The following is a 57,671-nucleotide window of genomic DNA, read 5'->3' as shown; positions in this document are numbered from 1 at the left end:
AGTGGCTGACCAAAAGGGGAATGTCCTCTTTGCGGTCACGAAGAGGAGGGAGAAGGAAGGGAAAGACATTAAGGCGGTAGTAAAGATCTTCACGAAAGCGCCCTGCCGCCACTTCCCGCCCCAGGTCCCGGTTGGTGGCGGAAATGATGCGCACGTCAACTTTGCGGACTTTTTCCTCGCCTACCCGCTGGTATTCACCTTCCTGCAGGACGCGCAGAAGCTTGCCCTGCAGTTCCAGGGGGATCTCGCTGACCTCGTCCAGGAAGAGGGTTCCGCGGTCGGCGATCTGAAAAAACCCCTCCCGGTCTTTGTGGGCTCCGGTGAAAGCACCCCGGGTATGTCCGAAGAACTCACTTTCGAAAAGATTCTTAGGGATAGCGGCACAATTAACTTTGATCATCGGATGCCCGGCCCGCTTGCTTCCGGCGTGGATTTCCCTGGCGATGAGCTCTTTGCCTGTGCCCGATTCCCCGCTGATCAGCACACTGGTGTCGATGGGCGCAACCAGAAGGATCTGGCGTAAGATTTCCCGGAGGGCCTTGCTTTGACCGATGATGCCGCTGAAAGACTGAGCGGTGTTGACTTCCGCCCGCAGGTAAGCGTTTTCATTCTCAATTTGTCTTTGCAGGCGTTTGATCTCCGCAAAGGCCCGGGCATTGGCCAGGGCATAAGCCAAATGATCGGCGATCATGCGCATAAGTCCCAGGGCTTCCTGGTCTAAAGGGATGCGCGTAAACATGGCCAGAACGCCCAGGACTTCATCTTTGCAAATTAAGGGCTGGCCGACGAAGCTGGTGATGCGTTCTTTTTTCACCCAGGTCTTATCGGCTATCCAGTCGGAGCTGCCGCTGATGGCCGAGATGTTGCCGGGCTGGCCTGATGAAGCAATGCGGCCAACCTTGCGCACTCCCATGGGGAAGCGTCTGAAGGCACCGTGCTCGATGGTGTTCCAGGCCGTGGTATTGTCCAGAGAGCGCCCGCGGCTGGCCGTCAGGTGGAGGCAGCGGCTTTGGTCCCGGCAGGCTGCGTATTCAGTGCAGGTGCTGCAAATATCCCCCGGGGCGATCATCCAGACTCTGGCCAGGGCTACATTAGGGGTGGAAGCCAGAGAGGAAGTGACCAATCGCAGCAATTCATCCACCGAACGCTGTTGGGCCATCTCCAGAAGCAAGTGCTGAAAACTTGTGAAATCTAAATTAAAGTTGTTTTGCGTCATAGGGCACCTCCAAAGCTGAAGGTTTCACTGATTTTCGGGAGGAGAGTTTATAAGCTGAGTAAGCATTAGGTACAGTGCAGGGAAAAGAGGAATAAATTTGATTGGCTGAAAACTAAGGGGGGAGCTGAAGCTTGGGGTGGATAAACTGCAAAAAAGCTGAGCTGCTCTTCAGGATGTAATGTGACTATATAATATATTCTGTTAAAGTTAATATTTTCCTGCCTACTCATTGAGAAGTGCCTTTGAATTGTCAGGTGATTGTCTGGGCAAGTGTATTTTTGGATTAGGGCCGAGTACCCTGGGTCAGCCTTCTATCCCATCCTGATTATGCTATTTGCCAGAGAGCGCTGATGAAAAGAAATTTGCCAATAAATCAAAAGGTGGAGAAATTCACTGCTCTTCGGAGGACCATCGCTTGTTTTCGGCTCAAATTCGGAATCGATTCCGAATTTGAATTACTATGGCCAGAGGCGGGCGGTTTGGCCTCATGCTTTTCAAAGAGGCGGGCAGATTTTATCCAAGTGCAGCCCTTGGGCCGAAAAAATCAACCGCCATCGGCAGGCGGGGCATTTCCCGTCTGGCGGGCTTTAATACAGGGGCGGGATCATAGAGAGCCGTTGTTGTTGAATCCGTGATTGTAATATCTCGTTTGCCGATCAACTTACCGCTGGTGGTGAGAAACATATTTTTGATAATCAGTTCCATAGCGGCCTCAGTTTCCGCGGCGGTCAGATCTTCCCGTGGTGCCGGCAGCGTAAGAGTAAATCTCCCTTATGCTGGTTCTTGACCGGCCAAGCATTGGTCTATCTTGTTATCTTATGCACCTTGTCCGGCAAGGGTTACCCTTGTCTAGGGGGACTGGTTACAAATAATGGCAGGAACGCAAAGTGCCTATGCGCTGTGCGGTCTTGCCATTATTTTTGTCACAAGTGAGGGCTTGAACACATAGGCTAGGGTAAGGTTGTTCAAATCTGCTTTGTCTGCCGGCCACCGGGACAATTCAAATTCGGAATCGATTCCGAATTTGAACTACACCCAGGTAATTATCCTCCTGGGAGTTCCCGGGGAACGTAAGTTATTTAAAATAGCCTCTGAGCGCGACGAGTTGAGAAAACAGAAGTCAAGCATCAAGACGTTGCAGGGGAAACTGGAGGCTGACAAGGAGGGCGAGGCTGTGAGTCGGCGGGTGTATGCCAATAATAGATAGGACATTAGGGGTGGTTATATGAGTATTCCGTTAAAAGAAAAGGTCGTAAAAGAATTAGAAGATTATCTGAAAACTGACCTTTACCAAGTTCCAAGGAGTCTGATATTTTTTAACGGCATTTTAAACGATGGAAGTACTGTGATTATTTGTACGCCACAGTCTAAATTATATCCGAGGAGATGCGGACGTACTGACCTAACCACTGTTCAAGTGTCTATGTTGGACAAGGCTGACCATTCGATACTTGCTTTTCGGGTAGAAGGTAATCAAGTTTATTACTTGGACTTCCGTAACCTGAAGCCCTATCTTACGGAGGAAGCAGCTTTTTACAACAACGAACGAAGAAGGACCTTTTGGAAACTTTATATTTGGTCTGACCGCATTCAAATATTACGGAACAAGAACAGCCTGTCAATATCCCCCAATCGCTTAACAGAGTTGGGAGATTATTATCAGGCCCCCTGATCCTTCTTATAATAGCTTTCCATCTGATTTTATGGATAAGTATAAATGGGAATATGATTTGGAGCGTGGATTGAAATCGCATGATGTATAGGGCACCCTTGACAATAGGTAACCGGTTACGCATAATATTAAGTAACCGGTTACTCATTTTTTAAAAAGGCCACAAAGGCAGTTTTTTCTCCGGAAGTGCAGGAAAATCAGAGAGAGGCTGGGCAGTCCGCAAACCTATACAGCTTTTATGGGAGGACTATTGATGAAGGATATTGAAGAAAAGGCCTATGTTTTCGGCACTATATTCACACTCGCCAACAAGCTGCAAATTCTTGGCGATAAAATGGACCCCCGGCTGACAGTCAAGCAATGGCTTCTTCTGGCCGGCGTCCTAAGATGTGAAAGCACCGCACCCACGCTTTCCGAAGTCGCCGCGCGCATCGGGAGCTCGCGGCAGAATGTGAAGAAAATGGCAGCCCTTCTTGAAAAACAAGGCTTTGTTCTGCTGGAGAGGGATGGGGAGGATGCCAGAATGCTGCGCATCAGCTTGACTGAGGCGAGCAGAAGGCATTTGCAGCAGCGCGAGGAAATGGAACTTCGTTTTCTTGAGGAAGTGTTTCAGGGCTTTGATTCCCGGGAACTGTTGCATTTATCGGCTATGATCGGAAAGCTTGAAAAGAACGTAGGTGAGATGGGGCGTAAAGATGCGAGGAAGGAAGTATAGGACGATGTGGATTGGGATTTTAACGGTATTTTCTCTGCTTGTGGGAGTTGCGGTGTTCTGGCGCTTGCCTTTTTCTCCGGTTAAAGCGGATTTTGAGCGCCGCGTTGCTGAAAAAATCAAATCAGAGGCAGGTGCTTCCGGCGTGTTCACTGAGGCGGACATTGAGGGACTGCCAACACCTGTCCAGCGCTATTTTCGCTGCTGCGGGTATCTGGGAACGCCTAAAATGACCTATATGAAGGCTTCTCTTGACAATGTGGATTTTGTGATGTCCGAGAGCAAACAGATAAAAATTGACTATAAACAGTTCAATCTTGCCCAGCGGCCGGAACGGTTGGCGCTGATTTCCTCTTCTCTGTCAGGAATCCCTTTTGAGGGGCTTGATTCTTACGAACAGGGCAAGGGAGGTATGAAGGGGAGGCTGGGGAAAGTTATCCCCTTATTTGACCAGCGGGGGGAAAGCATGGACCGCGCCTGTCTGGTGACCTGGCTTGCCGAGTGTCTGATGGTTCCCAATGCGGCGCTGCAGGAGTGTATAAAATGGGAGCCGATGGATGATACCTGCGCAAAAGCGGTGGTTACCTGGAAAGGCCTGTCGGCAAGCGGGGTTTTTACCTTCGCGGCAACAGGAGAATTGATTGCCTTCCGCACAAAGGACAGAGCGGCGATTGATATGAAGGGCCGGGAAACTCAAGCCGATTGGTCCGCTTTTTTCCGGGAGTATCATCCGGTGAACGGGATTTTGCAGCCGGGGGTCATTCAGTCCGTCTGGCACTACCAGCAAGGAGACTGCGTTTACTTTAATCAAAATGAAGCGCCGGTTGCCATCCGCTACCAATAGTCGAGGGGGAATGCAGATGCCAAAAAATAAAAAGTACCCTATAGCGGCTTACTGGAATTTGGGGACAGCTATCGGACTCTGCGCAGCAGTGGGGATTTTCCTGGGGGCTTTGCTGAACAATCTGGTTCTATGGTTAGGAATTGGTGCAGGTATCGGCGTGATACTGGGAGCAGTGACGCAAAAACTGCGGCAGTAGCATAGGAGACAGAGGCGGTTATTCTGCCATGACCTCTCAACGCCCACAGCTGAGAGGTTTTTTCAGTGTGTTGCAGAAGGCTTTATCACTGGAATGGGGGAGCAATTCAGTATGGAAAATGCACTTAGGTTCCCATTGACGTTTTGAGAATAATCTGATAAATTACAATTAACCGGTCGGTCAGCCGACTGATGAGGAGGCTTTCAATTTAATGGGTTTGAAAGAAAATACAGAACAACTAGTAGACATGCGCCAGCATATTCTCACCGTAGCAAGTGGATTAATGATTGAAAAAGGTGTCAAACAAACCAGCCTTAAAGACATTGCCCAGGAAGCTGGGATCAGCAAAGGGACATTGTATTACTATTACTCAGCCAAAGAAGACATTATCTATGACATCGCAAACCATAACTTAAAACAAATTACGGACGGTCTGCTGGCCTGGATTGACGATGCCAATACAAAGGCGGCTCCTGAACAAATCTTGAAAACAGTATTTGAACAAATATTGGCGGCTGAAACGAGGGGAAAACTTCACCTTTATCTTTTTAGCGACGCAGGAACAACCAATACTGCTCTGAAAGAAAAATTTAAAGAACAGTATAAAGAGTGGAGAAAAACTTTGAGATATGGTTTAGATAAGGTTTTACCATCTCAGAACAATAAGAACGAAGTGCTTTCCTACTTAATCCTGGCTGCCCTTGACGGGCTGATTATTCAAAAGCTGTTTGGAACTGAGGCTATTCCCGTTGAAGAGATTGTCAAGCTGCTGGTAAGTGCTGAATAGTTTTTAACAGCCTATATCTAAGGCTGGAAATTGTTTTCGTAGTAGGTCAGCCGACCGACTGATAAGATACGGAAATTGTAAAAGAAAGTGAGACGATCAAAATGAAAAGGTTGTATTGCAGATTGTATCAGAGGTCTTTACAATTAGCATCTTATTTCCTTCCCTGGCGTAAACCCATATTGTTGGAAGGGGAAAACAGTTTAAGCAAGCTGCCTGAGTTAATACAGAGCAAAAGCATTAATAAGGTTCTGGTTGTCACAGATCAGGGAATTTTTTCATTAGGACTGATGAACGGTTTTCTTAAGGACCTCACCCGGGTAGGGGTTAGGTATATTGTCTATGATAAGACAGTCCCCAATCCTACGATTGATAATATTGAAGAAGCCCTCAAATTGTATCAGGAAAATCAGTGCGATGGTATTGTGGCCTTTGGCGGTGGTTCTCCTATGGACTGTGCCAAAGGTGTCGGAGCCAGAGTTGCCAATCCCCGTAAGAGTATCTCGCAAATGAAGGGAGTACTCAAAGTAAGGAAGAAACTCCCCCCGCTGTTTGCTATTCCCACCACAGCCGGGACGGGAAGTGAAGCCACTATTGTCGCTGTCGTTTCAGATCCCCGAACCCGTGAAAAATATCCGGTTAATGATACGGCACTTATACCCCGCTATGCCGTCCTCGACCCGCTGCTTACTGTCGGTTTGCCGAAGAACATCACTTCGACAACAGGCTTGGATGCCCTTACCCATGCCGTGGAAGCCTATATCGGCCGAAGCAATACAAAGGAAACCAAGGAATTTAGCAGGAAAGCAGTGCGCTTAATTTTTGCTAATCTCTATGTGGCCTATTCTCAGGGCGGGAACGTAAAAGCCCGGGAGAATATGCTGAAGGCATCCTATTATGCCGGAGTGGCTTTTACCCGCGCCTATGTGGGATATATTCATGCTCTGGCCCATGCTTTGGGTGGGTTTTACGGAGTCCCCCATGGATTGGCCAATGCCGTCATACTTCCTTATGTCCTGGAATACTATGGGGAAGCGGTCCATGGACGGCTGGCCGAATTAGCCGATGTCCTGGCAATTGGTTCACTTGGGGATACCCATGAGAAAAAAGCAATTATGTTCATAGCAGCCATCAAGGAGCTGAGCCAAAAAATGAATATTCCACAAACCATTGACAAAATTGTTGACCGGGATATTCCTTTGCTGGTAGAGCATGCCTGGAAAGAGGCTACTCCTCTTTATCCCGTACCCAAGCTTTTGTCTAAGAATGACCTGAGCAGCATCCTGCAGCGGATCAGCGCAGCCAACAAGGAGGAGATTTAAAAATGTTGGATATTAAAGAAACGCTGGAAAAACAAAGAGCTTTTTTCGAGACCGGAAAAACCAAGGATCTTCAGTTTCGGGTTGCTATGCTGAATAAACTGCGGGAAGCCATAAAAAGCCATGAAGAGGAAATTATGGCTGCTTTGAAAAATGATCTGAATAAAGCGCCCTTTGAAGCCTATGCCACAGAAGTCGGCATGGTGCTGGAAGAAATCAACTATACCCTTAAGCATATCTCAAGCTGGGTTAAGCCCAAGCGTGTGAGGACTCCCTTGGTGCACTTTCCCTCTTCCAGCTATCTCTATACAGAGCCCTATGGATCGGTTTTAATCATATCACCCTGGAATTATCCCTTTCAACTGACCCTGGCCCCCCTGGTCGGCGCAATAGCGGCGGGAAACTGCACGGTTCTTAAGCCATCGGAGTATTCGGCCAACACCTCGGAAATTATTGAAAGGATAAGCAAAGAAATCTTCGCCGAGTCTTTTGTGGCAGTTGTGCGCGGCGGCAGAGAAGCCAACCAGTCCCTGCTCAAAGAAAAATTTGATTATATTTTCTTTACCGGCAGTACTGCCGTAGGGAAAACAGTGATGGAATCCGCTGCCAGGCACCTGACTCCGGTGACGCTGGAGTTAGGTGGGAAAAGTCCCTGTATTGTTGATAACACTGCCGATCTTGAATTGGCGGCCAAACGAATTGTATGGGGAAAATTTCTGAATGCCGGACAGACTTGTGTTGCCCCGGATTACCTGCTTGTTCATGGGAGTATAAAAGAAAAGCTCATCAGGGAGATGAAAAAATACATTGCTAAGTTTTATGGAAACAATCCTCTAACCAATGAGGATTATCCCAAGATTATTAATCAGAAACACTTCGAGCGGCTTTTAGGATTGCTTAAAAGCGGACGGGTTGTCGAGGGCGGACAATTTGAAGAGAAAACAAGGCAGATTGCGCCGACAATTCTGGATAATGTAACCTGGGAAAGCGCGGTGATGCAGGAAGAAATCTTTGGACCGCTGCTCCCTGTTTTAGAATTTGAAAGTCTCGATGCCGCGCTTTCTCAGGTCAATCAGCATCCCAAACCTCTGGCCTTCTACTTGTTTACCCGAAGTAAGGAAAATGAGACTCAGGCAATTCGCAGGTCCTCCTTTGGCGGTGGTTGCATAAACGATACCATCATCCACCTGGCCAACCCTAATCTGCGCTTCGGAGGTGTGGGAGAGAGCGGCATGGGGCAATATCACGGTAAAGGAAGTTATGACACCTTTTCACACTTGAAAAGCATTATGAAAAAATCCAATAGGCTGGATGTTCCTCTCCGCTATCCGCCTTTTAAAAATCATTTGTCTCTGCTCAAGAAATTTATGAAGTAATAATTGTCAAAGCCCGTCTGCGTATGGTAGACCTTGCCCAGTGTCCATGTTAATACATCAAAGAAGCAGCAGGTGAAGAATTTTGGTAAGAACCTAAGTTGGTCCTGATTTTCACGATTGAAAATCAGGACCAACTTTTTTAGATAGCACTATTTGTTCCATGCTTACCTGTCCAGCGTAATTTTTTCGTAACTTTATTTAAATTTTTTGTAAAGCACCGGATCATAAAACTTGTTATGATTAACAAAAGCAATTTTTACCATCAATAAGGACTAAAAGTAAAGAGGGATTTGCCATGCCTTACAAAATCAACCATAGATTCAGAAAACTTTGCGGAGGGATGATTCTTGTTGTTTTCTTGCTGAGCGGATTGGCAGTGCTGACCGGCTGTGCTCCGGCAGAATCCGGTACGACAGGAGGCCAGGATCTCAATGTTTCCGCCAGTACAGGATGGGCCATTATTGAGGGGAACCTGTGGAAAACAACGGACGGCGGTCATATCTGGAAGCAAACGGCGGACCGCTTCGCCGGCGGAACGGCCGCTGGGGCCGGGATGAATCTCAACGGAGCCGCTTTTAAAAACCGGGGGGATCTGGCTTTTATCTGGCGAGGGATACTCTACGTACTTTACGGCGGCAGCGGTGAAGTGAAACAACTGTCTGATTCCGGTCAAGCCTTTTATCCAACCTGGTCTGCCGATGGCCAATGGATTGCCTTTTTGACGTCAATGGCGAAAAACATGCTTTTCGCCATGCCGCAAGGCGATGGGGAGCGGGGAGCGGCATCCGCCGGCAGTGCGAATATGGACGAGGGCAAGCTTTGGCTGGTCAGCCGGGATGGCCGGGAAAGCCGCGTGATCCAGGGTTTGCCGGAACTGCCCATTGTGCCGGCGAGGATTTCCTGGTCGCCGGCCGGAAGCATCTTAGCGGTACAAGGTCAGGGTGAAATCTGGCTGGTTCCCGCCAAGGGAGAACCGTATCAGGTCCCTGGAACGGAAAAATTTTCCGGTCTCAGCGGCTGGTCCCCGGACGGGAAATCTCTGGCTTGCTACAGCGAACCGACACTGTCTCAAAAGGACAAGATTTCCGGAGAGCGCCGGATGATCTTTTATTCCTATAATCTCGATACCGGCCGCTTGACAACGACCGGGCAGTTGGAAATGCCCGCCGGGACCGGGACTCTCTTCGCCGCCTGGCGGCCTGATGTCCAAGGGATGCTGTACTGGCCCGACCCTGCCTACTCGGCTTCGCTGGCGGCGGACGGCTTGGAATTACATAGCCTGAGATGGGGAGAATCCCAGCCGCAAGTTCTGCCTTGCGGGCTGGGATACCGGCCCTGGCTTTCTTTTTTCCCGGATGGCCGGCTATTGATGGTTGCCGGCGGCGGACGCTCTAATTGGTCGGAGAAAAACCTGGCTGTGTGTGAGCTGGAAACAGGAAATACCAAAATCCTGCCCAATCCTGCAGGCAGCGTGGCCGTGGACCCGGCTCTGTCCCCGGACGGAAAGCAGATCGCCTTTGTTGCCGCCCAAAACCTCGGCCGGGAGATGGGAGGATTCAGTGAACCCGGTCAACTGGAGGACTGGGTTGCTACCCGGACGCTGTGGCTGGAGAACAGTGACGGTTCCGGTGCCCATCCGCTTAAAGCGGCTGGCGGCGGTATTTATCAGCCGTCCTGGAGCAACGATGGAACGGCCATTCTATACGTCCGGGACAATTCCTTATGGCTGGTTGAAGTCGATAGTGAAAAACCGCAAAAGATTATTGGCCCTTTCCCGGATTGGAGTAAAGACCTGTTCGGTTATTACGGTTATGTTTGGCACGATAATTTTGCCTGGTTCTCAAAATGAACCTATGGGCCTTGAATGGAGGTAAGTTACCATTGAAGCCGACAAGAGGATAACGAAAAGCAAGCATAGTGTTATTGTTTGGATATATTGTCTTAGATTCGGCCCGGCGGAAATAGAGACTCGGAGTCGAATAGCCAAGGGGAGGATGAATATGAACGCAATTGTCCGGTCTATAACGCGGCCGGGAAAAAAGGCTGCTGGAGGAAGGATGCTCTTTCTCTGTTTACTTATGACTTTTTTGCCTTTAACGGTCGGTTGTTCGGCCCAGCCCCTTCAGATTCAGCCAAAGGAGAAAGCCGACAGGTTTGCCCTGGCTGAACAGGAAGGGCAGTTTAGCGCGGTCAAACGGTCGGTGGACTGCAAGGGGGCGCAAGTGACCATCGAAAAAATATTGCTGGATAAAACCCACACCTTTCTGGTTGCCGCCGTCGCCGGAGAAGCTCAAGGATTTATGGATTCTCTCACCGTGGATCTCTTTGGGGATCAGGACCAGGACCTGGGGCGCTGCGATTTTACCCAAAAACTGCCGGACGGTAAGGCGCTGCTGACCTTTGACGCCCTGGCCAAAGCTCCCGCCGCTTTACGCCTGGAATTTTTCGGCGGTCCGGTGGGTTATGGCGGGAATATCAACCTAATCTTAAATGATATCCCGTTTCACCTGGCCGACGCCAAGTACTTCAGTGAATACCTTGACCTTGCGGCCTTGGAGGAGAAAGGGTATCGTCTGGAAATCAAGTCCTTGGAGAATGGGCTCAGTGAAACCGGACTGCACTATCGGCTGACGGCTGCGGGTGACTACGATGGAGTCGAACACGGCTGGTTATCCGGTTCTTATCAGCAAAGCTATCCGCAGATTTTATTCCTGTCTGCAGGCGGTCAAAATTTGGAGCCGCATTTGCCTTATCCTTTTGCTTCCGCTCTCTCTTACACAAGGTCCCTGAACGGAAAGGCCTGTGTCGGCCATGCTTACTTCGACAGAGCAACGGCCGGTACGCTCCAGCTCAAACTGACTGATCTTTACAGCGATTATAACGTCGACGCAATCATCCTTTTAGACGGGATCACGGATCAACTGGAGATCAACCGGAAAGTGCCGGTCCATAACCACACTATCGAGCTGAAGTCTCTAAAACGCGGCAAAGACAAAGGGTGCTGGATCCTAAGTTACCGCATCCTGGACCGGGCAGGCAACCTGGTGGACGGCGCCATTGACGCCGGGTTCTATCAGAAGCGCGATAATTACAGGAGGCCCAATCCCGTATGGGGAGACAGTTTGCCGGGGCCGGCCGGCCAGGATCAGGAGCTGGTCTTAAACACCGGCACACCCTCACCGGGCGAAGCCGATTTCCCCGAGGGCACGGATTTAAAAATAACCAGGCTGGGGATCAGGCAGGAGGATGCGGTCCTAAACATTGATCCGGACAACTTGCCCCAATCGGCTGCCGACAGTGCCGAAGCGCAAATCATGGCCGTTGTCCGGGACTATTACACAACCTATGGCCAGGCCTTAAAGAGCAACAGTCTTAGCAGTATGACGGAAAAATACGGCGAGCTCCAGCCGACCGGCCGGAACGGGGACGGGATTAATGACTGGCGGCGCGGGTTCCAGGTCTGGAGCCCCCTAGGCGTCAAAGAGTATGCCGTGGTTTTTGATGATCCCATTGTGCTGGTTAACGGGGGCACAGCTACGGCCGACATCAGGGTTCAGGAGAAGATCCTCCGCGCTGACGGCGATTCCGCCGCGGTTTATGCTGTAGTATTTTCTTTGCTCCAAGAGGATGGAAGCTGGAAAATCACCAAGGTTGACGAAGTGACGGATGCGGAAACGGGGATGTAAACACGTTGTGCGCCATAGCCTGCGGCTGTTACGGGGAGCAGGCTTTATCAGCGGAATAAGCCTGTATCTTCCTACAGAAGGTATGGAGAAGGGTATAAAAAAGGGCATGGAGGAAGGCATGGAAAAGGGCAAACTGGAAGTGGCAGAGAATTTGCTGGGGCTGGGTATGGATGTAGACATGATCAAGGCTACAGGATTGGCTGAGGAGGAAATCAGGAAATTAATGAATTAAGACGGAAGGCCTGTGGTCTTGGGCTGCATTAAGCAGTCCAAGACCATTTTTATTGTCAGGATGAGGATATTGGAAGAGGACTTTGAGATAGCCACTCCCTACTTGGGAGTGTGGATTGATATTTATTCAATAAATTTGCTTCTTGCCAATGTCGTGGTCGGAGAAACCTCACAGAGTAAGTCTGAAAGGCTGCTTTTGTCTTGGTCACAAAATATGGATATTTTGAATTCAAATATTAAAATTAGTATTAATGGGAGGTCAGTTTATAACTTTGGTCGTAATGAATAATCCAGAGCGAATTGAGCCGTAATATTCACGTAAGTCCTTAAAGAGCAACAGCCTTAGCAGTATGACGGAAAAATACGGCAATCTCCAGCCGACCGGCCGGAACGGGAACGGGCTTTTGACATTGTTCAGATCAGATTATTGAACAATCATCCTCAGGCAGAAATCCGCAGGAATTTAGGCGAAATATTCGATATTTATGTCAGAAAGTCCAAATTGTTTCGTATTAGCTGGTGATAAGCTTCTCAAGGAATGGATGAAGGTGGCGGAAAGATGGAGATCAATGATACCAATTTTGTAGCCCAATTGCAAAAGAAGAACAGAAGAGCATTGGAATTTGTCATGGAGACCTACGGGAATCTGGTTTACAGTATTGTACGCAAGGTGCTTCAGGCCGGCTTCGGCGACTCTGATGTTGAAGAATGTCTGAACGATGTTTTCCTGTCTGTGTGGAACAACATGGCAAGTTTTGACGAGAGTAAAGGCAACTTCAAAAGCTGGATTGCTGCCGTCTCCAAATATAAAGCCATTGATTATCGGCGGAAGCTAAGTAAGCGGGACTCTGTAGAATGGGCTACGGACAGGGAATTATCGGCGGAGCTTACGCCGGAAAATATTCTGGTATCCAAAGAAACCAGGAAAGAGCTTTTGGCGGCTATCCGGGATATGAATGACCAGGACAGGGAGATTTTTATCCGGCGTTACTTTCTTGCCGAAGACATCGAAAACATCGCCAGAACATTTTCTGTGGACAGAAATGTCGTGGATCAAAGGCTTTCCAGAGGCCGGAAGTTTTTAAAGGAAAAACTGGTCGCGAAGGGGGAGAGGCTCTGATGGAACACTTGAAATTTTATCTGGAAGAAAAGGATATCTACCGGCTGTTGAATGAAGTCAGGTTTGATCAGAGCGAAGGGGAGCCGGTGACCGATGAAATGCCGAAAAGCCTTAAGGACAAGGTCAGGAAAAATGTTCAGAAAGAAATCAGGAATAAAAACTATCTGCAGAAGGCAAAAAGAAGTTTAATCGCTGCCGCCGTATTGCTGGTGATATTGATAAGCGCCGGGACGGTGTCACCGGCTGTAGCCAGGAATATTCCGGTCATCAATTCAATTTTTAAGATCTTTAATGATAAATTCGGAACCTACCAAGAGTATATTCCCTATTCTCAACTGGTGGATAAGAGTGTCACCGATCAGGGCATAACCTTGACCATTAATGAAGCTTTGGCTGACGATTCTACCCTGGTTTTAGGGTATACCGTCAAAAGCAGCGGCCAAATTGAGGATTTACAGCTGGCCGGGGCCATGATAATGGGAGATTTAAGGATTAACGGCAGTTCGCCCCAAGGAGGCGGCTTTTCCGGAGAATATCTTGACGAAACAACCTACGTCGGCGTTGCTAGTATAACTTATCATTCTCCGTCGGCTGCGGATATATTGAAAATTGATTTAAATGTAGATGAGTTTATGGGCGTCAAAGGTCATTGGGATTTTTCCTTCACGGTGGCCAAAACGGAACTGGTCCGGAAGACCAGGGTATTTAAGACCAATCAACAAGTGGATTTACCGGAAGGCCTGGTGACGGTAGATCAGGTGGTGTTGACACCGATCGACAGTACGATTCACTTCAGCGGCAACTACAAAGACCAAGACGCCGTAACCAAAGCCATGGATAGGGTAGTTTACTGGTGGTTTGTTTTTGATGACCAGGGAATAGAGCTCTCCTCGGGAGGCGGCACTTTCGGCGGTAATAACGCTCCTTACGGCAAGGATTTCCAGGGAACAGCTAAATTTCAGGCCGTAAAAAACCTTCCCCGTTCCCTTACCATCGTTCCCTGCAGGTTTCCGGTTGTCAGCGGCGACAGTGCCAACTCAGAGAATCCCGCCGAAAGTCTTAAAGCAATTGACGGCAATTATCCGTTGGAGCTTTCTCAGGGGAAGATGGGGAAATTAATCATTAAAAATATCACTACCGCGAAGGGGGAAACTGTGCTTCGTTATACGGCTGAAGGCAAAGCGCCTTATTTTCAGGCAACCAACTTATATTTAAAAAATGCCGCTGGGGAATATATCCATCCCCAACGATATGATATCAGAAGGGATGAAAATCACCCGAATGACTTTACCATGGTATTTCCGGCCCTGGATTTAAGCCAAGGGTACAGTGTCGGCACATCTCAGTTTGCCACGATCGATTTTATGGAGGATTTAAAAATTAAGATCGAGCTTCAGAAATAGGGATTCCTGCCGGTTCAGGAATCGCTGGAGTAGATATCCGCCCAAGCCAGCGTGTCGTACATCCCGAACAGCATGAAAATATGCATATCGCCGGTAAAAATATCCACAGCGTGCAGGGTGGAGGCAAATCCGTAGTCGCGGGTAAAATAGCTGTCCGGCGAGCCAAGTAACTGACCCTCTTCTTTGCCTGACGGGAACTTTTTAATCACGTCTGCATAAGCATCGCCCAGCTTGATGCCGCGGAAAATCACATCGGGAAATTCGCGGATGTTGATGCTCATGAGATATTGGCTTTTGTCATCGCTCTTTTCCTTGGAAGGGGTGCGGAATGTATAGCTCCAGCCGTCTGCATTGACGAGGGTGTAATCGGCATAGCTGTCTTCATGGTACTCATAGGCGCTTTCAGGCAGATTAAGCAGTTTTTTGGCTTCGTCCAGGGTCATGCCGATGGAAAGCCCGTGAAAGGATTTTAGTTCAGCGGGGCTCACCTTTTTTGAGTAATCCGTCTCTTGGGGCGGCGGGGCAAAGGGTCCTTCACGGGGTATCAGCGTAAATTCGCTGAACTTTAAATAATACGACCCTCCCTCCGGGACCCCGGTGAAGGTCGTCTTCACGTCCAGCCTATGGTACGTCTCCATTTCAGGGTCCCTTTCAAGAATTCTGCGGTCAAAATCGGGCCGCGCGCCGTCTGTTGGGATTTGGTACAGTTTAAAAACCGCGCTGCAGCTGCCATCGCCGTTATCGGTAAGCTGCTTTAAAAGCAGCCGGTGCACTCGTACCACGTCCTCAATCACACTGCCAAGCTGTACATCTCCGTTTGACGCCGCACCGGAGATCCCCGTGCTGTATCGTTTGGGTTTTATCCCGAAGTACTTCATCAAGACATCATCTATCTGCTTCTTCGTGCGGATATTGGCCGGCTTTCCGTCCGCCGGCTCGGTGTTCATAAAGGCAAAGTATATTATATCGTCCTGCAGTGTATTTTCGTTGACAGTAAATATTCTGTTGTCCACCAAGGTGTGGTGCTCCACAAAATAGTTGTAGTATTTCAGTATAACCGGGTCTGCCGGCTCCGTTTTAGCCGGTGCTGTCCCAGCCCGGAGCTTTTCCGCATTACCGGCGGGCTGTGTATCCGCCGGCGTTGAAACGGCAGACATTTCGGAAGACGGAGGCGTATTTTCCGCCTTATCAACGGACGGAACCGAGGGTACGCAGCCGGACAGCAGCATGGCAATCAGCAAGGATGTACACCATACTTTGTTTTTCGTATTTTTTATGCCACTCCATTTTTTTACCGCAGTTATACTCATTGCTCCTCCTTGATGGCGTTTATTTCAAATGAAAACGCCCCATATTCGCGCAGTTGCCAGAGTCGCCTTGTATCTGATTGTGAATAGTTTACTATAAGAGACAAAAGCTGTCACATTAAACTTAAGGCACAATTAGCACATATGCACACTTATACAGTTATCTCTAACTTTTTAACCGCCTCAATATTTGGCTTAGTATTGGCAGAATCATTGAAACGCTTACTTCAAGTAAGGGAATAAATATTTTCTGTATTATCGTATTTGGACGGTTGACTTGCCGGCTCCCAGGCTAATATTATGAGAGGGGAGGGAAAAGCCAGATGGAAAACGATAAATTTCAAGAGTTTATGGCAGATCAGTTTGCTAAAATGTTTAAGGAAATGCAAGGGTTAAGGACTGAGTTAAAGGGTGACATGCAAGAGCTAAGGACTGAATTAAAAGGTGAAATGCAAGGGTTAAGGACTGAATTAAAGGGTGACATACAAGCGTTAAAAAGTGACATAGTTCGTTTGGAAGATAAGTTTGATAAACAGATCAGTGCCCTACACGATTTTAGAGTCAGCCAGGATCAGGTAAACAACGATAATAAAGATGCTCATACCACCTTTGGGACAAAGATTGAGGAGCTGCAACTTGAGTCAAGAATTACGGATGAAAAATTAGATGAGATTGCCGAGGACGTTAGCTATTTGGCTAAAAAGTCTTTTCGACAAGAGAAACAATTAGCAAAGCTGAATGTTGGGCTAAAGTGATGAATGCTACAGGGCTGGCTGAAGAGGAAATCAGGAAACTAATAAAATAAGGCGGAAGTTCTGTGGTTTTGGGCTTGCAGCAAGCGGTCCGGGACCATTTTTATTGTCATGATAAGGATATTCAAGACGGTTGACCTGCCTGTCAAAATCTAAAACAATATTGTTAAAACGACTGATGGCATGGAAACATTCAGACATATAATCATGAGACTCAATCTGTGTAGTCATGGGGTTATACTCCAGGCCCAAACCGCTGACAAATCCCTTGGCTGCTTTCTCCCATTTAACATTGGGATACGCGATTTTATGAGCATTGAAATTACCTACAGCGCCATTAAATTTACCAAGATACTCAAGTGAACGAATTAGCTTTAGTTGTCGGTTCCATCTATAAACAAATATTGCCAGTTCCTTCCCAATAGTAGTTGGCGAGGCCGGCTGTCCATGAGTATGGGATAACATTGGAACATCTTTTAATTCTTCTGCCATCTCAGCAACTTCATCGACAAGTTTTTTCGCCGCCGGTAACCACGCATCATTCATTCCCAGCCATTACGGAAATCTGCAATACATAGGAGGGCAGTCTAGCTTCTCCCCTCGTCGTATCAACCTCAGTAAATAGTGAATAAATTGATTTTTCAGGAGGTTACAGTCTAGTTAAAAATGGTGAATTGGGTTTGTCCCCATACGCGACACGTGGCGCGTATGGGGACATGTTTGTGCCGGGTTGCCATGTTTAGCCGGCGGATAAGAAAATAGTTAAGGCAAAAAAATTTCTGGCAACATTAGTACAAATGTACTAATATCTGATCGGCACAAATCTCTAAATTATTCGGTCAAAGAAATAAGGAGGGAGCGGTTATGGAACGTAAAAATCCAAGTCGGAAGGATAAGAATTCAAGGGCTGAGGGTCTTGAGGATCGACCACCCGATGTCCCTGGGCAGGGCCCCGGAGGAATTCCGGCAGGCCCGGGCACTAAAGGGCCGGGGAATTCACCGCTGGGTAATCCCCTAGGCACGGTTCCTGTGGTAAAATTGATTGTGCAATTTTCAATTCCTGCAATTATAAATACCTTGATTAATGCCATATATAACATAACGGATCAGATTTTTATCGGTCATGTGGTGGGTATGCTTGGTAACGCGGCCACCAATATTGCCTTTCCCGTTACAACCTTCCTGTCCGCTTGTGCCCTGATGATCGGCCTGGGCACTGCGACCAATTTCAACTTGAATTTAGGAGCCGATAAAAAGCAGGATGCTCTCAGATACGTGGGCAACGGTATCAGCCTGATGCTGATTTTGGGCTTGGTTATAACCGGGGCGACCCTTTTATTCCTGAAACCTTTGCTGATTCTTTTTGGGGCGACGCCGCAAATCCTGCCCTTGGCGGCAACTTATCTGGGGATTACGGCCCTTGGTATGCCTTTTCTTCTTTTTGCAACGGCCTGCTCCGCCATAATACGCGCCGACGGCAGCCCAACCTTTGCCATGATAACCCTGTCTTCCGGTGCCATCCTGAATATTCCCTTGAATGCGCTTTTTGTGCTGGTTTTGCAATGGGGAATTGCCGGGTCGGCTTTGGCTACTGTTTTAGGGCAGATCCTGTCCTTTGTTTTAACCGTTGTTTACCTGACAAAATTCAAAGCCGGCAATCCCGTCAAGGGGAATTGGCTGCCCAGGCTGAGCTATGTCAAGGGTATTGTCACCCTGGGGGCCGCCGGTTTTTTAAACCATTTTATTATGATGCTGGTCCAAATAACCATGAATAATACGTTTACCCATTACGGTGCTTGTCTGAATATGGCAGTGAACTGCCTCTGGCCGTCATTGGAGTTATCTCAAAGGTCAATTTTGTCGTCCTTGCCTTTGTAATCGGCATTGCCCAGGGAACTCAGCCGATTATCAGTTTTAATTATGGAGCAAAGAATTATCCCCGGGTCAGAGAAGCCTATATGAAAGCCGCGGCGGGCATCGTGGGCGCTTCAGTGTTTTTCTTTTTCTGCTTCCAGCTTTTTCCCCGACAGATTGTGGGGATATTCGGAGAGGGGAGTGAGACTTACTTTACCTTTGCATCCCAATATATGCGTATTTTTATGCTGATGATGTTTATCAGCGGTATTCAGCCTTTAACTTCCAACTTTTTTGTCGCCACAGGGAAGGCCAAACAGGGAATTTTTCTGGCCCTCACCCGTCAAGGACTATTTTTATTGCCTCTTCTGATTATTCTGCCTCTCTGGTTTGGCATTGAAGGAGCAATTTTTGCGGGACCTATCGCCGATTCCCTGGCTGTCATCGTGTCCCTGTCATTTATCAGCCGGGAGCTGAAAGCAATGAAATCTTTCCGGTCCGGTGAGAAGCCGGGGGAAGCTTAAGGAAACTTAAGGCCGGGTGATCGAAGGGAGGAGCAGCTGAAGTGAATAGAAAACAGGAAATTTTGAACCTGGCCCGGAGACTGTTTGCGGAAAAGGGCTACAACGGTGTCAGTATGCGGGATATAGCAGAGTCCCTCCGGATTAGTGTAGGGAATGTGACTTATTATTTTAAACGCAAAGAAGAGCTTATTGAAGCCATTGTCCTGGACATGCAAAAAGAGTATAAGCCCAGACCAGCCCCTCAAACCCTTGGGGAGCTGGCTGAGCTCATCGTTCACATTCAGGAGCTCCAGGAGCAGCTTGCCTTTTATTTCGGTCATCGTACTCAGTTGGCTCAAGTCAGTGCCAAAATTAATGAAATACAAATCAGAATGCTGAGAGAAAATAAGATTCTTTGGCAAAGGACTTTCCAAAATCTTAGCTTGGCCGGACTGATCAAAAAGGAAGACTATCCTCACCAGTATGATCATTTATGCAAAGCCTTGCGAATGGTCACAATGTACTGGTCCGAGCTTAGCAAGCTGGAAGCAGAGTCTTTTCCGGAAAAGGTTGAACTTAAGGAATGCGTCTGGGGAATGGTTATTCCTCTGCTTACTGATGAGGGCCGCAAACTATATGAGCGGGAGATTGCTGTTAAGGCCTAATAGCAGAGCCGGTAACCTTGATTAAAATCACAGTTACCGGCTCTTCGGTTATAATCATTTGAAATCGGGTTTGTCCCCATACGCGACACGTTGGCGCGTATGGGGACATGTTTGTGCCGGCTGCCACGTTTAGCCGGTGGATAAGAAGATAGTTAAGGCATAAAAAATCAGTAAGGCAGGAAAAAGACGATAATGGTGGAAGTAACTGGAGTAGGATTCATAAACAACTGGAAAGAAGGTTGAGTGCATGAAAGCTATGCCCTTTCACCCACCTACGGATTATTACTGCCAGGGGTTGGCTCCTCTGGACGAAGAGATCTGCTCCCTCCTTGCCAAGCGCAAAGAGCTGTCCAATGAAAATCCTGGTTTTCCCGATCCGGACCTGATTTCCCAGTGGAGCCGAACCTTTGGTCTTAAGGAAGATTGGCTGCGCAGGGTTTTTGCTTATCTGCAAAGAGTGAAGGAATTGAACCTGAATCCATAAACCCCAGGACAGGGCTTTTAAAGGCTTTCTCCCCTTGTTATACTCTTTTTGGTCCATGATATTGCGGCGGCTTTAGAAAACGTTGGGCTGGACCTTTATGCGGGATTTCTGCACCGGGCAGGATTTCTCTGACTTTAGATTCTGATGGAAGTAATGAAGAGAGATAATCTGCGGTTTTATTTGTCAAAATAAGGTCTAGTACATTATTGTCAAGATTTTTTTGATGTTGAGGATGTGCAGATTATTTAGTGCGAACCTATAGCGTACATAAAATCCCTGGGAGGTTCGCACCGCGAGACGTAAGTAAATTTGTTGAAACATGTAGAAATGTGAGAGTGAAGTTGGCGGTTTTAGTGTAATATGGAAGGATGTGGGATGGAGTTGTTCTTTGAACAATAGTTTTTCCTGACTTTTGCTGTCGCTCCCTACATGGGAGCGTGGATTGAAACCTTTCATGGGGCATCTAATCCGGTAACCGCCGGGTCGCTCCCTACATGGGAGCGTGGATTGAAACGCAGCTGGGCAATTGACAATAACTCAAAGCTAAGGTCGCTCCCTACATGGGAGCGTGGATTGAAACTGTAAGGGGTTTGAGGAGTTAGTTGAATTCGGAGGGTCGCTCCCTACATGGGAGCGTGGATTGAAACAGCGAGTGAGCCGTGAGACTGGTATAAGCGCAGAGGTCGCTCCCTACATGGGAGCGTGGATTGAAACGGCTTCGGCCTGTGTAGCCGTTGTAAGTGCAGCGTCGCTCCCTACATGGGAGCGTGGATTGAAATAGGTACCCGTTGTCTCTGCTTAAGAAGTTTATGAAGTAATATTTGTCGTGCCCGTTAGGGTCATGAAAATACTCCGCTTTTAACTATTGAGACGCCGGACAAGGAAGAAATGCTGGCGGATTTATAAATTCTATATGGCTGGGCCTGTTCTAAAATCGCAAAGGTTTGAGATTTTGGAACAGGCCTTTATAATGACCGCCTGTGATCTGCCCCCTCTTTCATCTAAGGTTTGAGATGGACTTCTTTCAAGATTTAAATACCTTTGCTTAAAAGCATTTCGGGCCAACTCTGTCAGATGTTTATTGCATTAATCCTTTACTGTATCCGCTATGTACGCAATGACTTCCTCCGGCGTTGGCTGTTCTCCCTTGTGGGGGATGGATTTCCAAAACGTTTGTGCCTGTGGCTCAGGACTTTTAAGGGCTTCCGTTATGGCAAGTTTGATTTCATGGCGTAGGGCCTCTTCGCTTACACCCTTCTGCTTGGCAAGCTTTATCAGAGCTTTTTTGGCTTTCGCAGTATCCATTTTATTCTCTCCCTTTGCGTTAGTGTGCAACTAGTCTAACAAGACATATTAGAGCTTATATGTTCATTCTACTAAGAGCATACTATATATGTCAATGATACGGGTTGCTAACGGACAAGGGGGGAATTCCGATGGAATACGGAACAATCAAAATAAAGTTGGATGAACTGATTAAAAAAGAGGGAATCAGCAAAAACAAGCTGAGTCACAGAGCGGAAATGCAGCGTTCTCAAATCAACAATTATTGTAATAACAGTATAAGCAGATTGGACACGGATGTTCTGGCCCGGATATGTACGGTACTTGATTGTGACATTAGCGATCTGCTGGAATTTGTACCGCCGGAGAAATAATTTTAGCAAGTCGCAATAATATTGTTGTTTTTCTTCGGAATGGAAAAGTATAGAAATAACTATGTTCATTTTTAGGGGTCGCCGAGATTGGTAAGCACCTAAAGGAGGCCAAACTCTGCTTTTCCATGAAGAATTACGATGACGTCCCTATGATAGGAAGCAGGGGGAATTATTCCCCTAGTCATCACCTAGGTGAAGTTACTGACGGGAGCTGCGTCTTTGGAAAGCAATGAACAGTCCAAAGATGGGGCTTATTTTGTTTCGCTGCTTTTGTGCCATGTCCGATTTCTTGGGAAAACCAATCGCAGAGCTGATGCAACGAATACTGATACTATATTTACAGCAGGTTTCGGTGATGCTAGCATCGTTTGAAACTTTTTTGCGAATGCTTAGGAATTTTTTCGTAGAAAAAATTTTTATCATGATATAGCCTCCTCTCCTGTCTGAGAAATTCTGAACTCTACTAGAGGATATGCAAAGGTGAAGGCTTTATTCTTAAAAGATTTTACTTTACATTTAGACTTATATAAAACTTTATTTTACATGTAGACTTATATAAAACCAATATAATAAAGGCAATAAAATGTTCACATATTTTAACATTTATGGTATTGTAAAGATGTCGTTCTCTACATAGGAGCGTGGATTGAAATATATACGTCTATTTGTGCAATAAGAATGTCTTTCCCAAAATCGGGTTAAGACATTCTTTTTATTTATCAATCCTAATAACAACAAAATACGACACAAAATATGGTAATAGGAAAGCTATAATTTAGGAAGACAAGCATAATTTGATCAGAGAGGAGGATGTTCATGGTTCAATTGTCGTATCCAGTTGCCATGGAGATAGCCGGCAACACCGCCATGTGGACAAGACCGGACAGCGGCGACTGTCCGGTCAGCTATCCGGCCCCCACCTATTCTGCAGTTAAGGCTATTTTTGAATCCGTCTTATGGGGGCCTGGCGTAGAAATAATTCCCACAAAAGTGGAGTTGTGTGCGCCCATACAATACCATTCTTATTGCACTAACTATGGAGGACCTCTGCGAAATCCCAAATCGATTAAAGAGGGAAATAATTATCAGTTGTATGCCACTGTGTTAATTGATGTTTGTTATAGACTGTACGCAGAAGTTGTTCCCGCCAAAGAAAAAGGCAGGTTGCCGGAAAGGGCGGTGCAATGGGATAAAAGAACGACCTCACCCGGCCATGCTTATCAAAGTATTTTTGAAAGAAGACTGAAACGAGGTCAGTGCTATTCCCTTCCGACCTTGGGGTGGAAAGAATTTACCCCTTCCTATTTTGGTGAATTTCGGGACACGACACAGGTGCTGTCTGGTACGAGCTCCGTAATCATACCCTCTATGCTGAGACAGGTTTTTGCCAAAGGATATGCCTCTCCGGTTTCCTATGTATACGACAATGACCTTGTCATTCAAAACGGCGTGTTGGAGTATCCGCAAAGGGGTAAAACCTATGCTCAATGAATTGTATAGTTTATCCACTGCTTTAAAAAATAAAGGGATTAGCACCAAGGAGTGGCATAGAGAATATAAACCCTTACCCAAGGTTACTGCCAAAGCCCCCTGTATACGGATATGGCTTGCCCAGGACGGCTCGATTCGTGGACTTGAGAGCATAAGCGCAGAGCTTGCCCAGTCGCTGAGAAAATACGGGAACAATCAAGGAACATTTCCCGCTTTCAATATCGTTCCCCTATACCGCATCACCAATGAAAATCAGATTTCCGAGCTGGAGCAGATTGAAAAAGGTACTATCCCCCCTGATTTTGAAAAAATTAAATTATGGTGTGTCGATGACAATTGGAAAGAAAGTATTGTCAAAAAAATCGAGAGAAGCTTACATAGTATTTCCCAGACCCTTTCGGACTTAATTGGAAATCAGGAACAACCTGAAGGAACCCTCCTTTCAGAATTAATCCGTTTAGCGTCCGGTTTCAAAAACGGGTCGGACAAGAGCTTCAAATCCGCATTGGAAAAGTGCATTTTTACTAAGCTTCAAAAACAAGAGGACCTCGGTATTCTGCTTGCCGTGCTATTCCATAAAGGCGACCCTAAAAAAAATCATCACGACGACACTGGGGTATCAATTTCCGTTGTTTTAGATTTGTTTGACTGGCGACAGTATGGGTATCCCGTAACAAGCCGGCACACCACCGAGTGGATCAACGATAGGCTATTGGCATCCAGCTTGTTGAATGCCTCGAAAGAGCCTGAAGGTGCTGGGAATGACGCCTTTGGAATTCCTTTTGTTAATCCCAATGAACCGATGCCAAGCGTGAAACTCAGTGGATTTGAGGTAACTTTGCGTTCGATGTTTAACGGGCAACCCTGCCAGTATCGTTATGAACAGATCGATGATGGTTCCTACCCTATTGCTTTGGAAAATCGTTCACTTGTCAAAAAATCACTGGAATGGGTTGCCGGCCTGGAGCGGGAGGGTGTCACATGGCGGAAAATCGATAAGAACGAAATTGTATTTGCTTACCCTTCCAAGCTGTCGGAGATTCAGCCAAAATTTGTTTCAATTTTCGGCGTCAGTCAAGCGGAACGTTCCATACAGGCGGAAGCACGGTTTGAAAACATTGCTCAAGACTTTATCCGGACTCTAAAGGGTCTTCCAGTCAAGGATAAGCCGGAGTTTATTCAGATTTTCACAATCCGCAAATTAGACAAAGCCCGCTCTAAGGTGGTATTTACCCGCAATTGCTCACCGGATCAGCTCATCAAAGCGGCGGAAGATTGGAGAGCCGGTTGTTGGAATACGCCTGAAACAGAGTTAGGTGAGCGCAAAACCCCTTTTCCCCTGCAGGTGGCCCGCATCGTCAACAATGTCTGGAAGCAAAACGGGGAATTGGCCCAGGGCAAGACTGACGTTGAGCGAATGAAATATTATCAGGGGATGGAATTGCTGCTCGACCTTATGCAGGAAAGTATGATCGACAATTACCTGCATACCGTACTTAATCATTCATCCGGGTTGATAAGCTATATGGGCAACTGGATGCACGGAGGTTCAAAATGCAAGGACAAGAAAGAGGAGAAGGCCTTAGAAAGATTAAAAAATGAAACGGTTCCGTTGTTGTCTTTCCTTGGGCTGCTGCTTTATAAACGGGGTGATCGAAAGGAGAACTACATGGAAAACATGGCTTATTTGGTCGGACAGCTCCTGAAAATATCCGACGAACTGCATACCTTGTACTGTAAAGTTGTGCGAAGCGGGGATGTCCCACCACAGCTGGCGGGCAGTGCCCTGTTTACAACAGCCGGTGAAACGCCCTATCAGGCGATGGCTCAATTATCTCTTCGCATGAATCCCTATATAACCTGGGCCAAACAATACCGTTTCAAAAATATTTCCACAAAAAATGAAGAGAGTTGGAGAGCACGCTGGTATCTCAATTTGTATGAAAATGCGGCTAACAAACTGAAAGTGACAGTGACGGGCTCAACACGATTCACGGATATAGAAAAGGCACAGCTGTTTATCGGCTATCTGGCATCCTTTCCTAAAAGAGAGCCTTCAGTAACAGCAAGCGGTGCTGATAACGATCAGGATAATAATGAAGGAGGAACTGACGATGAACAGTGAGATTAAGCGGGCAACCGGGCTTTTGGTGATTGAAGTGGTCAATTCAAATGCGAATGGGGACCCGGACAGAGAGAGTGATCCCCGCCAGCGTCCCAATGGCCTGGGGGAAATTTCACCGGTTTCTTTCAAACGCAAGCTTCGTGATTTAGTGGATGACCACGACAGTTTATTTTTCCAGAGCCTTCCTCAGATTTATGTGAGCAATTCAGAGAGATACAGCATATTGGAGTCCCGCGACCGCGACTTGAAGTCTATCACAGGGGAGATGTCCAAGGACGTCAAAAACTTTGATCAGAAGGAATTTTTAGAAAGTACCTTTGTGCAAAAATATTGGGATGCCCGGGTCTTTGGCAATACCTTTTTAGAAAAAGGAGCCAATAAGGGATTTATTAAAACGGGTGTTGTTCAATTCGGTGTGGGGGTATCCATTTCACCGGTCAATGTAATACGCCACACGAACACCAAAAAAGCCGGAGTACAGGAGGATAAACAAGGCGGAATGGCTCCGTTGGCCTTCCGGATTGTGGAACATGGCGTGTATTGTATGCCGTTTTTTGTGAATCCCAATTATGCAGGCAAGACCGGTTGCACGAAGGAAGATATTGACTTACTTAAGCTGTTAATTCCCAGAGCGTATGATTTGAACCGTTCCGCCATTCGCACCGATGTGCGCATTCGTCATGCCTGGTATATTGAGCATCTGAATGCCTTGGGCAGTTGTCCGGATTATCTTCTTTTGGAAGCGCTTACACCAAAGCGGATTGGCGATGGGACTATTGCATCGACCCGCTGGAACGACTATGAAGATAGGGCCGCTCTGCCGGAGGAATTGCAGGCTAAGGTGAGTTCCGTAAGCGACTTGATGCTGGTATGATTTATTACGCGCACAGTAAAAAAGACGATATTCCCGAGCAGGAGTACCCGATGCATATTCGTGGTGTAAAGACCCTTGTACAGGAATATGTGCAGGATATCAGCCGCTATGCAAATTGTGACAAAACACTGCTGTCACAGATCACAGAAAAAGCTTCCACCTTTCACGATCTGGGCAAGCTGAACCAAGAAAATCAGGATGTGCTTTCCGGAAAAAAGCCAGATAAATCGAAAAAATCAGATAAATCCCTTCCACGCAATCACGTTGATGCGGGAGCGGCCTATTTTTTGAAAGGCGAACACCTTTCTGCGCTCTCTGCCGCTGTCATCCAGGCTCACCACATGGGCTTTCCCGATTTTACGGTTGAGATGGATAGAGGAGATGCGGTTTTTCGGGACAGCTCCATTGCCTCAGAGGTGGACAAAGAGCTGCCGGAACTTGAAGCCATCCACAATAGTCTTATTGATAGTCATTTTGAATATGGTGAGGAAGATATCAAAGGAGATCAATCGGTTTTCCTGCGGATGCTTTTATCCTGCCTCGTCGATGGGGACCACACCGATACGGCGATTCATTACCGGAAGTATCCGGCTGAAATGACTCCGGTTCAATTGTGTGCCGCCGAACGGCTTGCCCAATTAGACCGGCATATTGCAGAGCTAAAGAAGAAAGGAACTGACGATGATCGGAACGCTCTGCGCAATGAGATGTATTTTGCTTGCCGGGATGCCGGCATTAACGCCGGCATAACCTCCTGTGACAGCCCGGTGGGATCGGGAAAGACAACAGCGGTTATGGCTCATTTGCTGGCTCAGGCGGAAAAACGTGGGCTGAGGCGCATCTTTGTTGTGCTGCCCTTTACGAATATCATTAAACAATCGGTCGATACCTATCGGAAGACCCTCGTTTTGCCGGGGGAAAGGGCTGAAGAGGTTGTGGCGGAGCTGCACCACCGGGCGGACTTTGAAAGCGAAGAGGCCAGACACCTGACTGCCCTTTGGCGGGCACCCATTATTGTCACAACGGCCGTTGCTTTTTTTGAAACCCTGGCCGCGAATTCCACCTCAACTCTGCGCCGCTTGCATGAATTGCCCGGCAGTGCCGTTTTTGTAGATGAATCCCATGCCGCCTTGCCGGCTAAACTTCTGCCTATTGCCTGGAAGTGGATCAATATTTATGCTGCGGAATGGGGCTGCTACTGGGTTCTGGCCTCTGGCTCACTGAATCGATTCTGGACAATCCCGGAAATCGCAGCCAGCGAGATTTCTCACTCTGTACCGGAAATCATCGCTGACGAACTGCGCAGTCGCCTTGCGGTTTATGAAAACAATCGGATTTCTTATCATTATGATTTATCCCCTAAAAACACAGCGGAGCTTGCTAAGTGGATCAGTAAGTTTCCGGGACCGAGACTAGTTATCCTGAATACGGTTCAAAGTGCCGCCGTATTAGCGGACTATTTTTCGGAACACTTTGGCCGGGAGTGTGTGGAGCATTTGTCTACGGCTTTGACTGCAGACGATCGGGAAAGGACACTTAAACGAGTCAAGGAACGCTTGGCTGACAAAGAGGACACCAATTGGACCCTGGTTGCAACGTCGTGTATTGAAGCCGGCGTAGACCTGTCTTTCAAAAACGGATTCCGCGAGCTGGGATCACTGGTATCGCTGCTGCAAGCTTCAGGACGTGTTAATCGAGAGGGACTCCTTGATGATGCTGAGATGTGGACATTTTGTATTTTGGAAGACGGGTTGTTAAAGTTTAATCCGGGCTTAAAGGACTCTGCCACTGTTCTTAAAGGGTATTTCGAAGAGGATAAAGCCATTGCTCCCGAACTGAGCACCCAATCCCTTGCTGATGAAATCGCCTTATATGGACGATCCAAAAAGCATGAGAATTTGGTCACTGATGAGAAATTACGAAACTTTCGTGAGGTGGAACGGAATTTCAAGGTAATTGACAGCGATACCCGTCTTGTCGTGGTTGATCTGGCTGTAGCAAAACGCTTGCAGTACGGAAAAGTTGATTGGCAAGAACTGCAGAAAGTCTCGGTTCAAATTGCCAAATATAAGTTGGATGAACTGAGAACGCCCGTGATCATGGACCATATATACAGGTGGAATCTCGAATATGACGATTTTCTGGGTTATATGGCCAGTATCGTGAAATTAAAGAAATATAGAGGAGAAGCTATCATCATTTGAATTCTTGGAAGGATTGAGTCTGGAGGTTTTAACAATAGAATACCAAGAGGAAGATTTTCTGCTCTTATCTGGCATCCAGCACTTCGTCTTTTGCAAACGCCAGTGGGCCTTAATCCACATTGAACAGCAGTGGGAGGAAAACCTGCGTACCGTGGAGGGGAATATCCTCCATGAGAAAACCCACGATACTGGCATTAAGGAAAAGCGGGGGGGGCTCTGATCATTTCCCGGAGGATGGGAGTCTTCTCCCGGACCCTGGGCATCACCGGGGCCTGTGATGTAGTGGAATTCCACAAGTCCCGGGACGGCGTTACCCTCTATGGCCGGGAAGGAACCTATCAGCCGGTGCCTGTGGAATACAAACGGGGTAAACCCAAACAGGATAACGCGGATGTGCCGCAATTATGTGCTCAGGCAATGTGCCTGGAAGAGATGCTTTTGTGTACCATCCCGGAGGGGTTCCTGTACTATGGAGAGCCTAAACGCAGAACAAAAGTCGCTTTGGACGAGGAGATCCGGGAAGAAGTCATCAGGATTTGCCGGGAAATGCATGAGTTCTATGACAAGCGATACACGCCTAAAGTCAAAACCACCAAAGCCTGCAAGGCCTGCTCCCTTAAGGAGCTCTGCCTGCCGAAGCTATGCAAGAATTCATCGGCCCTGGACTATATGAGAAAAACCATAGCAGAGATCGAGGTTGGTTCATGAGAAAATTACTGAATACCCTTTATGTGACGTCCCCCAATGCCTATTTATCCCTTGACGGGGAAAATATTGTGATTTTGAAAGAGGATGTGGAGGCTTTGAGAGTTCCTCTGCATAATCTAGAGGGCATCATCGCCTTTGGTTATACCGGGGCCAGCCCGGCCTTGATGGGGGCCTGTGCCAAACGCAATATCGCATTGAGCTTTGCAAAATCCAGCGGAAAATTTCTGGGCAGGGTAGTGGGGGAAGTCAGAGGGAATGTCACCTTAAGAAAGGCCCAGTACAGACTTTCCGACGATGAGACGTCTAGCCACGGCATTGCCAAGAGCTTCATTCTGGGAAAGATATATAACTCCCGCTGGGTGGTGGAGCGGGCCACCCGGGATCTGGAGCAGCTGCGGGGCGTGGAGGGGGAAGCAGCAGCCCAGTATTTCAGAGTGCTGGATGATTTGATTCTCCAGCAAAAGGATGATTTTTATTTTAAGGTCCGGAATAAACGTCCTCCCCTGGACAATGTCAATGCCTTGCTCTCTTTTGCTTATACCTTATTGGCTCATGATGCTGCTGCGGCTCTGGAAACTGTTGGACTGGACCCCTATGTGGGATTTTTACACCGGGACAGACCGGGGAGGATTTCCCTGGCTTTGGATCTCATGGAAGAGCTGCGGACCGTCTATGCGGATCGTTTTGTCCTTTCTCTGATTAACAGGCGGGAAGTCGGTCCCGATGGATTTACCAGGATGGAAAATGGAGCGGTCATCATGGATGACGATACGAGAAGAAATGTCCTCAAGGCATGGCAAAGCAGGAAACAGGAGGAGATAAAGCATCCTTTTCTGCAGGAGAAAATGGAGTGGGGACTTGTGCCCTATGCTCAGGCCATGTTGTTGGCCCGGTTTATCCGGGGGGATCTGGACGGATATCCGGCCTTTATGTGGAAGTAGGTGAAATGAAATTTTAGTGCTGATTACCTATGATGTCAATACGCAAACGGCAGCGGGGAGAAAGCGCTTGCGTCAGGTTGCCAAGCAATGTGTGAACTATGGGCAGAGAGTTCAGAATTCGGTTTTTGAATGTGTGCTGGATGCGGCGAAATTCCGTGAGGTGCAGCATAAGCTGGAGAAGATCATTGATGTGGAGAAGGACAGCCTGAGGTTTTATTTGTTGGGGAATAACTATAAGAATAAGGTTGAGCACATTGGTGCCAAGGCTTCTTTTGATGTTGAGGATACGCTGATTATTTAGTGCGAACCTATAGTACACATAAAAACCCCGGGAGGTTCGCACCGCGAGATGTAAGAAAATTTGTTGAAATATATAGAAATGCGCGGGAAGGGCTGTCGGTTTTGGTGTAATATGGAAAAAGATGGGCGAAAATTGTTTTATAGGAGATAGTTTTTCCTGATTTTTGCTGTCGCTCCCTACATGGGAGCGTGGATTGAAATTCGACCATGTTCAACCAATCCTCAACGTCATGGCGTCGCTCCCTACATGGGAGCGTGGATTGAAATATCGTGTCTTATACAATCGCAGACATACAAACCATTGTCGCTCCCTACATGGGAGCGTGGATTGAAATGCCGGTGATCGGATCGACAACCGCGTTGTCTTTGGTCGCTCCCTACATGGGAGCGTGGATTGAAATATTTGGAGGGGGAAACAATGCCGGCACCAGACGCTGTGTCGCTCCCTACATGGGAGCGTGGATTGAAATGGGTAACGTGAATGGTGATGTCTGGCAAGTATCATCTGTCGCTCCCTACATGGGAGCGTGGATTGAAATATTAATAGTATTTGGTGCTATTGCAAGTGGAGTCGGTCGCTCCCTACATGGGAGCGTGGATTGAAATTGCATCAAATAAACCGTGCGATCTTGGACGCTCGTCGCTCCCTACATGGGAGCGTGGATTGAAATTGGTTTACCGTTATTTATTCAGTAATGCTGCTTGTCGCTCCCTACATGGGAGCGTGGATTGAAATCAACAATAGTAGATATTAATCCCGGTTATGCGAAGTCGCTCCCTACATGGGAGCGTGGATTGAAATATTAGATGTCGACATGGATCAAGACGATAAAATTGTCGCTCCCTACATGGGAGCGTGGATTGAAATGTCTTGAGTTTGAACCAAATGCAATGGATGAGACGGTCGCTCCCTACATGGGAGCGTGGATTGAAATAGCGCCGCAGGTGCATTTCTTCTTCCAACACTCAGTCGCTCCCTACATGGGAGCGTGGATTGAAATTTGACGGCAAAATAGCTATTGACGGTCTTCGTTTTGGGATATTGATTACGACAAATTCAAAGAACATAAAAAGAAACTAAAGGCTGGAAATGATTTGAACGAAAAGTCCTTAAGCATATTAATTCAATCCCCAATCTGCTGATACAGAAATGCAATTGAAAATAAGCTGCCCTCATGGTCTCGTGAGAATAGAATTTATTTAAATTGGTGATGATCGGCATAAATCTATCAAAGAACAAGGTTTTGCAAGTATTTATGCCGAAGATACATACAAGGAAAAGAGAATAAGGACACATTTATCATTTAGTGCGAATGTGGAGTGAATATAGAATTACCGAGGGATTCGCATCGCGAAATCATGAAGATTTTGCTGAAATATAGGAGAATATTGGATTTGTAATTGTAGTTTTTGACGAAAAGCTTAAGAATTTAGACAAAAGCCTTTACTAAAGAGAGTTTTTTATTATTTTTTGCTTCGCTTCCCACAGGGAAGCCTAAATTTAAGATAGGACACTATTGAGTTTATGAAATTCACTTAATATCTGGATATAAACTCCTTTGAGACTGCGTGGTATGTTGAAGATCATTCAAATTCGTCGCCAGTGACGAATTTGAATGATCTTCACTGCAGGGGGAGGCAAGCAGTCTCGTTCCATATTATCTTGGAAGAGCATATCTTAGCCTCCCATCCATTTGCTGACTGTTCCTCAAATACGCTTGACCTATTCCCTTTTATTACAATTATCCTGAATATTACGCACCGGCTTGAGGGTCTTGTAAAACGATACGGCGGGATGGGTCGATTCTTTGGAGACGGCTCGTATTCAAGCTCTTTCGGTTCAAGTAGCTGTGATTAAAAATTATTTTGAGTTAAAAACCACGTTATTCAAATAAATAGATTCCAACGGTTTAACCGGCAGTATGGAGGTGCAAGGAGAATGGTTAGCCGATAAGAAAAAAGAAATAGGAAAAAGGAGAGGGAAATGATGGTTGGTATTTCAGATGAAAATAGAATTAAAATTTTGCGCGTTGAGACAGTGGCCTTGGTGATCGAAAAGCAACTTGGAAAAACTTTACTTTACAAAAAGTATTACTTATACTTTAAGTAATACTTTTTGTAAAGGGGTAATTGATTATGGCCAAGCACTTCTCTCTGGAAAGTTAACCAGCGAAGGGCAAATGACTATTCCGGTAGAGTTGAGAAACCTATTAAAACTTAATGAAGGAGATAGACTAGCTTTTATCTTAAATGAAAAAGAAGGAATTATTGAAGTTCAACCTAAAACTAAGAAGTCAATCCGAGGAGTAATAGGAGCGTTAAAGCCTACAATAAACCTTAATGCGGATGAAGCCATTGATTTGGCTAAGACAGAACGGGCAAAAGAGCTTAATATAAAACGGACCATGCTCTCCAAGTGCGTGGCTAATTTGAGTAAAAAATGCATTCGCAGCCAATAAAAAAGAGACCTTTTCTAATATTTAGGTCGAAGGTATATCAAGAAAAGGAGAATGAGGATATATGCATTATCTTAGTGCGAATGTGTAGCGAACATAAAATTCCTGGGGGATTCGCACCGCGAAGCGTGCGAGAATTTGCTGAAATATGTAAGGATTATTGGGGAAAAAGTTAGGTTCTTGGTAAACAACGGAATAAAATAGGATAAAACTATCTGAAATAAGATAGTTTTTATTAGTTTTTGCTGTCACTTCCCATAGGGAAGTGTGGATTGAAATACAAAGAACTTAGAAGAAAATCTGATTCAGATCCAGGTCACTTCCCATAGGGAAGTGTGGATTGAAATTTATGTAAAGAGAATGTCTTCCCATAAAAATTGGTTAAGACGTTCTTTTTATTTATCAAAGCAAAAGAAACGACAAATTATAACACAAAATATGGTAAAAGGAGAGCTATAATAAAAAGACAAGTATAAGCAGGGGGGATGCATACGAACTCCAAGCGTTTTATTGCTCATATCCGCGCGGCAGATAAACAAGAACAATATGTGGATGAGCACAATGATCATGTAGCAGACTTGGCCGCCGCTATGGCTCAGAGCTACGGCTTAGCTAATATCGCCAAATTTGCGGGGCGGCATCATGACGACGGCAAAAATACGCCTGAGTTTGCCGCATATATCCGGGCGGCGGCTGAAGGGAAAAAAGTCGTCCGCGGTTCGGTTATTCATTCCACTCACGGCGCTATGCTGGTCAACGAACTGGCTTCCTCAAAGCTGAGTCCCCGCTTAACCGCAGAAATGGTCCGGACGGCGATTATGAGCCATCACGGACTGAGGGACTGCCTTTCTCTGGACGGGGATGCCGTGTTTGCGGAAGCGGCGGAAAAGGTTGCCGATTCCTATAAAAGTGTAAAAGAGGTTGTTTATCACTGTTATGGCGGGGATTTGATCAATCAGGAATTTGCAGATGCCTGCCTTGATATCCGCGCCATGATCAAAAGCATTAAGTCACTGACCAAACAAGATAAGTCCTTAGGTTCTTTCCAATTTTACTTGGCTATGTTTACCCGCCTGCTCACATCCTTTGTCATAGATGCCGACCGGACAGATACCGCCTGTTTTGAAGACAAGCGAGCCTTGCCCCAGCCCAAAGCACTCGACGAGCGCCGGGCTATGTGGGAAACCTATCTAGCCCATTATGAAAAAGAACTGGAAGAGCTGACAAAAGGGAAAAAACCATCCAGCCTGGATCCTTACCGAGGGGAAATATCCAGGTCCTGTGCCGAATTTGACGGCGGCGAAGCGGGGATCTTTCGGTTGGTGGTGCCCTGCGGGGCAGGAAAAACCCTGGCCGCTCTCCGCTATGCCTTACATACTGCCCGGGATTATGGAAAAGAGCGCATTTTTTATGTCGCTCCCTTCAACTCCATTCTGGAGCAAAACGCAGCGGAAATCTCCAGGTTTATCGGGGACCCAGACGCTGTGCTGGAACATCATTCCAACATTATTTTTAATGATAATGAGAGCAACGATAAAAAGGAAGAGGAGAAAAGGTATCAACTGCTGACGGAAAACTGGGCCCAGTCCCCGGTGGTAGCTACCACCGCCGTTCAGTTCCTGAACACGTTGTTCGGGGGTAAGACCTCCAACCTGCGCCGGATGCAGGCTCTGGGGAATTCTGTGATTATCCTGGATGAAATCCAGGCCCTGCCCATTAAGGTTTTGAAGCTTTTTAACGGGGCTATGAATTTTCTGGCTACTTTCTGTAAAACTTCTGTGGTCCTCTGTTCCGCCACTCAGCCTCTTTTGGATGAGGTGGATAAATATCAGATCTTACCTCCGAAAAGCATCATTGCCGATGAAGAAAAATACATCAAGGCTTTCCGACGGGTGAAAATTGTGGACTGCATGACGGAGCGGGGTTATTCACGGGAAGATGCGGCGGATTTTATTGCCGGTCAACTGGCCGAGGCCCGGTCCGTGCTGGCCATTGTCAACACCAAACGAGGCGCTCGTGAAATTTTTAAGCAGATACGGAACAGGCTGGCAGATGAAACGCCCTGCCGGATTGTCCATCTCTCCACCAATATGTGCCCCGCTCATCGCAGCAGAGTCCTGCGTCAATTGCGCGCAGGGCTTGAGGATAAGGAGTCCGGTGAAAAGATGATCTGTATCAGTACATCCTTAATCGAAGCGGGAGTGGATGTGTCTTTTGAACGGGTTGTCCGTTCGCTGACCGGCCTGGATAATATTGTCCAGGCGGCGGGACGCTGCAACCGAAATTATGAAACCGCCTGCGGAATCGTCTCCATCATCAACCTCCGGGATGAACAGACAGGCAGGCTGGGTTATCTCAAAGAAGCCCGGCAGGCCACTCAGGAATTGCTGTACAGCATAAAAACCTCTCCCGGGCGTTATCCGGGAGGGGCTTTGTCCAAGGCCGCCATGAAAGAATATTATGCACGATACTTTTACTCTTTGTTTGCGGAAATGGCCTATCCCCTGAAGTTCGATCCGGAGCACAACCTGCTCCATTTGCTGACGAGCAATCCTTCCGGCCAAAGAGGATTTGAGGAAAAATATCCTCAGGAGCGGCTTCCCGATTTGAAGCAGGCCTTCAGAGAAGCGGGTAAGGCGTTTTCCGTGATCGAGGATGACGGAAAAGTAGATGTATTTATTGACTATGACCATGAGGCCGGGAACAGGCTGCAAAAGCTGAAGGCGGCAACGACCCTCCAGGAAAAACGTTCAGCCCTGCGGCAGCTTCAGCCTTACATGGTTCAGTTGCGGGAGAATGACTGGATTCAAAGGCAGCGCTTAGCTCTGACACTGGAGGACGCGGGCATTCTGGTGCTCCCCCCCGGTTACTATGACGGGGAGTATGGAGTGGATGAAACCCTGGACATTAAGATGGAAACACTGATCTTTTGAGGAGGTGATGGTTATGGAAGTCAAGCGAAATACCGTGGAGTTCCTGGTCAGGGGAGACAGGGCCTTGTTTGCCGATCCGGTCACCCGGGTGGGAGGAGAAAAAACCAGTTACTATGTGCCTACTTATGAAGCTTTGAAAGGGATACTGGCCTCCGTCTACTGGAAGCCAACCCTGGTTTGGATGATTGACGCGGTCCGGGTGATGAACATGATTCAAACGGCGTCAGAAGGAGTCCGCACCAGAAATTACGATGGCGGCAACGATTTGTCTGTCTATACCTATCTGAAAGATGTCAGCTATCAGGTCCGGGCCCATTTCATCTGGAATGAAAACCGGCCGGAGCTGGCTGCCGACCGTAATGAGCATAAACACCACAATATTGCCCGGCGCATGATTGAGCGGGGCGGAAGGCGGGATATTTTTCTGGGAGCCAGGGAATGTCAGGGGACGGTGGAACCCTGTGTCTTCGGCGAGGGAGCGGGCATCTATGATCAGGTGGAGGAGCTTCATCTGGGCTATATGTTTCACGGCTTTACCTATGCGGATGAAGCGCTGCGGGAGGCGGAAAAGGGGCATATGAGCGTACGCTTTCATCATGTGGTCATGAAAAGGGGTGTGATCGAATTCCCTGGCCCGGAAGAGATTCCGGATCGGGACAGACGCATCCTCCATAAAATGCCGGTCAAGCCCTTCGGAGAAGCTGGCGGTAATTTTTCAGGTCTGGCCGAATTTGCCGGGGAGGGGGTGGCGGAATGAATTGGGTATCATCCCTTTGCGCTTTGTATGATGCCAACGCGGAGCGGGCCGGTAAAGCGGAGATGTGGAAGGGGAAGTCCCTGGTGCTGTTCCCTGTAGGGTACGATACCATGGAGGCGCAAATCGAAATTCATATTGATCAGGAGGGAAACTACCTCGGCGCGCGCATCCTGGAAAAGGAGGAAGCGGAAACCCTGGTCCCTTACCCGGAAAGCAGAACCAGCGGCATCAAAGCGTTGCCTCTTTTTGACTCCCTGGCCTATGTTGCCGGTGACCTGTCGGAGGCGGTGACCTTTTATTTCCCCGATGCTAAAAATGAAAAAGAAAGACAGCGCAAACTGGTGAGGCTGAAAGAGTCCTTTCCTCTTTACCTTGCAGACCTTAAGGTCTGGTGCGAATCCCCCTTTTCCCATCCCAAAGTAAAGGCTATCTATCGCTATGTTGCCAAGCAGACCGTTGCGGGAGATTTAATCGGGAGCCAGGTGTTAGGGGCTGATGAAAATGGTATCGTTTCCGATAAAGTGAAAATCCAAAAAGCCTCTCTGGATAAGGCTTTTGTCCGTTTCCGCGTATTTATGAATGATGAACTTCTGCCGGAGGATATTCTGGGTGATCCGAACAACGCTTATGACAGTGCCGTATGGCTGGACAGAACGGTGCAGAGCAGCTTTATCGACTATTACTTATCCACCTTTCAGACTACGGACCTTTGCTATCTGACCGGAGAACATATGCCCCGCGCCAAAACCCATCCACTGAAAATCCGGGGGAAATGGGATACCAAGGCCAAATTGATTTCCGCCAATGACGATGCGAACTTTACGTACCGGGGCAGGTTCAATACTAAAGACAAAGAAACAGGCTATAATGAGGCATTGTCCATAGGCTATGTCACTTCCCAGAAAGCCCATAATGCTTTGAAATGGATTATTCGCAGGCAAGGGTTCAGCCGGGATGGGGTCTGCATTGTGGCTTGGGAAAATGCCTTGCGGGATCTACCCGATTTCTACGCCAGTGCGGCTGATATTCTGTCCAGGGTAACAGAAGAAGCGGGAAATGAGGCTGAATTTGAATTCGAGGAAGAGAGCCTGCCTGAGGAGGACGAAGGGGATGTTCCGGAAACAAATTATGCCAGTGCGGCAAAATTTAATGCGGCGCTGGATGGCTATGCCTCGAAGCTGAGCGGTATTTCCAAGATGGTGGTTCTGGCTCTGGACAGTGCCACGCCGGGGAGATTGGCCATGACTTATTATAAGGAACTGGAGGCCTCCCGTTATCTTAAAAATCTTCGCCTGTGGCATGACAGTTGTGCCTGGAAACATGAATATATTCAGGATAAGAAACTGAAGGTTTATGAAGGGATGGTTTCCCTCCGGGAGATTGCCCTGGCCGTTTACGGTACGGAGCAAGGGGAGGACAATAACTCCCAGCTTAAGCTGGCCAAGAACAGCGATAATAAGGCGCCCCTGTTGGTTGCCGTTTTTGAACGATTGCGCCCGTGCATTATTGACGGCGGGGCGATCCCCCGGGATATGGTGCGGGCGGCCGTCCTGAAGGCCTCCAACCCTTTGGCTTATAAAGCGAAATTTCATTACAATAAGGTTCTGCATATCGCTTGCTCTATGGTGAAGCGTCTTTATTGGGAGAAGCTGCAGCGCAAGGAAAGTGAAGGAGTGATTTTGGGGATGGAGCTTGATAAAACGAACCGGGACAGGAGCTATCTTTACGGGCGCATGCTGGCTGTGGCGGAACGGGTGGAGAGAGCCACCTATGAGAAAGGGGAAACGCGGATTACTAATGCGGAGCGGTATATGCAGGCATTTTCCCGCAGTCCCTTCCGGACCTGGAATGTTATCTGGAAAAATCTGCAGCCCTATCTGGCAAAGCTGAATCCTGCTTCCAGAGAGTATTACAAGAATCTGCTGAGTGGTGAAATCACGGGGTTATTTAAATACAAAGACCGCGTATCTAACGAAGCCCTGGACGGAAAATACCTGATCGGCTATGACTGTCAACGAACGGATTTGAAGCGCTGGCCCAAGGAGCAGTCTGCTCCGGTGGGGGCAATTCTTTCGCCGGAAGAAACGGATGAAGATTATGATGATGGAGAAGGAGAGGAACCTAGATGAGCATTCTGCAAAATAAGATTGACTTTGCGGCCATCGTTTCAGTCACACGGGCCAATATTAACGGGGACCCCCTCAACGGAAACCGTCCCCGGGAAGATTATGACGGGCATGGGATTTTTTCGGATGTGGCCGTCAAGCGCAAGCTTCGCAACCGGCTTCAGGATCTGGGTGAGTGCATCTTTGTCCAGTCTGATGACCGTTCGGACGACGGGTACAAAAGTTTGAAGGACCGGGCGGATGGTTATGAGGAGTTTAAAGCGGAAATGGGCAAAGGGAAGAAAGCAGACCGGGATAAGTGCATGCAAATCGCTTGCCGCAAATGGTTTGATGTGCGGGCTTTCGGCCAGGTCTTTGCTTTTAAAGGGGATGAGGTATCCGTGGGAGTGCGCGGCCCGGTGTCGGTGCAGCAGGCGGTCAGTGTTTCACCGATTGATATTGTGGGTATGCAAATCACCAAGAGCGTGAACAGTGAAGCGGGAAAGAGCGGCAAATCATCGGACACCATGGGAATGAAGCATTTCGTTAATTTCGGTTTGTATGTGATCCGGGGCAGCATCAATTGCCAATTGGCGGAGAAAACCGGTTTCACTCATGAGGATGCCGAAAGGTTTAAAGAGGCATTGCGCACCTTGTTTGAAAATGATGCCTCTTCGGCGCGGCCCGAGGGTTCTTGTGAAGTATGCAGGGTTTACTGGTGGGAGCATGGGGATAAAACACCGAAAGAAACATCGGCAATGATCCAGCGGGCTTTGCATATCACGCCTAAAAAAGATGTTCCCCAATCCTTTGCTGATTATGAGATTGAGCTGAAGCCGACGGAGTGTGTTCCTGAAATCATCGATTTGGTTTAATGATCCGTTGGATCAAACGAAGCAAAAATTGGCGGAGAAAGATTGTTGGGGTGTCAGCGGGGCATTGATGTAGTGAGAGATTAGTGAGGTTTTAAGGATGGAATATCAAGAAGACGATTTCCTGCTCTTGTCGGGCATCCAGCACTATGTGTTTTGCAAACGCCAGTGGGCCTTGATCCACATCGAACAGCAGTGGCAGGAGAATCTGCGTACCGTGGAGGGGGCCATTCTGCATGAGAAAACCCATGACAGCACCATCAGGGAAAAGCGGGGAACTCTGATCATTTCCCGGGGGATGGGAGTTTTCTCCCGTACCCTGGGGATCACCGGGGCCTGTGATGTAGTGGAGTTCCATAAGTCCCGGGACGGCGTCACGCTTTACGGCAGGCAGGAAACCTATTTGCCGGTGCCGGTGGAGTACAAACGGGGCAAACCCAAACAGGATAATGCGGATGTGCTCCAATTATGCGCCCAGGCTATGTGCCTGGAAGAGATGCTTTTATGTACTATCCCGGAGGGGTACTTATATTATGGAGAACCCAAACGCAGAACAAAAGTTACCTTGGACGAGGAGATCCGGGAGGAAGTCATCAGGATTTGCTGGGAGATGCATGAGCTCTATGACAAGAGATACACTCCTAAAGTCAAAACCACTAAGGCCTGCAAGGCTTGTTCCCTTAAGGAGCTTTGTCTGCCTAAGTTATGCAAGAATCCGTCGGCCCTGGACTATATGAGGAAAACCATTGCAGAGATTGAGGTTGATCCATGAGAAAATTATTGAATACCCTCTATGTGACGTCCCCTAATACTTATCTATCCCTTGATGGAGAAAATATTGTGATTTTAAAGGAGGATGTGGAGGCCTTGAGAGTTCCTCTGCATAATCTGGAAGGCATTATCGCCTTTGGCTATACCGGGGCCAGCCCGGCCTTGATGGGGGCTTGTGCCAAACGCAATATCGCCTTGAGCTTTATGAAATCCAGCGGGAAATTCCTGGGCAGGGTAGTGGGGGAAGTCAGGGGGAATGTCACCCTAAGAAAAGCCCAGTACAGACTTTCCGACGATGGGACGGAAAGCCATAGAATCGCCAAGAGCTTCATTTTGGGAAAAATATATAACTCCCGCTGGGTGGTGGAGCGGGCTACCCGGGATCATGGGGCCAGGCTGGATGTAGAAAAGTTAAAAGGCGTCTGCCAAACCTTGGCCAATGCTCTGAAATCGGTTGAGAACAGCAAGGATTTGGAGCAGCTGCGGGGAGTGGAAGGGGAAGCGGCAGCCCAATATTTCAGGGTGCTGGATGATTTGATTCTCCGGCAAAAGGAGGACTTTTATTTTAAGGTTCGGAATAAACGCCCTCCTTTGGACAATGTCAACGCCCTGCTCTCTTTTGCCTATACCTTATTGGCTCATGATGCTGCTGCGGCACTGGAAACGGTGGGGTTGGACCCCTATGTAGGATTTTTGCACCGGGACAGGCCGGGGAGGATTTCCTTGGCCTTGGATCTGATGGAAGAACTGCGGGCCGTCTATGCGGATCGTTTTGTCCTTTCTCTGATTAACAGACGGGAGGTCAGTCCCGATGGATTTACCAGGATGGAAAATGGAGCCGTCATCATGGATGACGATACGAGAAGAAATGTCCTAAAGGCGTGGCAAAGCAGGAAACAGGAGGAGATAAAGCATCCTTTTCTGCAGGAGAAAATGGAGTGGAGGCTTGTGCCCTATGCTCAGGCCATGTTGTTGGCCCGGTTTATTCGGGGGGATCTGGACGGATATCCGGCCTTTATGTGGAAGTAGGTGAGATAAAATTTTAGTGCTGATTACCCTATGATGTAAATACGCAAACGGCAGCGGGGAGAAAGCGCTTGCGTCAGGTCGCCAAACAATGTGTGAACTATGGGCAGAGAGTTCAGAATTCGGTTTTTGAATGCGTACTGGATGCGGCGAAGTTCCGTGAGGTCCAACATAAGCTGGAGAAGATCATTGATGTGGAGAAGGACAGCCTGAGGTTTTATTTGTTGGGGAATAATTACAAGAATAAGGTTGAGCACATTGGTGCCAAGGCTTCTTTTGATGTTGAGGATACGCTGATTATTTAGTGCGAACCTATAGTGCACATAAAAACCCCGGGAGGTTCGCACCGCGAGATGTAAGGAAATTTGTTGGAATATATAGAAATGCGCGGGAAGGGCTGTCGGTTTTGGTGTGATACGGAAGAAGATGGGCGGAAATTGTGTTATAGGAGATAGCTTTTCCTGATTTTTGCTGTCGCTCCCTACATGGGAGCGTGGATTGAAATTTACAAATTTTCCGGGAGTCGCTTGGCGTCATCGTCGCTCCCTACATGGGAGCGTGGATTGAAATATATCACGCACTAACGAAGTATTACCGATACCTTTTGTCGCTCCCTACATGGGAGCGTGGATTGAAATCTATAGCCAATATCGCTATCAACAAAAGTTTGGGTCGCTCCCTACATGGGAGCGTGGATTGAAATGACAATATTGATTTTCGATGAGATCCAGTCCACTGTCGCTCCCTACATGGGAGCGTGGATTGAAATTTGCACGAAGCGACCCGCACCAAAGGGGCCAGCAGGTCGCTCCCTACATGGGAGCGTGGATTGAAATCGCTTGCCTTCAAGAAGACTTTGCTCCCGGTGTTGTGTCGCTCCCTACATGGGAGCGTGGATTGAAATACTTGAAATACCTCCTACTTATCCTGCATTGTCAGGTCGCTCCCTACATGGGAGCGTGGATTGAAATTGGATATCCAGGCTCAATACAATGATGACTCTACGCGTCGCTCCCTACATGGGAGCGTGGATTGAAATGAACATCGATAATTATCCTCATCCTAAAATAAGGTCGCTCCCTACATGGGAGCGTGGATTGAAATTCAAAATTTAAATCCGTATTCGTAATCCCTTTAGTCGCTCCCTACATGGGAGCGTGGATTGAAATACCCTCGATAAGTAACTTGATTTCCATTTACACAATGTCGCTCCCTACATGGGAGTGTGGATTGAAATCTTGAGGCGATAGCCATTGTCGACCAGACGGCGGCCCGCAGACTCAATTGGAAAAAATGAGATCGAGTATTAATGAAAGAATGTCACGTCGTGCTTTAATAAATAATAAAAATGAGTACAAATGATGTTTAGGTTAGCCATAATTATGCCTCAGATGAGAAGTTTCCTCTTTGAGATCATTAAAATAATGCAAACTTTTATTTATTGCTTTTAGAAAATAAAAACACAGCCATATAAATATAAAAAGAGCCGCAAAGCACTAAAACAAGTACTCTGCGGCTTCTTAATTCTTAAAAATCAGCAAAAAAAGAAATTTTCTTGGTAAAATAAACCATAAAATGCAACGTTTTTGAAATTTTGTTGCATTTATGTTTAGTGCTAATTCTATATTATCATTACTGAAATGTCAACATATTGGTTTTATGTTAATAAATCTACACGAAAAAACAATTTTTATAGTTGAACCATAGAATACAGCTCGTCTTTTTGATCTTGATTGATGCCAATATAGCGGAGAGTGATACTGGCTGAGCTGTGATTAAAGGTGTCCATAATAAGCCCTATATTGTACTTAGACATCTTATATGTCCAATAACCCCATGTTTTTCTTAAACTGTGAGTGCCAAAGTTTTCAATACCCATTACCGTTGCAGCTTCCTTCAGCACCCTGTAAATCTGGATTCTTCCTAAATAACCGCCTTTTTGACTTTGAAAAAGGTAGTCATCTAAGGCTAGATTCCGTGTTTTAACATAAATATGAAGACATTTGCGCAAGGTTTCATTTATTTTAATCTTCTTTTCTTTGGCTGTTTTCTTTTCGTTTATAATCAGATACTCTCTGAATTGCAACTTTTCGTTAAAAATATCAGTCACCTTAAGAGATATGATATCGCTGATTCTCAAGCCGGTATTAATACCAAACTTAAAAATCAAGGCATATTTCGGATCGCTTCCATTCAAATATTGATAAAGCTGCTTAATCTTGGCTTTTTCTCTAATCGGTTCAACAGTCATAATTATCTTTGTCCTCCTAATGTATCTTTTGCATGTTATATTATACAAAAAGATAAGCTACTATACATATAAAAATTGTGGTGATTTTAAAACTCATTAGCTCAAACCCTTTGTATAATTGGATTTTTTAATTTTTAAAATGCAACAAAATTTCAAGAATGTTGTATTATTTCCATACTTAAGGAAAAGACTCTCTGTAATTCCGGGCTAAAAGGTTGAAAAGAGACGACTAAATGTGCCGTTGAATAGGAAATGTACAAGAACTTACAAATTGATAAAGGCAAATCCATCGAAAGGTGGAGACGCAAAGCCGCAAGTCTAAAGCAAGAAATTGCCATGATCGTTGGGTTGCCAAGAGAAAGATATGGATTAAGGAATTAAACTTAAATTAAGGGACTACTTGTAGCTTAAACCATAAACTTAAAGTAGGCAGCTTTTATGCTGCTTACTTTTTTTGTTTTCATTGACACTTTAGGAAAGGAACGTTTTATCCCAGTGAAGCATGAGCCAACTGTTTATCTATCGGACTTTTTAGAGAACAAGCTATTGGAAGTTGGGAGTAAACATAGAAAGGGGTTAATGAAATGTCTGGCTTTTTATCAAAAGAAGATATCTATGACAAGAATGGGGTATTGCTGCTGAGCAAAGGTCATAAAATAACGCGTGAAGTTGCCAAAAAGCTGTTAAAGCTTGGCAGCTTTAAAGCAGAAGGGCTGATCGGCTTCGATGCCAAACAAAAGACGACATCGTCTTCGATTATCCAGGCATTCGGAGGAAGAAAGAAGATCCGTAACAATCGCGGTCTGGAATATCCGAACAAGATATTAAGCACTATCATCTTTGAGTCTAAAACAAATCCTTGGTGGATCTACGTCAACGCCTTGAGTAATTATGTGGATTGGTTATATACACATTCCATTGATGTTGCCATTATTTCGTTGATGATGGCCGTGGAGCTAAAATACAATGATAAAGAACTTTGGAATATAGGATTGGGTGCTCTTCTCCATGATGTAGGCAAGCTGTTGGTCCCAAAACACATTATTCAAAAACCCGGGCCTCTAAACAAAGTGGAAAAGGTCTATATTTGGCAGCATTGTGAGTTGGGCATGTGTTCTCTGGAACCGTTTGATCTTCCCAAGGAATGCACGGATATGGTTTTGCAGCATCACGAGCGGTTGGACGGAAGTGGATATCCCAAAGGACTCAAGGGAGATGAAATCTGCCGCAACGCCAAAATCGTAATGATTGCCGATGCCGTTGATGCCATTACCTCCGGCCGACCTTATAAGCAACCGCAAGAAATGGAGACTGCCATAGAGATGCTAAGAAATGACGAAGAAAAGTATTCCCAAGAATTAATTGCTTTGCTGGAAAAGATACTGGAATTATGCTGACTGAATTGTTCTCTTGCCGCAAGTTCCCTAAGAGTCTATTGAAAAACCCCTCTATCCGCTGGCTTCTGCCGGCAGGTAGCGGGGCTTTTGTGTTAGTGGATGGGCGGTGCAAAAGCCAGATTAAGGGGCTGACCAATGGACAGGAAAAGAATTAATTTAAAAACGTAAGCCATGCATGGGAGACGAAGTATAGCTTCTAGAGATTTTTAAGAGTCAGACAGAGAGAAAGCCATTGACTAAGTGTCAATAGCTTTGAGGAACGCATTTTTCGGTTTTTTATCAGAACAGTGAGTGAAGCTCTTAAAAAAGCGGCCATATCCTGCATAGAGGATAATGACTCTTATTCGAGAAGTAAGATAAGGCTCATGCAAAGCGTCGATATGACGAATGCTTGAAGAGTATCCCGCAAGTATTACCGAACCAGTGTCAGCATAGGTGAATATAGGAACATTCTGAGCACTTGCAGAATGCTGGGTGCGGTACGTTAAGCAAAGTGTTCTAACTGTACTGTTCTTGGGGGCTTCTTACTCAGTCACGCTTTCAGTCTTTGATTTCCTGTTTACCTTTTCATTAAACTTAGCCGCATCAATGACGAATCTCTCATGAGTGCCTTCAGAAATTAGGTCTATCCCGTCATGAGCCTCTACATGAAAGAATAATTTTTTACCTTCGATCTTTTCTAACCGTAGTTTAACGGTAACAGTTAAACCTGGTGGTGTAGCGGCAAGGTGGCTTAATTTAACATCGGTTCCAACGGTTTGTTCATTAGGCCAATCCAAATGAGGATTGATAGCTTTAATACATGCCCATTCAAATAAGCCCACCATAAATCCCGTTCCAAACACTTTAGGCATTGCTTGGAATTCTTCCGATTCAGGGTAAAGATAAGGAACAGTTTTGTTTTCTGGAACAGTAAACTTAAACTCATAATACAAACCGGATTGTAAAGTACTTTTCATTTGAAATACCTCCCTAATTTAAAGTAACTATACCGGAGTATTCTTGATTGGAGATATTACCGGGGATGCTTTGAAGTTGCACCAGATAAATTGGTGACGTGGCTTGAGTATTATCGAGCAGTATTTTTACGCCCTGAATTATATGGAACTATGAAACCTTCCCGGGCCTTAGGGTTTGGGAAGATTTTTTGTTGTCCAGCTCTGCTATTATATAGTGCTATTATTATTGATCTTGTTGAAGTTAATTACAGAATACTTGCTAACAAATAGTTTGTCAACAAGATAATGCGTTGAAAAAAATAGGCTTTCTTCAGCCTTCCCTTTTATGACAGATTTTTAGTTTAAATTCGCTTTAAAATTTTCTTTAATTCAGCTATTTCTTCTGAACTAAATTGTTTTAATACTTCTATATTTACGTCTTCAACAATTTTACCTATTGGCTCACGCAATTCAGATCCTTTTTCAGTTAATTCGACTTTGATGGCTCGCCGATCTCCTATACAACTATTCCTGATAATCAATGCTTTGTTTTCCAATCTATCAAGGATTCCAGTGATAGTTGAACTATCTAAACCTAAAACATTCCCAATTTGCTTGGGGGTTTGGCCACCTTCATCCCAAAGACATTGTAATACTCCATATTGCACAGGAGTTACGTTAAACGGTTCAAGTTCTGACTTTAAACATTTAAAAACTTTTTGTTGTGCCTGAGTTAGTAAGAAATTAATACATTCAGCCATTTCCATAATTACTGCACCTCTATTTTTCAGTTATAGTTATATGACCACTATATTTCAAACTTATTAATCTTGTCAATGAAGTTTGCAAGCGTCAGAGCTGAAGCATAATTTTCTTAATAAAAATTCAACATTATAATTCGGAATCCAAAGGCTGGAGTTTGATGCCTCAAAAGGGACGTGCATAGGTGTATTTAGTAGCTTAATTGGCTGATTTAACTTGAAATTCCTCATAAGGAACTTTGAGTCTAAAGTACTATATTTATACATATTTATTTGTTGACAAAATACTTGCTAGCAAGTAATATTGAATTGTCAAAAGTTTTTGAATATGCATTGAATTGAAAATCAGAGGAGGGTGATATGGATTTTAATATGCGTTATGGAAAGTGAACCTATATTTAAGCAGAGCCAGTCGAAGAACGGAATCTTGATACGTTCGTGAGAAATAAGTATAGGTTTCAAAGCGACACCCTAAATTTAATAAGAATTAGTTCCCTTGCCACACAATTATAAGGATGTTTTGAGAAGGCCAAGTATTGTCAGCCGTTTATAGGTACACCGGAAAACTATTTATCCCAGGTGAATTTCCGGTTTAGCCCTACAAAACAAATATCCTCCCACTAAAAGTGGGAGGATTGCAATAAAGTTGGTTCAAGGAAACCACCCTTGTCCCGACTGCCTCGGCGAATGCCGGGAGGCTGTTTATATTTAGGAGGAGGAAATTAGAATGGATGTTAATGCTTTTAATTTATCAGAAGAACAAGAAATGATTATGAACACGACTAGATTATTTGCAGAAAAGGAACTTAAACCTATCGCACTTGAGCTCGACGAAACCAGCAGATTTCCTGTAGAACAGTATAAGAAAATGGGTGAGATGGGTTTGCTGGGCTTACCGTTCCCATCAGAATATGGTGGTTCCGACGGAGACTATTTATCCTACATCTTAGCCGTAGAAGAAATTTCCAAAGTGTTTAGTGCCCTTGGTATCTCGTATTCTGTAAGTACCTCCCTCTGTATGGGTGGAATATATCAAAACGCTTCAGAGGAACAAAAGAAAAAATATCTTCCGGATTTATGTTCAGGAAAGAAATTTGGCTCCTTCGGATTAACTGAGCCAAATGCGGGCTCAGATGCAGCCGGTGTAAGAACTACAGCTAAGAAAAATGGAGATCACTATCTATTAAATGGTTCCAAATGCTTCATTACCAACGGCCCTCTATCTGAGACCTTCTTAGTATTTGCTTCAACGGATATAAGTCAAGGAACCAAAGGATTATCAGCGTTTATTATTGAAAAAAGTTTTCCCGGATTTTCCATAGGCACTATTGAAAACAAATGCGGGATAAGAGCCACTCAAGTTTCAGAACTGCTTTTTGAAGACTGTGTTGTCCCGGTTGAAAACCTAGTAGGACAAGAGGGAAAAGGTTTTGGCATAGCAATGAAAACTCTTGATGGCGGGAGATTCGGAGTCGCGGCACAAGGACTTGGCCTTGCAGAAGGAGCATTTGAAATAGCGAAACAATATATGAAAGATAGAATCCAGTTTGGCAAGCCTTTATTTAAGAATCAGTATTTAGCATTTAAAATGGCTGAATTAGAACTTGAAATTGAACAAGCTAAGTATATTTTGTACAAAGGAGTTCTTGATAAACAAGCAGGAAGACCTTATTCAGTTTCAGCAGCTAAGGCAAAAATGGCTTGTACAGATGCAGCCATGCACGTAACTGTAGAATGCGTTCAGATGCTTGGTGGAAATGGCTTCATGAAGGATTATCATGTTGAAAGAATGATGAGAGATGCTAAGATAACTCAGATCTATGAAGGAACAAATGAAATAATGAGAATGATTATTTCCGGAGCTATTTTTAAATAATTTAATTTGGATCCCCAGTTATAGTAGATTTGCGTCCTTGGCAGAGGGCGAAATGATACCTTAGCACTGGGTAGCCCCATCAGGAATGGTAACGAGATAGTTTCGTATTAAGACACCACGGTTTTATCGTGATTGCCCTTTTATTAATTTTCTATTTTGAGTAATGTGATTTAAAGTTGAAAGGAGAGAATGAATGAAAGAGTGCATTGCATGTCATTCCGGACAAATAAAACAGGTGGATATCATAACAAGAGATGATGTATTTACCTTAATTGAGAATAGTGAAGCAATTCTTAGTTCACAAACTCAAAAGATAATAAAGTTTGTTTGTTTGAATTGTGGATTTATAAACCTCTATGCAGAGGACTATTTTTAAGAAAACTCCTGCCCAATAGTTTGCAACATGAATACACGTCCCTATAACGTCGCTGTTATTACACCTCTAATATCACCTATAAGTGAAATTAAAGCATTTTTTCCTCAGTTACATAAGACAGGGACAATACTATTATATCATATTCATGTTTGAATTAAAACAGAAAATTGACCCTTCTGAGTACTTGTCAAGAACGCACTAGCAGCATACTCAGTTAATTGATTTCGGAATATTCAATTAGCCTGGTATTCAGATGGGTCTCTTTATTCATATCAAATGCCCCGCAATTTGCGGGGCAGGTTAAGTCACTGAGGATAACATTGGAGGAGGGCATACTATGAAGAAGGTTATCGTTCTGACAGCAGAAGAGGCTGTAGATTTAGTTAAAGATGGGGACACTCTTTGTACAAGTGGATTTGTTGGAAATAGTCTTCCGGAAGCACTTTTTAAGGCTATAGAAAAGAAATTTTTAGGGACCGGCTATCCTCAAAATATAACGTTGTTTTATCCGGCATCACAAGGCAGCAGGAACGGCACAGGCGGTGATCATTTTGCTCACGAAGGTTTGGTTAAAAGAGTCATAGCAGGTCATTTAAATACTGCTCCGAAGTTAGGCGAACTGTGTCTGGCTAATAAGTGTGAAGGTTATAACTTACCACAAGGTGCTTTGGAATATGTTATCAGAGATGCTGCGGGTCATAGGCCCGGCACAATTACCCATGTTGGGTTAGGTACGTTTGTTGATCCGAGAAATGGCGGAGGTAAAATAAACGCCAGGACGACAGAAGATTTAGTAGAAGTTATAAAAATTGGCAATGAAGAAAAGCTTTTCTACAAAGCATTTCCTATAGATATCGCTTTCCTGAGAGGTACTTATGCGGATGAGTATGGCAATGTAACCCTGGAAAAAGAAGTAGCTACTATTGAGGTTACATCTATAGCACAGGCAGTTATCAATAATGGCGGAAAAGTCATTGTTCAGGTGGAAAAGGTTGTAAAAGGCGGTACTTTAGACCCCAGACTGGTTCAAATACCTGGCATTTATGTTCATGCTGTTGTAGAAGTAGCTGATATGAAAGATCACGAACAAAGCGTTGGACATGAATATAACCCGGCACTTTGCGGGGAAGCAAGAGCACCTGAAGGTGGCGTTGAAACGACCCCATTAAGTATTAAAAAGGTTATTGGCAGAAGAGCAGCTATGGAATTGGTAGAGAATACCGTTGTTAATTTAGGTGTAGGAACACCTGAGTATGTTGCTCAAGTTGCCAGTGAAGAAGGAATAGCAAGTTATATGACCTTAACAGTTGAATCAGGGGCAATAGGAGGCAGTCCTCAAGGCGGAGCCAGATTTGGTGCTACTTTAAATCCTGACGCTATTATTGATCAAAATAGTCAGTTTGATTTTTATGATGGCGGCGGTCTGGACATGGCATTTTTAGGCTTAGCTGAATGTGATAAACAGGGCAACATTAATGTCAGCAAATTTGGCCCCAAAATACCAGGTTGCGGTGGTTTCATCAATATCACCCAAAATGCCAAAAAAGTATTCTTCTGCGGCACATTTACAGCCGGGGGCTTAAAAGAAAGAATTGAAGATGGCAAGCTAATAGTCGAGCAAGAAGGCAGGCAAAGGAAATTTATTAAAGAAGTTGAACAAGTTACATTTAGTGGAAATTATGCCGTTAAAACGAAACAACCGGTTTTATATATTACAGAAAGAGCTGTATTTGAATTAAAAGAAGATGGACTTAACTTAATAGAAGTTGCTCCTGGAATTGATATCCAAACCCAAATTATCGATTTAATGGATTTTGCCCCTAAGATTGACAGCGGACTTAAGCTCATGGACGCAAGACTTTTTAGTGAAGAACTAATGAACTTGAAAAAATAAGCAAAGAGGGAGATTAAGCTATGTTTACAATGGGGATTGATATTGGGTCCTCATCCTCAAAGGTTGTAATCCTTGAAGATGGAGTTAATATTATCGCCGGAGAAGTTATTCAGATTGGAACAGGTTCTACGGGACCTAAACGTGTACTGGATGAAGCTCTTGCCAAAGCAGGTCTTACATTGCAAGACATGGCTAAAATTATTGCTACAGGCTATGGAAGATCGTCTGTGGAAGAAGCACACAAACAAATCAGCGAAATCAGTTGTCAGGCTAAGGGAGTTTTCTTTTTAGTTCCTTCAGCAAAATTAATTATTGATATTGGCGGTCAGGATGTTAAGGCCATTAAACTTGACAGTAAAGGCTGTGTTAAGCAGTTTTTTATGAATGATAAATGTGCCGCCGGAACAGGACGTTTTCTCGATGTTATGTCGCGGGTACTGGAAGTTAATCTTGATGAAATGGCGGAATACGATGCCCGGGCAACAGAACCTGCCACGGTCAGCAGCACTTGCACAGTTTTTGCAGAATCTGAGGTAATATCTCAGCTTGCCAACGGAGTTGCTAAAGAGAACATTATTGCAGGGGTTCACCAGTCAGTTGCTAGCAAAGCCTGTGGACTTGCCTATCGATGTGGGGTGGAAGAGGACATCGTGATGTGCGGAGGCGTTGCTAAGGACTTAGGGGTTGTCAGAGCAATCAGCAAAGAACTGAAAAAACCGGTCATTGTAGCTCCTAATCCACAAATTACAGCTGCACTTGGAGCTGCTATATTTGCCTTCGAAGAAGTTATGGAAACTGTTATGGTTGCCTTCGAAGAAGTTAGGGGAGCTAATAAATAAAGAAAAGAGGTATAGGAAATGACGGATACAACAACTATGAGTGCCAAAGAATTGTTAGGTTTCTATCAGGAAGAATTGTATGAAGAAGCGAGACAGGCCAAAAAAGAAGGAAAACTTGTTTGTTGGTCTGCATCGGTTGCTCCTTCGGAGTTTTGTGTGGCTATGGATGTGGCGATGATCTATCCTGAAACACATGCTGCGGGGATTGGGGCAAGAAAAGGTGCCTTAGATGTGCTGGAAGTTGCCGATGAAAAAGGCTATAACCTGGATACTTGCTCCTATGCAAGAGTCAATATGGGTTATATGGAACTTCTGAAACAAGAGGCTTTAACAGGAATAACGCCGGAAAAGCTTGAAAAATCCCCGGCGGCCAGAATACCGCTGCCCGATTTTGTCATAACCTGCAACAACATTTGCAACACCTTGCTTAAGTGGTATGAGAATCTTGCCGTTGAATTAAATATTCCCTGCATCATCATTGATGTTCCCTTTAATCATACCATGCCCATTCCCCAGTATGCTAAGGACTATATTGCGGAACAGTTTAAGGAGGCTATTACTCAGCTTGAGGAAATTTGCGGCAGGAAATTCGACTACGACAAATTTTTGAAAGTACAGGAACAAACCCAGCGTTCTGTGGCCCAGTGGAACAGAATTGCTGCTTTGTCGGGACATAAACCATCTCCTTTAAATGGTTTTGATCTTTTCAACTATATGGCCCTGATCGTTTGTGCCAGAAGCAGAGACTACGCGGAAATTACCTTTAAAAAGTTTGCCGATGAACTTGAAGAAAACCTCAAAAACGGTATCTACGCCTTTAAAGGAAATGAACAAAAGCGTGTAACTTGGGAGGGCATAGCTGTTTGGCCGCATCTGGGCCATACATTTAAAGGCTTAAAGAATCTGGGCAATATCATGACAGGTTCGGCTTATCCCGGTTTGTGGAATCTTACCTACACACCTGGGGATATGAGTTCCATGGCGGAAGCTTATACCAGAATTTATATCAATACTTGTCTCGATAACAAAGTTAAGGTGCTTAGTGACGTCATCAGCGGCGGAAAGTGTGACGGGGTTATTTATCATCAGAACAGAAGCTGTAAGCTCATGAGTCTTCTCAATGTCGAAACGGCTGATATACTCCAAAAACAAAATCATTTACCCTATGTCAGCTTTGATGGGGACCAAACGGATCCTCGTAACTTTGCTCCTGCCCAGTTTGATACACGTATCCAGGCCTTAGATGAAATGATGAAGCAGAATAAGGAGGGAGTTTCCAATGAGTAGAATTGAAACGATTATCAGTGAATTAACGTCCATTGCCAATAATCCCCGCCAGGCTATGGAAGATTATAAAAAAGAAACCGGCAAAGGGTCGGTTGGGGTTATGCCTTATTATGCTCCTGAAGAAATCATTCATGCCGCAGGGTATCTGCCCGTAGGTATTTGGGGAGGACAAAAGAGTATTTCCAAGGCCCGGGCCTATTTGCCTCCCTTTGCTTGTTCAATTATGCAATCCGTGGTGGAAATGCAGCTTGAAGGGGTCTATGACGATTTAGAAGCGGTCCTTTTCCCTGTTCCTTGTGACACCTTAAAATGTCTTAGCCAAAAATGGAAAGGAACCTCCCCTGTCATCGTTTTAACTCATCCTCAAAACAGAAAACTGGAAGCAGCCAATAAGTTTCTTGCTGAGGAATATAGGCTTGTGCGTGAAAAACTGGAAAAAATCCTGAATGTTAAGATTACAGACGAGGCACTTAACCAAAGCATTGAAATTTATAACGAAAATCGTAAAGTAATGCGTGAATTTACAGAGATAGCTGCTAATTATCCCAACATTATTGATCCCGTAAAACGTCATGCGCTTATCAAAGCCAGATTCTTTATGGAAAAAGCCAAACATACCGCTCTGGTCAAAGAATTGAATGCAGAGCTTAAAGCGTTACCGGTGGAAGCCTTTACAGGCAAAAAGGTTGTTTTGACAGGCATTATGGCTGAACCCAATGAAGTATTGGACATTTTGCAAGATAACGGTTTTGCTGTTGTGGCAGATGACCTGGCCCAGGAATCCAGACTGTTCAGAAATGATGTTCCCTCAGGGACAGACCCACTCTATCGCTTGGCTAAATGGTGGCAGGAATTCGATGGTTGTTCTCTGGCTGTCGATGCGAAAAAACCAAGAGGCCCCATGCTGATGGATATGGTTAAAGCATCTAAGGCCGATGCCGTTGTGGTTTGCATGATGAAGTTCTGTGACCCTGAAGAATTTGACTATCCAATCTACTACAGACAGTTTGAAGAAGCCGGAATTAAGAGCTTATTTATAGAAATTGACCTGGAACCAACCTCCTTTGAACAGACTAAAACCAGAGTTCAAAGTTTTAGAGAAATGCTGTGATTTCTAAGTTAATAGATCGTAGTTATATCTCTTGTTGCTTGTTTACAGCCCGTGGTGGGAAGAGGTAGTGTTCGTGCCCCTTCCCCCTTTGTTTGTTCGGCAGAGAATGATAGTTCTTTAGTGAAGGTTCCCTTTAATTGAAATTAAGTGGTCCGGCAGGCGTGCCATATTCGAAGCGTTACAAGGAGGTATAAGGATGTTAGCTCGTGAAGTTTTGGATGAACTTGTTCGAGTGCTCGGTCGTGAAAATGTCCTCACAGAGCAGGAAGACTTATTGACCTATGCTTATGACGCAACTGCGGCGATGAAACATCATAAGCCGGATGTCGTGGTTGCACCTCTATCGACTGAACAGGTGGCAGATGTGGTGAAAATCGCCCTGCGTTACCAGGTCCCTATTTATACACGTGGTTCCGGAACGAACCTTAGCGGGGGAACGATTCCCATTGCAGGAGGTATCGTTCTCTCTATGCTCAACCTCAACAAAATTCTGGAAGTAGACCAGGATAATTTAACGGCAACCGTTCAGCCTGGGGTGATCATTCAGGCTCTCAATGATGAAGCGGCAAAACACGGTTTATTGTATCCGCCGGACCCCGGCACCGTCACCACAGCAACTATGGGCGGCTCGGTTTCAGAGTGTTCAGGTGGATTGCGCGGCCTGAAATATGGTGTAACCAAACATTATATTATGGGCTTGCAAATAGTCCTGGCCAATGGAGAAGTCATTCGTTGGGGCGGAAAAACGGTCAAGAACGTGACCGGGTATGATTTAGTGGCTCTCTTTACCGGGGCTGAAGGAACCTTGGGAATTATCACTGAAATAATCGTCAAATTAATTCCGGCTCCGGAAGCACGTAAGAGCATTTTGGCGGTCTTTGATGACCTTGATAAAGCCGGGAGGGCCATCGCAGCCATTATTCGCAATAAAATTATTCCGGCGACCCTGGAGATCCTGGATAATGTGACGATTCAGACCGTGGAAAACTTTGTCCATGCGGGACTCCCCATGGACGCGGAAGCAGTCCTCTTATGTGAAGTGGACGGCTACAAGGAAGTTGTCCAACGGGAAGCTGTTTTGGTGGAACGAATTCTGAAAGTAGAAGGAGCCGTTCAGGTAAACATAGCTAAAGATGATAAAGAGCGCGACCTTTTGTGGCTGGCTCGCCGCAGCGCCCTGCCTGCTCTCGCTCAAAAACGGCCGACCACCGTACTTGAAGATGCCACCGTTCCCCGGAGTAAAATTCCGGATATGATTAAAGCCATCCGTCGAATTGCCATAAAACACAATCTGCAAATTGCTACCTTCGGGCATGCGGGAGACGGAAATCTGCATCCCACCATTTTAACCGATGAACGGGAAGCAGAAGAAATGAAACGAGTGCACCTGGCAGTGGATGAGATTTTCGAAACGGCGCTGGCCCTGGGCGGAACCCTTTCCGGTGAACATGGGATTGGTATTGCAAAAATGAAATATCTGAACCGGGAATTTGGGGAAGCAGGGGTGGCAGCCTTGCGGCGCCTTAAAGAAGCCCTGGATCCCAACTATTTGCTGAACCCTGGGAAGATTGTAAGGAGGGACTGATCGTGTCCGTATATGATTCACTGGATTCGATTACCGGAGAACTCCATAAATGTATGAAATGCGGAAATTGCATGGCGGTATGCCCCATTTACAAGGAAACCCGTCAGGAAGTCGGAGTTGCCAGGGGAAAAATCAGTTTAGCGGAATTCATTCTCTCCGGCGAAATAGAGATGACGAAGGGCATGGGGGATCGTTTTTCCCTTTGTACGACCTGTATGGCTTGTAATACCAACTGTCCCTGTGGGGTTCGGTTCGATAAAATTATTCTGGCAGCAAGAGCGGAAGCCGTCCGTAAAAAAGGACTGCAGTCGGCCAAAAAAATTGCCTTTACTGCCTTGAAGATGCAACGGGTGTTTGATTTTGGGATGAAGGCGGGAAGTATTTTCCAGGGTGTTGCCTTAAAAAACATACCGAACCGGCACAGCAAATTGGCACGTATGCGCGTGGATGTGGGGATAGGTAAAGAGAAAGTCTTCCCCATGCTGGCCAAGAAGACCTTGCGTTCCCAGTTCCCTGAAGTGATCAAGGTTAAAAACCCTAAGCTGAGAGTCGGGTTCTTTACGGGCTGCATGATTAACTATTTTTACACGGACATCGGTAAAGCGGTGATCGAGGTGCTTAGGGAAAATGACATTGAGGTCGTTATTCCTAAGTCTCAGGCTTGTTGCGGTATCCCGGCCTCGGTCAATGGGGATGTGGATTCAGCACGGACTTTGGCCAAACGCAATTTGCGGGCCTTTGAGAAGGTGGGGGCGGATGCCTTAGTGGTAGCCTGTTCTTCAGGTGGTACTGCCTGGAAGCATGTTTTTGGAGAGCTGCTGGAAAATGATCACGAACTTAAAGCCCTGGCGGATCAATGGGCTAAAAAATCCTATGATATTTCTGAGTTTCTGATTCATCAAGTTCCCTTTAAGAAAGAAGGTTTGGGCCGGGTAGCGCGTAAAGTGACCTATCATGAACCGTGCCACTTAAACCGGGGACAGGGGATTAGTAAGGAACCCCGGGAGATTTTAAAAAGCATCCCCGGTGTGGAATTGGTTGAAATGAAAGAGCCGGGCCGCTGTTGCGGTATGGCAGGATCATTCAGCCTTATCCACCCGGATCTCTCCGGACAGATTTCTGATCGTAAAACAGCAGATATCCAGATGACCCATACGGATACCGTAGCAACGGGTTGTCCGGCTTGCCGGCTGCAGCTGCAAAGCGGGGTGGAGAATGCCGGATTTGACGAAGAAGTATTGCATACGGTTCAAATCCTGGCTGAGTCTTATCGGGCCGGTAAGAAGAATTGAAACCTTCTAAATAGTTAGCATGATGGAAACGCTTTGCATAAGTGTTTCCATGTTTTTTGTAAGAATATTAGTACTGCTCTCTTTGGTCTATACTCTTTTGCCCATGCTGCCGCGGCAGAATTCTATTAAATATGTAGAAATGCAAGGATAGGGTTGTTTCCTGATTTTTGCGTCGCTCCCTTCATGGGAGCGTGGATTGAAATCCGACTAATGATGCGGCCGGCATTTTGCTACGGATGTCGCTCCCTACATGGGAGTGTGGATTGAAATAAGGGTCACAGTTTGATCGGAGTAAATATTAACATGTCGCTTCCTACATGGGAGCGCGGATTGAAATAGCTTCAAGGGTTGCTGCACTTGCTGCCGGAAGGTCGCTCCCTCATGGGAGCGTAGATTGAAAAATGAAGCCGCAGATGCTGGGTGATTTACATCGCCCAGCATCTGCGGCTTGCGGCTAAAGTTGCAGATACTATGAATATCCTTTTAAAATAAAAGAATTGGTGTAATCGCAACATCAACAGGAAGTTCACCGGTCGGCAGAGTAGCAATTACCTCATTAGTAGCCGTATCAAGCACCGTAATGGAATTAATTCCCGTATTCGCGACATAGGCTCGTGAATTGTCGGGAGTAATCTCAACTTCTTCCGAAGCACTTCCGGGAGGTAAATCTATAGTAGTCAATATTGTATTCGTTGCCGTGTTAATGACTGTAACTGTAT

At 45.9% G+C, this 57,671-nt stretch carries 49 protein-coding genes, 3 pseudogenes, 3 CRISPR repeat arrays and 1 riboswitch (2 of these 56 running past the window's edge); of the genes and pseudogenes, 42 read left to right on the top strand and 10 right to left on the bottom strand.

Annotated features, from left to right (window positions below; all coding sequences use genetic code 11):
• Both DESYODRAFT_RS18070 and DESYODRAFT_RS29995 read right to left on the bottom strand, forming a co-directional pair.
• Nucleotides 1-1,216, bottom strand: the 5' portion of a protein-coding gene (locus DESYODRAFT_RS18070; RefSeq protein WP_007785301.1) for a sigma-54-dependent Fis family transcriptional regulator. The gene continues 434 nt to the left of window position 1, outside the view; only the first 1,216 of its 1,650 coding nucleotides appear in the window; its start codon is at nt 1,214-1,216; its stop codon lies off the left edge, out of view.
• A 513-nt stretch (nt 1,217-1,729) separates the two neighbouring features.
• A pseudogene (locus DESYODRAFT_RS29995) lies at nt 1,730-1,972 on the bottom strand (DUF2922 domain-containing protein); the annotation flags it as partial.
• Nucleotides 1,973-2,177: 205 nt separating this feature from the next.
• On the opposite strand from DESYODRAFT_RS29995, the gene DESYODRAFT_RS29810 reads away from it, so the two are divergent.
• From DESYODRAFT_RS29810 to DESYODRAFT_RS17995, 13 genes are all read left to right on the top strand, one after another.
• A complete protein-coding gene (locus DESYODRAFT_RS29810; protein WP_157137209.1) occupies nt 2,178-2,423 on the top strand; it encodes a DUF3102 domain-containing protein in 246 nt (81 codons plus the stop codon).
• An 18-nt stretch (nt 2,424-2,441) separates the two neighbouring features.
• A complete protein-coding gene (locus DESYODRAFT_RS18055) occupies nt 2,442-2,888 on the top strand; it encodes a hypothetical protein (RefSeq protein WP_007785299.1) in 447 nt (148 codons plus the stop codon).
• A 253-nt stretch (nt 2,889-3,141) separates the two neighbouring features.
• On the top strand, nt 3,142-3,603 hold the full coding sequence (locus tag DESYODRAFT_RS18050) for a MarR family winged helix-turn-helix transcriptional regulator (RefSeq protein WP_007785298.1): 462 nt from the start codon (nt 3,142-3,144) through the stop codon (nt 3,601-3,603).
• Nucleotides 3,604-3,607: 4 nt separating this feature from the next.
• Complete coding sequence (locus DESYODRAFT_RS18045; protein WP_007785297.1) at nt 3,608-4,444, top strand: DUF6544 family protein; 837 nt, start codon at nt 3,608-3,610, stop codon at nt 4,442-4,444.
• A 16-nt stretch (nt 4,445-4,460) separates the two neighbouring features.
• Nucleotides 4,461-4,640 carry a hypothetical protein gene (locus DESYODRAFT_RS18040; RefSeq protein WP_007785296.1) on the top strand — a complete coding sequence of 60 codons (180 nt, stop codon included), beginning with the start codon at nt 4,461-4,463 and terminating at the stop codon, nt 4,638-4,640.
• 211 nt (nt 4,641-4,851) lie between these two features.
• Nucleotides 4,852-5,427 (top strand): TetR/AcrR family transcriptional regulator, encoded by a 576-nt coding sequence (locus DESYODRAFT_RS18035; RefSeq protein WP_007785293.1) that lies wholly within the window; start codon nt 4,852-4,854, stop codon nt 5,425-5,427.
• 101 nt (nt 5,428-5,528) lie between these two features.
• Nucleotides 5,529-6,746, top strand: a complete 1,218-nt coding sequence (locus DESYODRAFT_RS18030) for an iron-containing alcohol dehydrogenase (RefSeq protein ID WP_007785291.1) — start codon at nt 5,529-5,531, stop codon at nt 6,744-6,746.
• A gap of 2 nt (nt 6,747-6,748) precedes the next feature.
• Nucleotides 6,749-8,119 (top strand): aldehyde dehydrogenase, encoded by a 1,371-nt coding sequence (locus DESYODRAFT_RS18025; RefSeq protein WP_007785289.1) that lies wholly within the window; start codon nt 6,749-6,751, stop codon nt 8,117-8,119.
• Nucleotides 8,120-8,414: 295 nt separating this feature from the next.
• A complete protein-coding gene (locus DESYODRAFT_RS18020; protein WP_007785288.1) occupies nt 8,415-9,968 on the top strand; it encodes a TolB-like translocation protein in 1,554 nt (517 codons plus the stop codon).
• A gap of 151 nt (nt 9,969-10,119) precedes the next feature.
• Nucleotides 10,120-11,805, top strand: coding sequence for a Cif family virulence factor (locus tag DESYODRAFT_RS18015; RefSeq protein ID WP_007785286.1), 1,686 nt, complete (start codon nt 10,120-10,122; stop codon nt 11,803-11,805).
• Nucleotides 11,806-11,812: 7 nt separating this feature from the next.
• Nucleotides 11,813-12,037 (top strand): hypothetical protein, encoded by a 225-nt coding sequence (locus DESYODRAFT_RS18010; protein ID WP_007785284.1) that lies wholly within the window; start codon nt 11,813-11,815, stop codon nt 12,035-12,037.
• Between the two features lie 558 nt (nt 12,038-12,595).
• Nucleotides 12,596-13,156 carry a sigma-70 family RNA polymerase sigma factor gene (locus DESYODRAFT_RS18000; protein WP_007785280.1) on the top strand — a complete coding sequence of 187 codons (561 nt, stop codon included), beginning with the start codon at nt 12,596-12,598 and terminating at the stop codon, nt 13,154-13,156.
• Entirely contained in the window at nt 13,156-14,559 is a 1,404-nt protein-coding gene (locus tag DESYODRAFT_RS17995) for a DUF4179 domain-containing protein (protein WP_007785278.1), read from the top strand. Before DESYODRAFT_RS18000 ends, DESYODRAFT_RS17995 begins: the two co-directional genes overlap by 1 nt.
• A gap of 14 nt (nt 14,560-14,573) precedes the next feature.
• On the opposite strand, the gene DESYODRAFT_RS17990 is transcribed toward DESYODRAFT_RS17995, so the two are convergent.
• Nucleotides 14,574-15,869 (bottom strand): hypothetical protein, encoded by a 1,296-nt coding sequence (locus DESYODRAFT_RS17990; protein ID WP_007785276.1) that lies wholly within the window; start codon nt 15,867-15,869, stop codon nt 14,574-14,576.
• 320 nt (nt 15,870-16,189) lie between these two features.
• Here DESYODRAFT_RS17990 and DESYODRAFT_RS17985 point away from each other — a divergent pair, with 320 nt between their 5' ends.
• A complete protein-coding gene (locus DESYODRAFT_RS17985; protein ID WP_007785274.1) occupies nt 16,190-16,621 on the top strand; it encodes a hypothetical protein in 432 nt (143 codons plus the stop codon).
• A 30-nt stretch (nt 16,622-16,651) separates the two neighbouring features.
• On the opposite strand, the gene DESYODRAFT_RS17980 is transcribed toward DESYODRAFT_RS17985, so the two are convergent.
• Nucleotides 16,652-17,164: a lyase family protein gene (locus DESYODRAFT_RS17980; RefSeq protein WP_242833483.1), complete on the bottom strand. Its 513-nt coding sequence runs from the start codon at nt 17,162-17,164 to the stop codon at nt 16,652-16,654.
• Between the two features lie 318 nt (nt 17,165-17,482).
• Here DESYODRAFT_RS17980 and DESYODRAFT_RS17975 point away from each other — a divergent pair, with 318 nt between their 5' ends.
• From DESYODRAFT_RS17975 to DESYODRAFT_RS17965, 4 genes are all read left to right on the top strand, one after another.
• Nucleotides 17,483-18,496: an MATE family efflux transporter gene (locus DESYODRAFT_RS17975; RefSeq protein ID WP_345788195.1), complete on the top strand. Its 1,014-nt coding sequence runs from the start codon at nt 17,483-17,485 to the stop codon at nt 18,494-18,496.
• Nucleotides 18,415-18,996, top strand: a complete 582-nt coding sequence (locus DESYODRAFT_RS29805) for an MATE family efflux transporter (protein ID WP_345788194.1) — start codon at nt 18,415-18,417, stop codon at nt 18,994-18,996. Before DESYODRAFT_RS17975 ends, DESYODRAFT_RS29805 begins: the two co-directional genes overlap by 82 nt.
• A gap of 41 nt (nt 18,997-19,037) precedes the next feature.
• The gene (locus DESYODRAFT_RS26710; RefSeq protein ID WP_007785270.1) at nt 19,038-19,640 is read left to right on the top strand and encodes a TetR/AcrR family transcriptional regulator; all 603 of its coding nucleotides are present in this window, start codon (nt 19,038-19,040) and stop codon (nt 19,638-19,640) included.
• A 247-nt stretch (nt 19,641-19,887) separates the two neighbouring features.
• On the top strand, nt 19,888-20,124 hold the full coding sequence (locus DESYODRAFT_RS17965) for a hypothetical protein (RefSeq protein WP_007785268.1): 237 nt from the start codon (nt 19,888-19,890) through the stop codon (nt 20,122-20,124).
• 416 nt (nt 20,125-20,540) lie between these two features.
• Nucleotides 20,541-20,903: direct repeats of the CRISPR family, unit length 33 nt; unit sequence GGTCGCTCCCTACATGGGAGCGTGGATTGAAAC.
• Between the two features lie 307 nt (nt 20,904-21,210).
• Here the strand turns inward: DESYODRAFT_RS17965 and DESYODRAFT_RS17960 are convergent.
• Nucleotides 21,211-21,429 carry a hypothetical protein gene (locus DESYODRAFT_RS17960; protein WP_007785266.1) on the bottom strand — a complete coding sequence of 73 codons (219 nt, stop codon included), beginning with the start codon at nt 21,427-21,429 and terminating at the stop codon, nt 21,211-21,213.
• A 131-nt stretch (nt 21,430-21,560) separates the two neighbouring features.
• Between DESYODRAFT_RS17960 and DESYODRAFT_RS17955 the strand changes: the two genes are divergently transcribed.
• Nucleotides 21,561-21,782 carry a helix-turn-helix domain-containing protein gene (locus DESYODRAFT_RS17955; protein ID WP_007785264.1) on the top strand — a complete coding sequence of 74 codons (222 nt, stop codon included), beginning with the start codon at nt 21,561-21,563 and terminating at the stop codon, nt 21,780-21,782.
• Nucleotides 21,783-21,980: 198 nt separating this feature from the next.
• On the opposite strand, the gene DESYODRAFT_RS28770 is transcribed toward DESYODRAFT_RS17955, so the two are convergent.
• Complete coding sequence (locus DESYODRAFT_RS28770) at nt 21,981-22,205, bottom strand: hypothetical protein (protein WP_007785262.1); 225 nt, start codon at nt 22,203-22,205, stop codon at nt 21,981-21,983.
• A 393-nt stretch (nt 22,206-22,598) separates the two neighbouring features.
• Between DESYODRAFT_RS28770 and cas5 the strand changes: the two genes are divergently transcribed.
• From cas5 to cas2 (DESYODRAFT_RS17875), 15 genes and pseudogenes are all read left to right on the top strand, one after another.
• On the top strand, nt 22,599-23,273 hold the full coding sequence (gene cas5, locus DESYODRAFT_RS17945) for a CRISPR-associated protein Cas5 (protein ID WP_007785260.1): 675 nt from the start codon (nt 22,599-22,601) through the stop codon (nt 23,271-23,273).
• Nucleotides 23,263-25,398 (top strand): hypothetical protein, encoded by a 2,136-nt coding sequence (locus DESYODRAFT_RS17940; RefSeq protein ID WP_007785258.1) that lies wholly within the window; start codon nt 23,263-23,265, stop codon nt 25,396-25,398. The genes cas5 and DESYODRAFT_RS17940 overlap by 11 nt, the downstream gene beginning before the upstream one ends.
• The gene (locus DESYODRAFT_RS17935; RefSeq protein ID WP_007785256.1) at nt 25,388-26,272 is read left to right on the top strand and encodes a type I CRISPR-associated protein Cas7; all 885 of its coding nucleotides are present in this window, start codon (nt 25,388-25,390) and stop codon (nt 26,270-26,272) included. The genes DESYODRAFT_RS17940 and DESYODRAFT_RS17935 overlap by 11 nt, the downstream gene beginning before the upstream one ends.
• 50 nt (nt 26,273-26,322) lie before the next feature.
• Entirely contained in the window at nt 26,323-28,476 is a 2,154-nt protein-coding gene (locus DESYODRAFT_RS17930) for a CRISPR-associated helicase/endonuclease Cas3 (protein WP_242833482.1), read from the top strand.
• 34 nt (nt 28,477-28,510) lie between these two features.
• Nucleotides 28,511-29,184, top strand: a pseudogene (cas4, locus tag DESYODRAFT_RS17925) (CRISPR-associated protein Cas4).
• Nucleotides 29,181-30,125, top strand: coding sequence for a CRISPR-associated endonuclease Cas1 (gene cas1, locus DESYODRAFT_RS17920; protein ID WP_007785251.1), 945 nt, complete (start codon nt 29,181-29,183; stop codon nt 30,123-30,125). Before cas4 (DESYODRAFT_RS17925) ends, cas1 begins: the two are co-directional and overlap by 4 nt.
• A 10-nt stretch (nt 30,126-30,135) precedes the next feature.
• The gene (gene cas2 / locus DESYODRAFT_RS17915) at nt 30,136-30,426 is read left to right on the top strand and encodes a CRISPR-associated endonuclease Cas2 (RefSeq protein WP_014184263.1); all 291 of its coding nucleotides are present in this window, start codon (nt 30,136-30,138) and stop codon (nt 30,424-30,426) included.
• 168 nt (nt 30,427-30,594) lie between these two features.
• A CRISPR array of direct repeats spans nt 30,595-31,426; the repeat unit is 32 nt; unit sequence GTCGCTCCCTACATGGGAGCGTGGATTGAAAT.
• A gap of 1,062 nt (nt 31,427-32,488) precedes the next feature.
• Nucleotides 32,489-32,884 (top strand): AbrB/MazE/SpoVT family DNA-binding domain-containing protein, encoded by a 396-nt coding sequence (locus DESYODRAFT_RS17910; protein WP_007785245.1) that lies wholly within the window; start codon nt 32,489-32,491, stop codon nt 32,882-32,884.
• A gap of 482 nt (nt 32,885-33,366) precedes the next feature.
• Nucleotides 33,367-35,814 (top strand): CRISPR-associated helicase/endonuclease Cas3, encoded by a 2,448-nt coding sequence (locus DESYODRAFT_RS17905; RefSeq protein WP_007785243.1) that lies wholly within the window; start codon nt 33,367-33,369, stop codon nt 35,812-35,814.
• Between the two features lie 13 nt (nt 35,815-35,827).
• Nucleotides 35,828-36,571 carry a type I-C CRISPR-associated protein Cas5c gene (cas5c, locus tag DESYODRAFT_RS17900; RefSeq protein ID WP_007785241.1) on the top strand — a complete coding sequence of 248 codons (744 nt, stop codon included), beginning with the start codon at nt 35,828-35,830 and terminating at the stop codon, nt 36,569-36,571.
• Entirely contained in the window at nt 36,568-38,700 is a 2,133-nt protein-coding gene (gene cas8c, locus DESYODRAFT_RS17895; protein ID WP_007785240.1) for a type I-C CRISPR-associated protein Cas8c/Csd1, read from the top strand. The genes cas5c and cas8c overlap by 4 nt, the downstream gene beginning before the upstream one ends.
• Nucleotides 38,697-39,551, top strand: a complete 855-nt coding sequence (cas7c, locus tag DESYODRAFT_RS17890; RefSeq protein WP_007785238.1) for a type I-C CRISPR-associated protein Cas7/Csd2 — start codon at nt 38,697-38,699, stop codon at nt 39,549-39,551. Before cas8c ends, cas7c begins: the two co-directional genes overlap by 4 nt.
• Before the next feature lie 97 nt (nt 39,552-39,648).
• Nucleotides 39,649-40,320 (top strand): CRISPR-associated protein Cas4, encoded by a 672-nt coding sequence (gene cas4 / locus DESYODRAFT_RS17885; RefSeq protein WP_007785237.1) that lies wholly within the window; start codon nt 39,649-39,651, stop codon nt 40,318-40,320.
• Nucleotides 40,317-41,348 (top strand): type I-C CRISPR-associated endonuclease Cas1c, encoded by a 1,032-nt coding sequence (gene cas1c / locus DESYODRAFT_RS17880; RefSeq protein ID WP_007785235.1) that lies wholly within the window; start codon nt 40,317-40,319, stop codon nt 41,346-41,348. The genes cas4 (DESYODRAFT_RS17885) and cas1c overlap by 4 nt, the downstream gene beginning before the upstream one ends.
• A gap of 10 nt (nt 41,349-41,358) precedes the next feature.
• Nucleotides 41,359-41,650 (top strand): annotated as a pseudogene (gene cas2 / locus DESYODRAFT_RS17875) (CRISPR-associated endonuclease Cas2).
• 168 nt (nt 41,651-41,818) lie between these two features.
• Nucleotides 41,819-42,582: direct repeats of the CRISPR family, unit length 32 nt; unit sequence GTCGCTCCCTACATGGGAGCGTGGATTGAAAT.
• Nucleotides 42,583-43,035: 453 nt separating this feature from the next.
• Here the strand turns inward: cas2 (DESYODRAFT_RS17875) and DESYODRAFT_RS17870 are convergent.
• Complete coding sequence (locus DESYODRAFT_RS17870) at nt 43,036-43,596, bottom strand: tyrosine-type recombinase/integrase (protein ID WP_007785232.1); 561 nt, start codon at nt 43,594-43,596, stop codon at nt 43,036-43,038.
• A gap of 269 nt (nt 43,597-43,865) precedes the next feature.
• A riboswitch (cyclic di-GMP riboswitch) is annotated at nt 43,866-43,952 on the top strand.
• Between the two features lie 228 nt (nt 43,953-44,180).
• Between DESYODRAFT_RS17870 and DESYODRAFT_RS17865 the strand changes: the two genes are divergently transcribed.
• Nucleotides 44,181-44,993: an HD-GYP domain-containing protein gene (locus DESYODRAFT_RS17865; protein ID WP_007785228.1), complete on the top strand. Its 813-nt coding sequence runs from the start codon at nt 44,181-44,183 to the stop codon at nt 44,991-44,993.
• Nucleotides 44,994-45,517: 524 nt separating this feature from the next.
• Here the strand turns inward: DESYODRAFT_RS17865 and DESYODRAFT_RS17860 are convergent.
• Complete coding sequence (locus tag DESYODRAFT_RS17860) at nt 45,518-45,952, bottom strand: thioesterase family protein (protein WP_007785226.1); 435 nt, start codon at nt 45,950-45,952, stop codon at nt 45,518-45,520.
• A 341-nt stretch (nt 45,953-46,293) separates the two neighbouring features.
• Nucleotides 46,294-46,698: a MarR family winged helix-turn-helix transcriptional regulator gene (locus DESYODRAFT_RS17855; RefSeq protein WP_007785223.1), complete on the bottom strand. Its 405-nt coding sequence runs from the start codon at nt 46,696-46,698 to the stop codon at nt 46,294-46,296.
• A 721-nt stretch (nt 46,699-47,419) separates the two neighbouring features.
• Between DESYODRAFT_RS17855 and DESYODRAFT_RS17850 the strand changes: the two genes are divergently transcribed.
• From DESYODRAFT_RS17850 to DESYODRAFT_RS17815, 7 genes are all read left to right on the top strand, one after another.
• Nucleotides 47,420-48,568, top strand: coding sequence for an acyl-CoA dehydrogenase family protein (locus DESYODRAFT_RS17850; RefSeq protein ID WP_007785221.1), 1,149 nt, complete (start codon nt 47,420-47,422; stop codon nt 48,566-48,568).
• Between the two features lie 713 nt (nt 48,569-49,281).
• Complete coding sequence (locus tag DESYODRAFT_RS17840; RefSeq protein WP_007785217.1) at nt 49,282-50,838, top strand: acyl CoA:acetate/3-ketoacid CoA transferase; 1,557 nt, start codon at nt 49,282-49,284, stop codon at nt 50,836-50,838.
• 20 nt (nt 50,839-50,858) lie between these two features.
• Nucleotides 50,859-51,677, top strand: coding sequence for an acyl-CoA dehydratase activase (locus DESYODRAFT_RS17835; RefSeq protein WP_007785216.1), 819 nt, complete (start codon nt 50,859-50,861; stop codon nt 51,675-51,677).
• 18 nt (nt 51,678-51,695) lie between these two features.
• Nucleotides 51,696-52,964, top strand: coding sequence for a 2-hydroxyacyl-CoA dehydratase subunit D (locus tag DESYODRAFT_RS17830; protein WP_007785214.1), 1,269 nt, complete (start codon nt 51,696-51,698; stop codon nt 52,962-52,964).
• Entirely contained in the window at nt 52,957-54,075 is a 1,119-nt protein-coding gene (locus DESYODRAFT_RS17825; protein ID WP_007785212.1) for a 2-hydroxyacyl-CoA dehydratase subunit D, read from the top strand. Before DESYODRAFT_RS17830 ends, DESYODRAFT_RS17825 begins: the two co-directional genes overlap by 8 nt.
• Nucleotides 54,076-54,271: 196 nt before the next feature.
• Entirely contained in the window at nt 54,272-55,660 is a 1,389-nt protein-coding gene (locus DESYODRAFT_RS17820; RefSeq protein WP_007785211.1) for an FAD-binding oxidoreductase, read from the top strand.
• 2 nt (nt 55,661-55,662) lie between these two features.
• Nucleotides 55,663-56,952, top strand: coding sequence for a (Fe-S)-binding protein (locus DESYODRAFT_RS17815; protein WP_007785209.1), 1,290 nt, complete (start codon nt 55,663-55,665; stop codon nt 56,950-56,952).
• 483 nt (nt 56,953-57,435) lie between these two features.
• Here DESYODRAFT_RS17815 and DESYODRAFT_RS17810 read toward each other — a convergent pair whose 3' ends face one another.
• Nucleotides 57,436-57,671, bottom strand: the final stretch of a protein-coding gene (locus tag DESYODRAFT_RS17810) for a beta-propeller fold lactonase family protein (RefSeq protein WP_007785207.1). Its footprint extends 1,069 nt past the window's final position; only the last 236 of its 1,305 coding nucleotides appear in the window; its start codon lies beyond the right edge, outside the window; the stop codon is at nt 57,436-57,438.

Source organism: Desulfosporosinus youngiae DSM 17734, assembly GCF_000244895.1.
GTDB lineage: Bacteria > Bacillota > Desulfitobacteriia > Desulfitobacteriales > Desulfitobacteriaceae > Desulfosporosinus > Desulfosporosinus youngiae.
This window is presented reverse-complemented; position numbering and strand designations above follow the sequence as displayed.

Bases quoted from the DNA above. Each gene is read 5' to 3' on its own strand.
- DESYODRAFT_RS18055 (WP_007785299.1), top strand. From the start codon at position 2,442: ATGAGTATTCCGTTAAAAGAAAAGGTCGTAAAAGAATTAGAAGATTAT.
- DESYODRAFT_RS18050 (WP_007785298.1), top strand. From the start codon at position 3,142: ATGAAGGATATTGAAGAAAAGGCCTATGTTTTCGGCACTATATTCACA.
- DESYODRAFT_RS18045 (WP_007785297.1), top strand. From the start codon at position 3,608: ATGTGGATTGGGATTTTAACGGTATTTTCTCTGCTTGTGGGAGTTGCG.
- DESYODRAFT_RS18040 (WP_007785296.1), top strand. From the start codon at position 4,461: ATGCCAAAAAATAAAAAGTACCCTATAGCGGCTTACTGGAATTTGGGG.
- DESYODRAFT_RS18035 (WP_007785293.1), top strand. From the start codon at position 4,852: ATGGGTTTGAAAGAAAATACAGAACAACTAGTAGACATGCGCCAGCAT.
- DESYODRAFT_RS18030 (WP_007785291.1), top strand. From the start codon at position 5,529: ATGAAAAGGTTGTATTGCAGATTGTATCAGAGGTCTTTACAATTAGCA.
- DESYODRAFT_RS18025 (WP_007785289.1), top strand. From the start codon at position 6,749: ATGTTGGATATTAAAGAAACGCTGGAAAAACAAAGAGCTTTTTTCGAG.
- DESYODRAFT_RS18020 (WP_007785288.1), top strand. From the start codon at position 8,415: ATGCCTTACAAAATCAACCATAGATTCAGAAAACTTTGCGGAGGGATG.
- DESYODRAFT_RS18015 (WP_007785286.1), top strand. From the start codon at position 10,120: ATGAACGCAATTGTCCGGTCTATAACGCGGCCGGGAAAAAAGGCTGCT.
- DESYODRAFT_RS18000 (WP_007785280.1), top strand. From the start codon at position 12,596: ATGGAGATCAATGATACCAATTTTGTAGCCCAATTGCAAAAGAAGAAC.
- DESYODRAFT_RS17995 (WP_007785278.1), top strand. From the start codon at position 13,156: ATGGAACACTTGAAATTTTATCTGGAAGAAAAGGATATCTACCGGCTG.
- DESYODRAFT_RS17990 (WP_007785276.1), bottom strand. From the start codon at position 15,869: ATGAGTATAACTGCGGTAAAAAAATGGAGTGGCATAAAAAATACGAAA.
- DESYODRAFT_RS17985 (WP_007785274.1), top strand. From the start codon at position 16,190: ATGGAAAACGATAAATTTCAAGAGTTTATGGCAGATCAGTTTGCTAAA.
- DESYODRAFT_RS17980 (WP_242833483.1), bottom strand. From the start codon at position 17,164: ATGAATGATGCGTGGTTACCGGCGGCGAAAAAACTTGTCGATGAAGTT.
- DESYODRAFT_RS17975 (WP_345788195.1), top strand. From the start codon at position 17,483: ATGGAACGTAAAAATCCAAGTCGGAAGGATAAGAATTCAAGGGCTGAG.
- DESYODRAFT_RS17965 (WP_007785268.1), top strand. From the start codon at position 19,888: ATGAAAGCTATGCCCTTTCACCCACCTACGGATTATTACTGCCAGGGG.
- DESYODRAFT_RS17960 (WP_007785266.1), bottom strand. From the start codon at position 21,429: ATGGATACTGCGAAAGCCAAAAAAGCTCTGATAAAGCTTGCCAAGCAG.
- DESYODRAFT_RS17955 (WP_007785264.1), top strand. From the start codon at position 21,561: ATGGAATACGGAACAATCAAAATAAAGTTGGATGAACTGATTAAAAAA.
- DESYODRAFT_RS28770 (WP_007785262.1), bottom strand. From the start codon at position 22,205: ATGATAAAAATTTTTTCTACGAAAAAATTCCTAAGCATTCGCAAAAAA.
- cas5 (WP_007785260.1), top strand. From the start codon at position 22,599: ATGGTTCAATTGTCGTATCCAGTTGCCATGGAGATAGCCGGCAACACC.
- DESYODRAFT_RS17940 (WP_007785258.1), top strand. From the start codon at position 23,263: ATGCTCAATGAATTGTATAGTTTATCCACTGCTTTAAAAAATAAAGGG.
- DESYODRAFT_RS17935 (WP_007785256.1), top strand. From the start codon at position 25,388: ATGAACAGTGAGATTAAGCGGGCAACCGGGCTTTTGGTGATTGAAGTG.
- DESYODRAFT_RS17930 (WP_242833482.1), top strand. From the start codon at position 26,323: ATGCATATTCGTGGTGTAAAGACCCTTGTACAGGAATATGTGCAGGAT.
- cas1 (WP_007785251.1), top strand. From the start codon at position 29,181: ATGAGAAAATTACTGAATACCCTTTATGTGACGTCCCCCAATGCCTAT.
- DESYODRAFT_RS17905 (WP_007785243.1), top strand. From the start codon at position 33,367: ATGCATACGAACTCCAAGCGTTTTATTGCTCATATCCGCGCGGCAGAT.
- cas5c (WP_007785241.1), top strand. From the start codon at position 35,828: ATGGAAGTCAAGCGAAATACCGTGGAGTTCCTGGTCAGGGGAGACAGG.
- cas8c (WP_007785240.1), top strand. From the start codon at position 36,568: ATGAATTGGGTATCATCCCTTTGCGCTTTGTATGATGCCAACGCGGAG.
- cas7c (WP_007785238.1), top strand. From the start codon at position 38,697: ATGAGCATTCTGCAAAATAAGATTGACTTTGCGGCCATCGTTTCAGTC.
- cas4 (WP_007785237.1), top strand. From the start codon at position 39,649: ATGGAATATCAAGAAGACGATTTCCTGCTCTTGTCGGGCATCCAGCAC.
- cas1c (WP_007785235.1), top strand. From the start codon at position 40,317: ATGAGAAAATTATTGAATACCCTCTATGTGACGTCCCCTAATACTTAT.
- DESYODRAFT_RS17870 (WP_007785232.1), bottom strand. From the start codon at position 43,596: ATGACTGTTGAACCGATTAGAGAAAAAGCCAAGATTAAGCAGCTTTAT.
- DESYODRAFT_RS17865 (WP_007785228.1), top strand. From the start codon at position 44,181: ATGTCTGGCTTTTTATCAAAAGAAGATATCTATGACAAGAATGGGGTA.
- DESYODRAFT_RS17860 (WP_007785226.1), bottom strand. From the start codon at position 45,952: ATGAAAAGTACTTTACAATCCGGTTTGTATTATGAGTTTAAGTTTACT.
- DESYODRAFT_RS17855 (WP_007785223.1), bottom strand. From the start codon at position 46,698: ATGGAAATGGCTGAATGTATTAATTTCTTACTAACTCAGGCACAACAA.
- DESYODRAFT_RS17850 (WP_007785221.1), top strand. From the start codon at position 47,420: ATGGATGTTAATGCTTTTAATTTATCAGAAGAACAAGAAATGATTATG.
- DESYODRAFT_RS17840 (WP_007785217.1), top strand. From the start codon at position 49,282: ATGAAGAAGGTTATCGTTCTGACAGCAGAAGAGGCTGTAGATTTAGTT.
- DESYODRAFT_RS17835 (WP_007785216.1), top strand. From the start codon at position 50,859: ATGTTTACAATGGGGATTGATATTGGGTCCTCATCCTCAAAGGTTGTA.
- DESYODRAFT_RS17830 (WP_007785214.1), top strand. From the start codon at position 51,696: ATGACGGATACAACAACTATGAGTGCCAAAGAATTGTTAGGTTTCTAT.
- DESYODRAFT_RS17825 (WP_007785212.1), top strand. From the start codon at position 52,957: ATGAGTAGAATTGAAACGATTATCAGTGAATTAACGTCCATTGCCAAT.
- DESYODRAFT_RS17820 (WP_007785211.1), top strand. From the start codon at position 54,272: ATGTTAGCTCGTGAAGTTTTGGATGAACTTGTTCGAGTGCTCGGTCGT.